The organism is Idiomarina sp. UBA3176 (assembly GCF_002364295.1).
GTDB lineage: Bacteria > Pseudomonadota > Gammaproteobacteria > Enterobacterales > Alteromonadaceae > Idiomarina > Idiomarina loihiensis.
This window is the reverse complement of record NZ_DEXU01000009.1, coordinates 1-42,019: the sequence shown is the minus strand read 5'-3', so window position 1 is coordinate 42,019 and position 42,019 is coordinate 1. Positions and strand designations below refer to the sequence as shown.

35 protein-coding genes are annotated in these 42,019 nt (G+C 47.5%); 21 read left to right on the top strand and 14 right to left on the bottom strand.

Going from position 1 to position 42,019, the window contains the following annotated elements:
- Positions 1-76 precede the first annotated feature (76 nt).
- From B2U97_RS04450 to B2U97_RS04440, 3 genes are read left to right on the top strand one after another with little or no spacing between them, the layout of a single operon-like run.
- The gene (locus tag B2U97_RS04450; RefSeq protein ID WP_034823199.1) at positions 77-478 is read left to right on the top strand and encodes a transposase; all 402 of its coding nucleotides are present in this window, start codon (positions 77-79) and stop codon (positions 476-478) included.
- Entirely contained in the window at positions 478-1,551 is a 1,074-nt protein-coding gene (locus B2U97_RS04445) for an IS3 family transposase (protein ID WP_051018816.1), read from the top strand. Before B2U97_RS04450 ends, B2U97_RS04445 begins: the two co-directional genes overlap by 1 nt.
- A gap of 33 nt (positions 1,552-1,584) precedes the next feature.
- Positions 1,585-2,304 carry an endo alpha-1,4 polygalactosaminidase gene (locus B2U97_RS04440; RefSeq protein ID WP_348664175.1) on the top strand — a complete coding sequence of 240 codons (720 nt, stop codon included), beginning with the start codon at positions 1,585-1,587 and terminating at the stop codon, positions 2,302-2,304.
- A 56-nt stretch (positions 2,305-2,360) separates the two neighbouring features.
- On the opposite strand, the gene B2U97_RS04435 is transcribed toward B2U97_RS04440, so the two are convergent.
- The 3 genes from B2U97_RS04435 to B2U97_RS04425 all read right to left on the bottom strand — a co-directional run bounded on the left by B2U97_RS04435 (position 2,361) and on the right by B2U97_RS04425 (position 7,503).
- Positions 2,361-3,029: an HAD family hydrolase gene (locus B2U97_RS04435; protein WP_011235819.1), complete on the bottom strand. Its 669-nt coding sequence runs from the start codon at positions 3,027-3,029 to the stop codon at positions 2,361-2,363.
- A gap of 26 nt (positions 3,030-3,055) precedes the next feature.
- Complete coding sequence (locus B2U97_RS04430) at positions 3,056-5,095, bottom strand: phosphocholine-specific phospholipase C (protein WP_011235818.1); 2,040 nt, start codon at positions 5,093-5,095, stop codon at positions 3,056-3,058.
- 62 nt (positions 5,096-5,157) lie between these two features.
- Entirely contained in the window at positions 5,158-7,503 is a 2,346-nt protein-coding gene (locus B2U97_RS04425; RefSeq protein WP_286825241.1) for a TonB-dependent receptor, read from the bottom strand.
- A 226-nt stretch (positions 7,504-7,729) separates the two neighbouring features.
- Here B2U97_RS04425 and B2U97_RS04420 point away from each other — a divergent pair, with 226 nt between their 5' ends.
- The 3 genes from B2U97_RS04420 (at position 7,730) to B2U97_RS04410 (ending at position 11,340) form a co-directional block, all read left to right on the top strand.
- Entirely contained in the window at positions 7,730-8,524 is a 795-nt protein-coding gene (locus tag B2U97_RS04420) for a DeoR/GlpR family DNA-binding transcription regulator (RefSeq protein WP_050731329.1), read from the top strand.
- Between the two features lie 91 nt (positions 8,525-8,615).
- Positions 8,616-9,917, top strand: coding sequence for a DUF5690 family protein (locus B2U97_RS04415; RefSeq protein WP_011235815.1), 1,302 nt, complete (start codon positions 8,616-8,618; stop codon positions 9,915-9,917).
- 193 nt (positions 9,918-10,110) lie between these two features.
- Positions 10,111-11,340: a permease gene (locus B2U97_RS04410; protein ID WP_286825239.1), complete on the top strand. Its 1,230-nt coding sequence runs from the start codon at positions 10,111-10,113 to the stop codon at positions 11,338-11,340.
- On the opposite strand, the gene B2U97_RS04405 is transcribed toward B2U97_RS04410, so the two are convergent.
- From B2U97_RS04405 to B2U97_RS04395, 3 genes are read right to left on the bottom strand one after another with little or no spacing between them, the layout of a single operon-like run.
- Complete coding sequence (locus B2U97_RS04405) at positions 11,337-11,696, bottom strand: MerC domain-containing protein (RefSeq protein WP_273025260.1); 360 nt, start codon at positions 11,694-11,696, stop codon at positions 11,337-11,339. The genes B2U97_RS04410 and B2U97_RS04405 overlap by 4 nt on opposite strands.
- A gap of 17 nt (positions 11,697-11,713) precedes the next feature.
- Positions 11,714-12,859 carry a DUF1624 domain-containing protein gene (locus B2U97_RS04400; RefSeq protein WP_286825237.1) on the bottom strand — a complete coding sequence of 382 codons (1,146 nt, stop codon included), beginning with the start codon at positions 12,857-12,859 and terminating at the stop codon, positions 11,714-11,716.
- Entirely contained in the window at positions 12,849-14,930 is a 2,082-nt protein-coding gene (locus B2U97_RS04395) for a TonB-dependent siderophore receptor (RefSeq protein ID WP_286830271.1), read from the bottom strand. The genes B2U97_RS04400 and B2U97_RS04395 overlap by 11 nt, the downstream gene beginning before the upstream one ends.
- 121 nt (positions 14,931-15,051) lie before the next feature.
- On the opposite strand from B2U97_RS04395, the gene B2U97_RS04390 reads away from it, so the two are divergent.
- Positions 15,052-15,930, top strand: a complete 879-nt coding sequence (locus B2U97_RS04390; RefSeq protein WP_034819486.1) for a cation diffusion facilitator family transporter — start codon at positions 15,052-15,054, stop codon at positions 15,928-15,930.
- Between the two features lie 12 nt (positions 15,931-15,942).
- Positions 15,943-16,515, top strand: a complete 573-nt coding sequence (locus B2U97_RS04385; RefSeq protein ID WP_286825222.1) for a glutathione S-transferase family protein — start codon at positions 15,943-15,945, stop codon at positions 16,513-16,515.
- Here B2U97_RS04385 and B2U97_RS04380 read toward each other — a convergent pair.
- On the bottom strand, positions 16,512-18,170 hold the full coding sequence (locus tag B2U97_RS04380; RefSeq protein ID WP_255801549.1) for an acetolactate synthase large subunit: 1,659 nt from the start codon (positions 18,168-18,170) through the stop codon (positions 16,512-16,514). The two genes, B2U97_RS04385 and B2U97_RS04380, sit on opposite strands and share 4 nt — an antisense overlap.
- A 119-nt stretch (positions 18,171-18,289) precedes the next feature.
- Positions 18,290-18,667 (bottom strand): DUF4168 domain-containing protein, encoded by a 378-nt coding sequence (locus B2U97_RS04375; protein WP_286825220.1) that lies wholly within the window; start codon positions 18,665-18,667, stop codon positions 18,290-18,292.
- 168 nt (positions 18,668-18,835) lie between these two features.
- Here B2U97_RS04375 and B2U97_RS04370 point away from each other — a divergent pair, with 168 nt between their 5' ends.
- The 3 genes from B2U97_RS04370 to B2U97_RS04360 all read left to right on the top strand — a co-directional run bounded on the left by B2U97_RS04370 (position 18,836) and on the right by B2U97_RS04360 (position 22,410).
- Complete coding sequence (locus B2U97_RS04370) at positions 18,836-20,323, top strand: sensor histidine kinase (protein WP_286825215.1); 1,488 nt, start codon at positions 18,836-18,838, stop codon at positions 20,321-20,323.
- Complete coding sequence (locus tag B2U97_RS04365; protein ID WP_153849311.1) at positions 20,320-21,660, top strand: sigma-54-dependent transcriptional regulator; 1,341 nt, start codon at positions 20,320-20,322, stop codon at positions 21,658-21,660. The genes B2U97_RS04370 and B2U97_RS04365 overlap by 4 nt, the downstream gene beginning before the upstream one ends.
- A gap of 63 nt (positions 21,661-21,723) precedes the next feature.
- Positions 21,724-22,410: a type 1 glutamine amidotransferase domain-containing protein gene (locus B2U97_RS04360; RefSeq protein WP_011235804.1), complete on the top strand. Its 687-nt coding sequence runs from the start codon at positions 21,724-21,726 to the stop codon at positions 22,408-22,410.
- Between the two features lie 5 nt (positions 22,411-22,415).
- On the opposite strand, the gene B2U97_RS04355 is transcribed toward B2U97_RS04360, so the two are convergent.
- Together B2U97_RS04355 and B2U97_RS04350 are read right to left on the bottom strand one after the other, a co-directional pair.
- Positions 22,416-24,449: a TonB-dependent receptor family protein gene (locus tag B2U97_RS04355; protein WP_286830269.1), complete on the bottom strand. Its 2,034-nt coding sequence runs from the start codon at positions 24,447-24,449 to the stop codon at positions 22,416-22,418.
- A gap of 1 nt (position 24,450) precedes the next feature.
- Positions 24,451-25,584 carry a PQQ-dependent sugar dehydrogenase gene (locus B2U97_RS04350; RefSeq protein WP_286825207.1) on the bottom strand — a complete coding sequence of 378 codons (1,134 nt, stop codon included), beginning with the start codon at positions 25,582-25,584 and terminating at the stop codon, positions 24,451-24,453.
- Between the two features lie 131 nt (positions 25,585-25,715).
- Here B2U97_RS04350 and B2U97_RS04345 point away from each other — a divergent pair, with 131 nt between their 5' ends.
- A complete protein-coding gene (locus B2U97_RS04345; protein WP_286825202.1) occupies positions 25,716-27,227 on the top strand; it encodes an FMN-binding glutamate synthase family protein in 1,512 nt (503 codons plus the stop codon).
- A gap of 1 nt (position 27,228) precedes the next feature.
- Here B2U97_RS04345 and B2U97_RS04340 read toward each other — a convergent pair whose 3' ends face one another.
- A complete protein-coding gene (locus tag B2U97_RS04340) occupies positions 27,229-28,143 on the bottom strand; it encodes a hydrogen peroxide-inducible genes activator (RefSeq protein ID WP_034819509.1) in 915 nt (304 codons plus the stop codon).
- A 143-nt stretch (positions 28,144-28,286) separates the two neighbouring features.
- On the opposite strand from B2U97_RS04340, the gene B2U97_RS04335 reads away from it, so the two are divergent.
- From B2U97_RS04335 to B2U97_RS04310, 6 genes are all read left to right on the top strand, one after another.
- Positions 28,287-28,832 carry a peroxiredoxin gene (locus tag B2U97_RS04335; protein ID WP_011235799.1) on the top strand — a complete coding sequence of 182 codons (546 nt, stop codon included), beginning with the start codon at positions 28,287-28,289 and terminating at the stop codon, positions 28,830-28,832.
- An 85-nt stretch (positions 28,833-28,917) separates the two neighbouring features.
- The gene (locus B2U97_RS04330; RefSeq protein WP_034819511.1) at positions 28,918-29,445 is read left to right on the top strand and encodes a carboxymuconolactone decarboxylase family protein; all 528 of its coding nucleotides are present in this window, start codon (positions 28,918-28,920) and stop codon (positions 29,443-29,445) included.
- Positions 29,446-29,572: 127 nt separating this feature from the next.
- Positions 29,573-30,805: a Zn-dependent hydrolase gene (locus B2U97_RS04325; protein WP_286825196.1), complete on the top strand. Its 1,233-nt coding sequence runs from the start codon at positions 29,573-29,575 to the stop codon at positions 30,803-30,805.
- 66 nt (positions 30,806-30,871) lie between these two features.
- Positions 30,872-32,302: a cytochrome c oxidase accessory protein CcoG gene (gene ccoG / locus B2U97_RS04320; RefSeq protein ID WP_286825192.1), complete on the top strand. Its 1,431-nt coding sequence runs from the start codon at positions 30,872-30,874 to the stop codon at positions 32,300-32,302.
- Positions 32,295-33,299: a serine/threonine protein kinase gene (locus B2U97_RS04315; protein WP_286825179.1), complete on the top strand. Its 1,005-nt coding sequence runs from the start codon at positions 32,295-32,297 to the stop codon at positions 33,297-33,299. The genes ccoG and B2U97_RS04315 overlap by 8 nt, the downstream gene beginning before the upstream one ends.
- Positions 33,300-33,337: 38 nt before the next feature.
- On the top strand, positions 33,338-33,955 hold the full coding sequence (locus B2U97_RS04310) for a thiol:disulfide interchange protein DsbA/DsbL (RefSeq protein WP_034819514.1): 618 nt from the start codon (positions 33,338-33,340) through the stop codon (positions 33,953-33,955).
- 1 nt (position 33,956) lies between these two features.
- On the opposite strand, the gene B2U97_RS04305 is transcribed toward B2U97_RS04310, so the two are convergent.
- Both B2U97_RS04305 and B2U97_RS04300 read right to left on the bottom strand, forming a co-directional pair.
- Positions 33,957-35,192, bottom strand: coding sequence for a mechanosensitive ion channel family protein (locus B2U97_RS04305; RefSeq protein ID WP_286825174.1), 1,236 nt, complete (start codon positions 35,190-35,192; stop codon positions 33,957-33,959).
- Positions 35,193-35,204: 12 nt separating this feature from the next.
- Positions 35,205-36,116 (bottom strand): acyltransferase, encoded by a 912-nt coding sequence (locus tag B2U97_RS04300; protein WP_110012807.1) that lies wholly within the window; start codon positions 36,114-36,116, stop codon positions 35,205-35,207.
- Between the two features lie 118 nt (positions 36,117-36,234).
- On the opposite strand from B2U97_RS04300, the gene B2U97_RS04295 reads away from it, so the two are divergent.
- From B2U97_RS04295 to B2U97_RS04285, 3 genes are read left to right on the top strand one after another with little or no spacing between them, the layout of a single operon-like run.
- A complete protein-coding gene (locus B2U97_RS04295) occupies positions 36,235-36,834 on the top strand; it encodes an ImuA family protein (RefSeq protein ID WP_286825166.1) in 600 nt (199 codons plus the stop codon).
- Complete coding sequence (locus B2U97_RS04290) at positions 36,834-38,237, top strand: Y-family DNA polymerase (RefSeq protein WP_286830267.1); 1,404 nt, start codon at positions 36,834-36,836, stop codon at positions 38,235-38,237. The genes B2U97_RS04295 and B2U97_RS04290 overlap by 1 nt, the downstream gene beginning before the upstream one ends.
- Positions 38,221-41,340: an error-prone DNA polymerase gene (locus tag B2U97_RS04285; protein WP_286830265.1), complete on the top strand. Its 3,120-nt coding sequence runs from the start codon at positions 38,221-38,223 to the stop codon at positions 41,338-41,340. The genes B2U97_RS04290 and B2U97_RS04285 overlap by 17 nt, the downstream gene beginning before the upstream one ends.
- Positions 41,341-41,352: 12 nt before the next feature.
- Here the strand turns inward: B2U97_RS04285 and B2U97_RS04280 are convergent, their stop codons facing one another.
- Positions 41,353-41,901: a gamma carbonic anhydrase family protein gene (locus B2U97_RS04280; RefSeq protein ID WP_153849301.1), complete on the bottom strand. Its 549-nt coding sequence runs from the start codon at positions 41,899-41,901 to the stop codon at positions 41,353-41,355.
- Positions 41,902-42,019 lie beyond the last annotated feature (118 nt).

Sequence of the window (42,019 nt, the reverse complement as noted above, 5' to 3'; positions counted from 1 at the left end):
GCCCTGCGTGTCAGCATGGTGTTGAACCAGAGGTTTTTACGATAACATAGATTTCAGGGCGGACTAGGAGAGCCAAATGCCAAAACCTGTTAGCACTATCAGCCCCGAAATCACGCCAGCACCCGAGCATGAAAAGCGCACACGGCGTACGTTCAGTGTTGAGTATAAACTCGATATTCTGAGAAAGGCCGATGCCTGTCAACACGGCGAGCTCGGTCAGTTATTACGTCGTGAAAATCTGTATTCTAACCAATTAGCGCAGTGGCGTCGTGAGTTTAGTGAACAGGGTGTCGCGGGTTTATCGAAATCACAACCCGGCCCTCAATCCAGCCAAACACCAGAGCAAAAGCGCATTGAGAAGCTGGAAAAAGAAAATCAGCGCCTGCAGGAGCAGTTGCGGCTGAAAGACAGTTGTCTTGATCTCCAAAAAAAAGCCTTTGCGTTGATCGATCAAACGGACACCGGGAGCAACTCATAATGTTGCTCCAAAACAATGCGTTTAAACACATTCCTGAGCGAACGGCTTGTGACATACTGGCACTCAATCGTAATACGGTACGTCGACATCGTCGCAGAGCGGCGTTTTGCGGCCCGCCAATGCCTCGTCGGTCGTCGCGCCAACAGGCGGCGCAACCGAGTGCTTTATCGACCGCTGAGCGCAGCGAAGTAGAACAACAACTAAGCAGTGAAGCGTATTGTAATCAGCCACCGGTGCAGGTTTATCATTCGTTGCTGGAGCAAGGTGTTTATTTATGCTCGATTAGCACCATGCATCGTATTTTACGCGTCAACAAACTAAGCGGCGAGCGCCGGAAACAGCGACCGCCTCAGACTCATACCGTACCGCGACTGAAAGCAACATGTTCCAACGAAGTCTGGACCTGGGACATTACGAAATTAGCGACCGAAAAGCGCGGCGAATACCTCTCGTTATATGTCGTGATGGACTTATTCAGTCGTTATGTCGTCGCCTGGATGTTATCACGCAAAGAAAACAGCAAATTAGCACAACAGCTGATTGAACAGGCCGCCGAACGTTACGGCATTGAGCAGAACAGCCTGACCGTACACCAGGATCGCGGTATGCCGATGACCGCTCACTGCTATCTGGATGTGTTATCCGACTTAACGATAACCGCCAGTCACAGCCGGCCCCGCGTCAGTAATGATAACCCGATGAGCGAAGCGCAGTTTAAGACGCTGAAATATCAGCCTGACTACCCACGCCGATTTAAGGGTTACGGCCACGCACTTGACTGGTGTCGCGATTACTTTCGTTGGTATAACGAAAGCCATTACCACAGCAATCTAGCCGGTTACACACCCGAGCAGGTCTTTACCGGCGAATGGAAAACACTGGCTGAAACACGACAACAAGCGTTGGACAACGCGTTTAATCAGCACCCGGAGCGGTTTAGAAAACGTCCGCGTGTTCAGTCTCCACCGGCAACGGTCGAAATCAACCCGGTAACTGAAGACGATAATGATGATGTTGCAGAGTCCGGAGTAAACTTCCCGACGCTGCCAAGGTTCATAGAAAAAACAATTTAACTTTTACACTGCTGGTTCAAATGAGGTTGACACATTCCGGAGGCGTTCGATATCGACTTATTTGAAGGTGCCGAGGGTGGTGACGACAGTATTATCAGTTCATTAAAGGACAACGGTAAACGGGTTATTTGTTATTTTAGTGCCGGAACCCGTGAAGACTGGCGGCCCGATGCGACTGAATTTTCGGAAGACGCGGTTATTGCCAACGGTGAAATGGCGGACTGGCCGGGTGAAGTATGGCTGGACATAAACAATGAGGCTGTCCTGAATGAAAACATCAAACCCATTATGGAAGCGCGTCTGGACTTAGCTCAATCTGCAGGTTGTGATGCGGTTGAACCCGACAATGTCGACGGCTATATAAACACTGACGAGACAAAAGGCATTATCACTTACGATGATCAGCTAAATTACAATAAATGGTTAGCCAATGCCGCACACTCGCGAGGGTTAAGCATTGGTTTAAAGAATGATGTAGACCAACTGAATGAACTGGTTAATGACTTTGATTTTGCCGTAAACGAACAGTGTTATGCCTACGGAAATGAATGCGTGAGTTACGAGGACACTTTCCTGAAAAATAACAAAGCGGTGTTTGTGCAGGAATATTATGAAGACGGCTCAGAGGGTGAAATCAGCCAGCAGGAGTTTGAAAGTAATGCCTGCTCTTACTTCCTTGACGTTGGAATATCCGCTTTATGGAAAGAGGGTTTTAACCTGGATGGGGAAAATGTTCTGAGCTGCAGCGAATAGAATTTTAAAGCAAAGGTCAGTTTCATTAAAACAAGAAAACGAACTGACCTTTGAGCTTATATGCTCCACTCGTGAGTATGCCAGTCGTTTTCTTTCGCAATTGAGCGCATTTGTTCGTTACCATTTATAACATGGCTGTTAAGCGCGTAATCCAGTAATGGTACGTCGTTAATTGAGTCACTATATATGCAGCCTAACGGTAAGTCTTCTAAGTCGTGCTGTTTTTGCCACTGCTTTAAAAGAGCAACTTTTCCTTCTCCAAAGCTAAATGGCTCTATTAGGTTTTGTGTGAACTTATTGCTAGAGACCTCAATATCGATTCCAATAACATACTGAATACCAAAAAGAGCAGCAATGGGCTCTACTATAATGGTGGGGCTGGCAGAAATAACCAGAAGAATGTCTCCTGCTTTCTGATGCTCCCTGACTTTACGCATACCTTCTGTATAAATGCGAGGCTTAATATAGTGTTCAGCAAATTCGGCAGCCAGAGTTCTGATTTCAGTAACCCGTTTACCTTTTATGGGTAAAACCCATGCCTGCATATAATCCTTCATATTCATTCGTCCGCTACTGTAATCCTGCATGATTTCGCTGCAAATCTCAGTCGCTTCTTTGCTGTAAGGCCAAGAGTTTTTTCGTAAAAAGTACATCCAGTCCTGCGCACTATCTGAATCAACCAGGGTGCCATCAAGGTCAAATACAGTAAGCTTTGGTTTTGTCATTATTAAAGTACGTCCTTAAGTACACCTTAACGATTCAGGCGGCCGGCAAATTGTCTAAGAAAAGAATCAGATGAGGTGCTCGTCACTGAGACATCGTAGCGTTGATTACTGTCCGTCGGTATATGAACGACCTGTCCTTGAGGCAGCCTTTTTTTCGTATCAACGTCTTGTCCAAGATAGTAGGTAAAGCCGTCACTACGAGCCAATAGGCCGCAGTACTTGCCGTCACTGATAAAGCTAATATCTCTTCCGGGTTGTATTTCAGAATGTTTTCCTGCTAAGCGACGATGAAAACCTTCTGGCCCCATGACTTGCAAGTCATAAGCATCTTCAATTAGCGTCCACTCTCTGCTCGTTTTATTTTTGGCTTCGATAGTATATCGGTGCGGAATTGAGTCCAGATTCAGTCGGTTGTAAACATGGAATACAGCAGCGTGCTTGCCTTTATTAATGAAGGTCAGCTTCAATGTATTGGTTTCCGGCAGCTCATCCCACTCTAAATCCAGCTTATAGAGGCTAGGCCGGTGTGGACGCATACCCGGTTCCTGGGCAGGCATCGACTGTTGAATCGGAAGTTTAGGCGTTGTTCTTTTTGGCAGTGCCGCTGCCCTTTTTGCGTCAGCTGTGGGGTCAGGAAAAGCTAACGGCAAGTCCCTGTTTGGATTTACGAAGTCAAAAGCATTTGTGAAATCACCACAAACAGCCCGTCGCCAGGGGCTAATGTTGGGTTCTAAAACACCGAAACGTTGTTCCAGAAAACGAATAACCGAAGTATGATCGAGAACTTCCGAGTTAATGTAGCCGCCCCGACTCCAGGGAGAAATTACGTAGGCTGGAACGCGTGGTCCCAATCCGTAGGGTCTTCCCATGTAGTCTTGTACTTCCAACGACTCATCCGCTTCGGATCGATGAGTATGATACTCCCCTCGGGTAGACACCTGAGAATGGCCTGCATATCCGCCGGGTGATGCTGGATCTTCTGAAGGCGGTGCTGGTGGCGGTACGTGATCGAAAAATCCGTCGTTTTCATCAAACATGATAAACAATGCTGTTTTTGCCCAAACCTCAGGATTCGCCGTTAGAGCGTCTAATACCTCTGAGGTATATGCAGCCCCTTGTGCCGGGCTAGATGGTCCAGGATGCTCGGAACCTTCCGCTGTTGCTATAATATAAGATACAGAAGGCAACTTATTTTCCATAATATCTTCTCGCAGCTGGTCTAAAGCCTGAGTCGTTAACCCTCGTTTTGCGAGCTCTGGATTTGAACCTGGCTTACCTGCTACTGAGTTTTGAAACGCAGCAAACCCGACAAGCGGATTGTCCGTAAAATTATCCGACATATCCTGATAAATACGCCAATTTACACCTGCTTCCTGCAACCTTTCCACGTAGGTTGTCCAGGTGTATGGAATGGCTGCACCACCATCTTCAGGTAAACGGTCATGTGAGTTACCAATACTCGGCCCACCAAATTGGGCCTGCCCGTCGTTGGTTCCGGACCAGAGGAACAAACGGTTGGAGTTGGTTCCCGCATGCATAGAACAATGGTAAGCATCGCATAGTGTAAAGGCATCGGCTAAGGCGTACTGAAATGGCATATCCGCGCGCTCAAAGTAACCCATTGAGTGCAGATTTTTTGCTTCTGGCCAACGATCCATGTGCCCGTTATCCCAAGCCGCTTGCGCATCTGGCCAGGAATGAGGCGTGCCTTCTACACGCATATGTTCGAATGTTTGGCGTGTATTTAACGCAAATGGGGTGACAAATTTAGGGCCTATTTCAGTTTGGTTTAATTGCGTGAATATCGTACGGTCTTTGATTTGGTCAAACGATTTAGCTGGTGCAGGATAAGGGTCGGAAAAACCTCGTGCTCCTGACAAGGTACCGAAGTAATGATCAAAAGACCGATTTTCCTGCATCAGAATAACCACGTGCTCAATATCTTTTATCGTGCCAGTACGTACCGCAGCAGGAATAGCCAAAGCTCTTGATATTGCGGGAAAAGAAGCCATTACGCTGGCAGCTCCTGCCCCTAAAAGAAACCGACGGCGACTAATATCGACCATAGAAGTAACTCCTTGAAGAGGCATTAGATTTCGAAATCTAATGCCTCTTACCTAACATCTGGTTAAAAATCAGCACTAACAGAGAAAGTCACCGTTCTTGGTGAACCGGGATAAACACTGTTACTGCCAACAGCCGATATATACTCATCGTCGAGCAGGTTATTCACATTCAAACGCAGGCGAAGAGCCGATATGCTGGAGGAAACACCCTGAATATCAGTACCAATGTAGGCATCTACCACTTCATACCCAGGCGCGGTGGCTGAGTTCTCAAAGTTGATAAATCTATCCCCAATATGGCGCAGAGAGATTCCACTCGTTATGTTGCTACCGACATAATCAGCTGCGATGGTGAAGAAAGTTTTTGGTCCGCCGTATACTTGGTTCCCAGCCCGAATTTCTGCGTCTTGGTCAAGACCGGTATCACCTGTACTAAGGTACTCAGCATCATTATAGGTATAAGACCCAGAAACTCTCAGGCCGCTGGTAACTTGATATGAGGTGAGCAGTTCAGCGCCGCGACTCTTCTGACCACCAACGTTCACATAGCTGCCGTCGACTTCTTCTTTGTAATCGATACCATCCAATACACTAGTATCCAATTGTACAATTCGGTTATCGAATTTAATGTCGTATAAGGTAACCGCTGCGTTAAAGCCATTGTTGATATAACGGAAGCCTAACTCAATGTTCTCCGCCGTTTCAGGATCAATGCCACCCAGTTCTGAATTAGATAAACCGGAATCAATGATACCAGGAACAATGGATTTATAGTTTTCAGAGTAGCCGGCAAATAACTCTAAACCATTAACCGGTGTTGTATAGGTTAACCCTGCGTAGAGTAACGGATCTGAAGTGGAGTCTAATTGACCCGTTCTGTCATCGTTATAGAAGTGATCAACCGTAGTATCGACCTGATATTGTTTTACGCCGAGACTTGCGCTCAGCGGGCCTAAAACCGCTTTTTCCTGAGCGTAGTACATGAGTTCTTTAGTGTTTGCTTCGGTTTTATATTGAATCCAGTAAGGGGTTTCATTGAATTCCGGGCTAATTGCCGAGTTCTCAACTAAATGCCATGAGCGCGTTACATCGGCATCGTAGTTTTCATACCAAAACCCGCTGCGTAAGGTATGTTGTATGTTGCCAGTTTCAAAGTCGTAGGAAACATCCCCCGTTATGCCATAACGATGATTGGCATAATTTGACGTACGATATGAGCCAACCCCTTCGACATTGCCATCATAACAATTGGGATCTTTTTCAGCGTCTAAACCATATTGACCAGTGCAAGAGTCAATCAATGTACCTGGTACATTTGTACCGGCGTTAACGAAAAAGATATCGTCACCCTCGTAATCGCCATAAATTGTGTTACCGGAGCGTTCGTTATCCAGGTTTCCATCTCCATCGACATCGGTAATGTAGGGAGGGATCCAGTCACCACGGCCTTTCATTCTGTGATAATAAACGGCGGTATTGAATGAAAAGTTGCCAAAGTCTTTTTCGACCTGAAAACTATAAAATGAATTATCACGCAGTGCACGCCAGCCATCGCGATAGTTTTCATCAAGACCAGGAATTCCGGTCCAGTTCATGTGTAATCCGTCGTGACGAGGGTTTTCATAATAATCTTCTAAAGAAACATATTCATATTCGTTTTCATTAGCCGAATTGTAGGTAGCGAAGCCTGTAATATGAAACCCATCAATAATGGTTGTGATTTTACCCGTAAGATAATCTTTCTCCGTGATAGCTTCATTATCCCAAACGTCCTTATTTTGCGAAGATGAGCCACTGAGATAGAAGTAGGTATCTGGACTAATTTCACCTGAGTCGTAACGGAAACGGTACTTACTCGCGTCCTGGTCGCCTGCCATATAGAGTAAGCTTAAGTTTTCTTCCATTAATGGATCGGAAGTAATGAAATTCAGTGTTCCACCTAATGCCTCATTTGATCTCGAGCTGATATCCGCCGTTCCCTGACTGACTTCCACGGTTTCAAGATCGAGCACGTCAATAAATCTATTCGCTTTACTACCGCCGCCGTAGTTTGAGCCGCCGTTTGGTAAGCCATCAAGCGTTGTACCAATTTGCCCGTTATTGGTATTAAAGCCTCGCATTCGGATGTTAGTCATCCAGTCAGATGAACCGAAGGTATCAGCTTCCTGTACAATAACTCCGGGTAATTCCTGTACAACAGTGTTTACTGAAGCATTGGCTGGACGACGTGAAATCATATCCATTGAAACCGTGTTTGAGGCGAAAGTCTGTCTCTTACCTACAACAATGATTTCTTCCATTTGTTCGTCTTTTTTACTCGTTTCTTCTTTATCCTGATCAGCTATCGCTGATGCTGAGGCTATTGCCAGTATTAATGGTGAAAGTGCAAATCGTTTGTAGCCGTTCATGTGTATCTCCCCAGGTATGCTAAACGTGGAAGTAATAGGACCAAAATGACCTTTCACCTCCAGCTATGATTTTGAGCGAGGCCAATATAGAATTAAAATGTGACAGTGGTGTGATATTTTGTTGTATTAATTATTAATAATGTGAGTTTATGTGGTTTTTAATGTTGGAAGTGGATTAAGATTTACTTCTGCTCTAAAGTAGCAACTTGTTAACTCATTGAATTACATGCGCGCAACCAATAAACGTGTGGGGATGGATGTGAATATGTCTGAGCGTTTAATCACTATGTTGGAGTTGATTAGGCTTCATAGATCAATGTCTGTTGTCGATCTTTCACAGCGTTTTGAGGTGTCAGAAGAAACCATACGACGTGATATACGGCAGTTAGAAACTACCGGCAGAGTGGTTAAAGTGCATGGTGGAGTTCGTCTTTCCACTTCAACTCTAGAGCCCCCATACCAAGGGCGCGTAAGTTTGAATGCTGCGGCTAAAAAAGAAGTTGGAGAGAAAGCTACCGAATTAGTCGAAGATGGGATGACGGTTTTTATTGACTGTGGTTCAACCAGTTACTGGTTTTCAAGAATGTTGACCAAACCTAAGAAGTTACTGGTAGTGACAAATTCGCTGGATGTAGCAAATGAAGTCATTGGTCGCGATGATTGGCGGTTAGCATTTACTGGTGGACAAATTGATCCAGATTACCGGGCCGCTTTCGGGCGGGAAGCTATTATTCAGGCTCGGCAGTTCACACCCGATCTGCTATTTCTGTCTATCGGTGGTATTCATTCCGACATAGGGCTACTTGATTTCAGTATTGATGAGGCTAATTTTAAGCGTTCACTTCTTGATAGAGCTCGCCGAAAAGTCGTACTGACCGATTCTTCAAAGTTTAGTGGGGCTGGTTCCGTTCATCTGGCCGATTTTGACCAAATTGATACGATAGTTTGTGATAAACCGCCCGAAGACCCGTTGAAATCTGCACTCGATAATGCCCAAGTGGAGGTTATTTGTAGCCGTTAACCCGCTATCAGGTTAGCGTCGGGTAGTAACATAAATTCTTCATATTCTGCGCGTAATATTGGCCGTTCTCACAATGGTAGGAATGGCACTTATGGTTTCTCTCACTAAGAATACAAAGCGCAGTAACACCTTCTGGTTTATTCTCTACGCCTCAAGTGCCGCTTTCTCGACCTATTTTTGTATGTATGCGTTCCGGAAGCCTTTTGCCGTGGCAAGCTACGAACAGGCTCAGTTCGTTGCAGGGATCGATTTCAAAAGTGCATTAATTATTGCGCAGGTATTAGGTTACGCCCTATCCAAGTTTGTCGGTATTAAAGTCGTATCGGAAATGACGGCAAATTATCGCAGTGTTGCCATTCTCACGTTGGTAATGGCAGCACAGTGCTCACTTATGGCTTTTGCCGTTGCGCCGGGGAACTGGAAGCTAGTCGCGCTATTCTTTAACGGTTTACCGTTAGGCATAATCTGGGGCCTGGTCTTCAGTTACTTAGAGGGAAGAAGAACCACGGAAGTCTTGGGTGCTATTTTATCTATTAGTTTCATTGTGTCTTCTGGTGTCGTAAAAACCGTCGGTAAATACCTGATGCTGGACTTACAAGTCAGCGAATACTGGATGCCGGCTGCCACGGGCGCTATTTTTACTATCCCGTTATTCATTTCCGTATATTTTCTTTCCAGGATTCCCCCGCCGACACACCAGGATAAAGAGGAACGCCATAAAAGGGAGCCAATGACATCCGAAGATAGGATCCAATTAGTGCGGAAATACTCGATAGGTTTGGGCTGCATGGTCGTCAGTTATATATTACTGACCGCTATGCGCGACTTCAGTGACAATTTTGCAGCAGAAATATGGATAGAACTAGGGTATGGCGACAGACCCGCAATATTTTCTTCCGTTGCGCTGTATACGTCATTGACTGTTCTACTTTTGCTAAGCTCGATAATGTGGATTAAAAACAATTTTCGGGCATTTATGGTTAACCATCTGATGGTTATTGGGGGATTTCTTCTCTTAGGTGTTAGCAGCTTATTCTATCAAAGCGGTGGAATTTCAGGTTCATCATGGATGATAGCGCTAACTATTGGGATTTATCTGGCTTATGTTCCTTTTAACTGTCTTATTTTCGATCGCATGTTATCGATGATAAACGACAAAGCTAATGCCGGATTTCTTATTTATATCGCGGATGCTATGGGTTATGCGGGAACCGTCGGTATACTGCTGTACCGTAACTTCTTTGAAATAAAGCTAAGTTGGCTAAACTTTCTATTAGAGAGCGCTTACTTTACGGCTCTTCTGGGTAGCGTGTTGATGGTATGTTCCGCCTGGTTTTTCCGCCAGCGCTTCTATAAAGAACACTCAAAGACTCTTATTAAAAGCTCAGCTTAACTGGAAATGAAAAGGGGCTACACGAAAGCGGCTCAAAAGTGCTCTTTTAAGAAAACGTCACGAGACTGTCACGGAACAAGGCGTTTTGATCAATTTTGGACAGGCTTAACGTAAGCTACTATTTTGAATGTAGTCATATTTTTATTTTAATCTGCTGAATTCTAAAATAATTTAACCAGACCAAGGAGCCAGCATGGAGAATTTTCTATCGCTATGGGGTGAGTCGGCCTATACCAGCCTGGGTTTTTTCTGGATGGCGCTGTGGGCGTTTGTATTAGGTTATTTAATCAGTAGCTTAATCCAAGTGCTTATCACTAAGCGGCGAATGCGCAAGGCTATGGGCGGCAATGATCTTAAGTCTGTGTCGCTGGGTACTTTCTTTGGCTTTATCTCCAGTTCCTGCAGTTTTGCTGCGCTATCAACCACCCGGGCTTTGTTTAACAAAGGGGCTGCGTTCAGTGCTTCAATGGCGTTTATGCTGGCCTCCACGAATCTGGTTATTGAACTGGGTTTTGTTATTTCTATTTTCCTTGGTTGGCAGTTTGTAGTTGGTGAATACGTTGGCGGGTTGTTGCTAATTCTATTCGTCTGGCTCTTTATTACGCTAACCAACCCTAAAAACCTAATTAAGAATGCGCGAAAAGAAGACGAAGAGGACGACGAACATCAACACGAGAGCACATTATCGGATCTTTTCAGTAAGGATACCTGGCAGAAAGTTGGCCAAAAGTACGTAATGGAATGGCAAATGGTCTGGCAAGACGTACTCATTGGTTTTACCGTTGCCGGCGTTATTTCAGCCTTTGTGCCTAGTGCGTTTTTTGAATGGTTGTTTATTGGTGTGGGTACAGAGGGTGACCCGGGTTTCTGGTCGTTACTTCAACAAGCGGTAGTGGGTCCGGTGGCTGCATTTTTCACCTTTATTGGTTCTATGGGCAACATTCCATTAGCGGCCGTTTTGTTTGGTGAAGGTGTGGCCTTTGCAGGGGTTATGGCGTTTATTTTTTCCGACTTAATTGTACTGCCGGTGCTCAAAATTAATGCGCGGTATTATGGCTGGAAAATGGCTATGTACATCGCTTTAATGCTCTTTACCTGCCTGGTCGCGGCGTCTTTAGCTATGCATTATGGTTTACTGGCGTTCGATCTACTGCCGGATGCGTCGCAGTGGTCCTCTCCGGCAGAACAACAGCACTTTAAGCTGGACTATGGTTTTGTTCTGAACCTTATTTTCTTATTGCTGAGCGTGGTTATGGTTGTGCTTTGGCGGCAGAAGCAAAAAGAACACGAACACCACCATCATCATCATGACCATGGCGACTCTTCTTCGTTGAGCGACAAGGTCATGAATGGACTGTGCGGTATCAGTGTCCTTTGGTTATTAGGAGGAATGGGCTTTTATCTTACAAGTAGCGCCGGTTAGTCCTGACCGGCGCAGTGCTCGTGCTTTAAATGAAAAAAGTGACCACTAATTAAGGTAAGCGAGCCAATAATAGTGAGTAAGATTTCAATTGGGCCATGAAAAAACTGGGCGATAACGACCGCTAAACAACCAAGCGGCAGTAGTACCCGACTGAGCTTCGCCTGCGGGTTTTTCCAGGCATAATACCCCTGAAATATCGCCATGGTTAACACCGGCAGCAATAATAGCCGGTGGAACAAAGGCGTTTCCAGAACACTCGCTAACGAGTTTGTCCCCAGAAAAATAAGCAGTATTGGCGTTGCCAGACAATGGACAAAACACAGGCCAGAGAAAAACATACCGAGGCGGTCACTCATTCCTTTCTCCTTAACCATCATAAATATTTCACCCAGGCTTTATTGCTGCGACGTTTGTATCGGTTAAACACTTGCGTTGGCTTATACAGTAAGGCGGCCAGTACAATGGTGGTTAACCACACCCAATAAATGTTGGGCAGACTCATAAAGCCTTCCTCCGGCGCCCCTAAAACTGCGGTAGCCAGAGTATAAAGCAGCAATAAAATGTAAAGGTGGACTATGTAGAAAAACATGGGTGCGCCACCGAAAGCGGTCAGAACTTCCGTCCACTTTCCTTGTAAGCGCTCCATTAGGTAAAGCATGGCAAACATGCCGGCAAAGGTTATTTGCAGAAAATTCAGCGATGGCGGGTACTTGGTCACATTGAATATAGCCCGCGCGGTGGCGGCTAAACTCTCTTGCTGAGACCAGGCCTGTGTCTCGCCGTAGATATTAAAACCACGCAGCAACAGAAAGCCGGCGAGGCAAAACGTCGTTAGCCCTAATAACCAACAGGCTCTGCGCTCAGATGAGAAGGATTTGGAATACAAAGGTCCGGCCGCATAACCCAGCAAAATAACGCCTATCCACGGCAGTAACGGGTAGCTGGCTCGTATTGATAATGCGTCGGACTGTAAAATATAGCCGCGGTCATGAAGAATGGTCCAGGCTGTATAGCCCCACTCACCCGGGTTCAGTTGAATAAAGTCCAGTGCATTGTGCCCGGCAACAATAAGCAGACCCAACACAAACAGAAGCCGGTACGGTAAATTAACGCAGGCACCCAGAATGAGCATGCACAGACCAATAACCCATATTACTTGCAGGTACAGTGTTTCGTAGGCGCCAAACCATGAAAAGTTGATGACCGTAAGTTCCAATATCACCAGGAACAGTCCGCGCTTCCATAAAAACTCACGGGCGACGCTGGGCGAACCGTCATGCTTTTGCTGATACAACCAGGCTGAAAGGCCGGTTAGAAACACAAATATGGGCGCACAAAAATGTGCGGCAAAACGGCTCCAGAATAAGCCCGGCTCCGTAGTTTCCAGTATCATAGGGTCTGCAACCGGGTGGTTATAAAAAAAACGTTCCCGTACGTGGTCCAGCAACATCAATATAATGACCAGCCCACGCAACGCATCAATACTGTTAATTCTTTGCGTAATATTTTTAGAATTCATAAGTCAGGCTCACTGAAAACTGTCTTGGGGCTCCTGGTGTTGTCCAAAGCGCAGAGTAGGCGTTCGACATGTAATACTCGTCAAAAAGGTTATCAACGTTTATCTGTAATTCAGTGTTGTCGGTTAACCGGTGTGTATAGAACAGATCAAACACCTGATAACTGGGCAGACGATACGACTGATCGACCGTAGCGCCTAAACGGTCATCCACATATCGTGCGGTAAGCCCTATATCAGCATTAATTTGCCAGTGCCTGAGATCGTGTTTAACCATGGCGTTAAAGGTATTCTGAGGAATATTTACCAGGTCACTACCGGCAGGGACATTGACGCCCCAGTCGTAAACGGTAATATCATTTTTTGTTTCACTGTCTATGTAGCTGTAGGCAACCCGTAAATCGGTGTAACTGCCCAGCGACATGCCCCCATCTATTTCAAACCCTCTGCTGGTTGCAGCGCCCAGCGTGGCCGGGTAGCCTGGGTGAACCGGGTCATCCGTAAGAATGTTGGTTTTGGTGGCATCGAAAACAGCAGCGTTTAACCGAAAGCCGTTAGCGGAATATTTCATGCCCAGCTCTACTGAGTCGCTCTCTTCTGGCTTAAACCCCTGACCTTCGAAGTCGGTGCCGCTAATAGGAACAAAGCCTTCTGAATAACTGGCATAAAGGGTTAAGTTATCCGTTGGCAGGTAGCTCAGTGCCACGCGCGGGCTCACTCGGCTTTCATCCTGTTCAGATTCCGTACCTGATACCAGTTCTAAGGTTTCTTGCGTGTACTGATCCAGTCTTAAGCCCATTAGTAGATGCCACTGGTCATTAAGTTCAAGCTGATCCTGCAGGTACAAACCAAAACCTTTTTGATTCTCGTCGTTAATGTACTGGGTATGAAGTTCCGGTTTAGCTGCACCATACTGAGGGTTAAAAATATCCAGCTCGTAAGTACCTGGCTCCGGACGGACACGGTCTAATAAAGTGTATAAGTCATAACGGTATGCGTCGGTTCCCATCAGTAAGTGATGGGTCATGCCGAACAACTCTGCGTTACCGCTTAATTCGAGTCTTAATGATAAATCATCGGAATCGTAGTCACGACGACGGTGCTGACGGGTTAGAGTGCGACCGTCTTCAAATAATTTTTGGCGCGAGCCGGAAAGTTCGGCATCCGACGAGTAGCCGTCTAACTTTGTGCTTCTGGCATTAATACCACCGGTTAAAAACCAGTCATTTAGCAGGTAGTGCTCAAAGGTTAACTGGTGGCCTTGTGAAATGATTTCAGTAGGTTCATCACTTGGTTCGCCCAGAAAGCGGTCTCTTGGCACGGTTCTAATATTGTTATCTAAAACCACTATGCCACGGTCAAACAGCTGCTCCTGCTGCATGAATTCAAAGGCATAAAGTATGGAGGTGTCTTTACCCAGTTGCCAGCGCAGAGACGGGTTAACAACCTTTTTCTTGCTGCTGACATGATCCCGGAAACTGTCATCATCCTGTATCGCACCGTTTATCCGCGCGGATACGCTATCGCTAATACCGCCAGTGTAGTCACCTTCAATACGATAGCGGTCATCGCTGCCAAGCGAGGTTTTTAAGTATCCTTCTGGAGCGTACTGCGGTTTGCGGGTAACCACGTTAATCACCCCTCCCGGGTCCGAGCGGCCATACAGTGCAGAGCCCGGGCCTTTCAGAACTTCTACGTACTCAATATTGGAAACGTCCCGATGCCCGCCGAATCCGCGACCACTGGAGAAACCATTAACTAAATAACCAGTAGGTACATTTTCGTTGCCCGGAAACCCGCGCATGGAGTAGCTGTCCCATAAGTTACCGCCGTCGTTTTGCAAAGCAATTGACGGAGAAAACAGCAAAACATCGCGAAAACGGGAGATATTAATATCATCCACCAGGCTGCGGTCCAGCGTAGTAATTGCCTGAGGAATTTCTGAAACAGGAACATCTCCGCGGTAAGCCTGACGATAATTGACTTCAATGTGTTCGAAAGACTCCTGTTCTTGCGCGAACGAGCCCGTACTCATGATAGAGAGTAAACTTAGAGTAACTGCTTGGTATTTCATGGGGGCAACACAACTCAATTAAAAACGTAATGTTATATTATAACAATCGGTTTCTAATGTCGAATTCTGGTTCGCTTAGTATTAAGATGAATGAATACCGACATTGGTAATAAGGAGCTTTATGCACCATCACCATCATCACCACGAGAGTTCATCGGAGCGAATTGGTTGGGCGTTTTTCCTTAATCTGTGCTTTACCGTTATTGAATTTATCGGTGGGATATTAACCAATAGTACGGCCATTTTAGCTGACGCGGTGCACGATCTCGGCGACAGCATTTCTATTGGTATGGCCTGGTTGCTGGATAAATTCAGTCGTAAAGATGCCACGCAGACCTTTACCTATGGCTATCAACGCTTATCTCTGGTTGGCGCTTTTATTAACGCGGTTGTACTGACTGCAGGCTCAATCTGGATTTTATTTGAAGCCATTCCCCGTTTATGGAACCCGGTAATGCCAATGGCGGAGGGTATGGCGTTACTGGCGGTATTCGGCGTTATTGTGAATGGTTATGCGGCGTTTAAATTGTCGCATGGTAAATCGTTAAACGAACGCGTACTTAACTGGCACTTACTAGAGGACGTTCTGGGCTGGGTTGCTGTTTTAATCGTGTCGATTATCTTAATCTTTGTCGACTGGCCTATTCTTGACCCTCTGCTTTCCATTGGCTTCACTTTGTTCATTCTGGTTAACGTTCTTCGTCACTTGGGTTCTACCGTTAAGCTCTTTGTTCAGGCCTCACCAGACCCCGAAGTGTACCGGAAAATACGTGAACAATTGACCTCGCTGGAACTGGTTGATGACGCCCATCATTTGCATTTTTGGTCGTTGGATGGCGAGCGTCATGTATTAACCGCGCATATTGTGGTATCAAAAGAACTGGAATGTTCAGAGCGCGCACTTTTAAAGCAGCAAATATCACAGCAGCTGGCAGCGTTTGAATTAGCTCATACCACCATTGAACTGGAATACCCTGACGAAGCTTGTCGAGACCATTAACAGGAGAAGATCATGGAATTGTTCGGAAGTTATACCTCGCCGTTCGTAAGACATTGCCGTATTGCTTTACTTGAAACTAAGACAAAGTTTTCATTTACCGAAACGGATTTTGAAACCAGTGCCAAATTAAGTCCGGCGAAAAAGGTTCCCTTTCTTCACCACAATGATTTGCGCCTGCACGACTCTACCAGCATTCTCAAATACGTGCGGGACAAGGCGGATGAGCGCTTCATTGCCGATGTAAAAGATTTTGATCAGTACTGTCTGGTCAATACGGCGATGGACTCGGCAATTAACGTGTTTTTGCTGGAGAGAGAAGGCGTAACAGCTGACAGTGTTAAGTATGTTAAACGCCAACAGCAGCGTATTGATGACATACTGCAACTGATGGAAGATAAAGAGCATGCGGTGGCTTATGAAGGGCCTCATCCCTTTAGTGACGGAGAGCTACGTTTAGGTTGTTTCCTTAGCTGGGGGCTTTTCCGTGAGCGTTTTAACTTAGATAAGTATCCGCGACTTCAGGCCTTTGTCGATAAGTTAAACGACTACCCTTATTTCGCGGATACTGATCCGAACCGTTCTTAAATATCTTTAATGGCGCGGCTGCGTTCGGGGATTTCCTCGTTCAGCAGTCGGTCATTTTGTGAATAGTTCACGGGTACATCAATAAGGTGTACGCCGGGTTTGTTCAGGCAGTCTTTTAACAGCGGTATCAAATTTTCCGTTTTATCTAAACGGTAACCGTTAGCGCCGTAAGACTCTGCATATTTCACAAAATCCGGGTTATTGAAATCTAAGCCGTAGTCGCTCAGTTTCATATGCTGCTGTTTCCACTTGATCATGCCATAGCCGCTGTCATTTAAGATAACGACAACGATATCCAGCCCCATGCGCACAGCAGTTTCAAGCTCCTGAGAGTTCATCATAAAACCGCCGTCACCGCATATTGCCATGACTTTCTTTTCCGGATTAACCAGCTTCGCGGCCATGGCCGATGGTAAGCCTGCACCCATTGAGGCAAGGGCATTATCCAGTAGTACCGTATTTGGCTGACGAGCCGGGTAATTACGTGCAAACCAAATTTTGTAGATGCCGTTATCCAGTGCAATGACACCGTCATCTGGCATAGCTTCACGCACATCTTCTACCAGACGCTGGGGTAACACCGGAAAGCTTCCGTCATGAGCGCCTTCATCGGTATGGTCGCGCATGTGATCGCGAACTTTCAGCATAAAGTCGAAATCCCAGTGACTTTGCGGCTCAATCCCTTCTTTTAACTGCCAGATACTGTTACCAATATCGCCGATCATGCTGGCATGAGGAAAGTAAACCGAATCAACCTGGGCACCCTGAAAGTTAATGTGTACCACTTTACGATTGTCGTTGTCGCCGGTTTTCATCATAAAGGGCGGCTTTTCCACCACGTCGTGACCGACATTAAGAATCAGGTCAGATTTTTCGATGGCGCGGTGCGGGTAATCGCCGTCGGAAACCGCCGCATTACCGAGCCAGCGTGGGTGGTCTTCGTTAATAACGCCCTTACCCATTTGCGTGGTAATAAAAGGAATACCGGTTTTATCGACAAATGCGCGCAGCATTTTTGCTGTAATTTTCCGATTGGCCGCAGCCCCTATCAACAGTACCGGGTGTTTTGCTTCGCGCAGTAATTCCAGCACGTGGCGGACCGATTTATGCTCGGTAATGGGGCGGCGCGAATGACTGGCTTCTATCGGAAGGCTGCTGACCTCTTCGCGACTGATATCATCCGAGAGCTCCAGGTGAGAAGCGCCGGGGCGTTCATCTTCAGCGCGACGAAAAGCCTCACGGATGTGCGCCGGAATACTGCTGGCGCTAATAATCGCCTGAGTGTATTTGGTAATGGGAGTCATCATGTCGACCACATCAATGATCTGGAATTGACCCTGATGACGTTCCTTTATGGGTTTTTGTCCAGTAATGACAACCATAGGCATAGCGCCGAGTTGCGCGTAGGCCACCGGTGTAACCAAGTTGGTTGCCCCCGGGCCTAAGGTGGAAAGGCACACCCCGGGTTTGCCGGTCAGGCGACCATAAGTGGCGGCCATGAAACCTGCGCCCTGTTCGTGGCGGGTTAAAATTAGCTCAATGCTGGATTTTGAGAGCGACTCAAGTAAGTCCAGGTTTTCTTCGCCGGGAATGCCGAAAATGTACTTCACACCCTCGTTTTCAAGTGCTTTTACGAATAAATCGGATGCTTTCACTTCGCTTTCTCCTTGCGTTAAAGAATATTCTTCTAGTTAGGCCTACGTAAAGCATAGGAGAGATGATCAAAAAAGGCAGCCAAAAGGCTGCCTTCTTAAACTACAATCGAGTAAATCGATTAAGAGTTTTCGTCACCAGTCAGCTTTTCTAAGCGGCCACGAAGTTCTTCGTCGTTTTGCGCCTGCTGAATAATCATGTTGTACTCTTGCGGAGTCAGACCTGCGTTTTCAACTGCTGCAATCATTTCTTCCTGTGCAGATTGTTGAATCTCACGCGCTTCTTCCTGATTTTCAGCTTGCTGGAACTGGTCGCGGTATTTTTCAGTAACGCCCTGAACATCTTCCATAGCGGTTACAAACTTAACCAGCATGCCTTCAGAAATTTCCTGAGTTTGCTGCTGTTGCGCCATAGACTCCTGAGCTTGTTGTTCCTGAGCTACTGCTGCTGTGCTACCCAGTGCGAATACTGTTGCTAATGCGATAATTGTCTTTTGCATGATAATCTCCTAGATGAATTTATCAGTTTTACTTACGCTCTAACTAAAGCGAAGACTGTGCCAACTTTTCAATTGTCTGATTTTTATAACTTTTTGTTCTTGCGAAGTTTGCGCCGAGAAAACCAACCAAAAAATGTGTATCCTTAGTACACAATTAAAGGAGGTCGTGTGACAAAAAGATACAGTTGGCCACTATCCAGTCTGCAAAGGCGGCTTCTGGTTTATGTCGTTATGCCAATGTTATTGATTTCCGGTGTAGCAATAAGCGTTGGGTTACAGGTTGCCTCTGATGAGTCTAATGAGCGGCTAAAAAGTGACTTAGAACTTCTGGGGCGAGCCATTAGCTTGCCTATAAGCGACGCCTTGTTGAATAACGACTTGTCTACAGTACAGGCGAATCTGGATTCGGTGTTCAATATTGGTCGGGTTTATGGTGCGTCGGTTTATAACGTGTATGGCCAGCAGGTAGCGGAAGCGGGCATTACTGAAACCGACTTAAGCAACAGTCAGTTAGCGCTACAAACCGTTCAGACTGGAATAAAGCAAGACGATTATCGTCGGGTGGAAGGCCGCGATGTCTTCTCTCAATTCCTGCCTATTGTTGATCGCGGTGGTCGCATTATTGGTTTATTACAGATAAACCGGCGGGCGAGTGACTTTGATGAGTCTTTTGAAACTTTAAGCCAATACGCATGGCTGAGCTGGGCGGCGTTCGGTTTAATTACTATTGCGGTACTGGTTTTTGGTCATTATCGCGGTGTCGGTCGGCATGTGGTGGCACTTAAGGACGCCATGTTGCGGGTCGCTGAAGGGAACCGCAGTACGCGGGTTACACCTGCTGGCCCGTCAGAATTGCAGGAGGTTGCGCAGGGTTTCAACCGTATGCTTGATAGTATCACCGAGGCTGAACAAGAGCTGGAGCAGCGCCGAGAGCACGAGGCCTCTCTGCAGCAAGCTTTGCGAGAACAGGAAAAAATGGCGGCTATTGGGAGTGTCGCCAGTGGTGTTGCGCACGAGCTAGGTGCTCCGCTTACCGTTATTGACGGCCGCGCCAGCCGCTTATTACGCAACCATAAAGACGAAGACAGTCAGCGCCAGCTAAAAGCGGTAAGAGGCCAGGTGCAGCGGTTAACCGGGCTGGTAAACCAGCTGTTGGCTTTCTCCCGTACGCCGGTACAGCAGCGCGAAACCATTTCTTTACGTGAGCTGATAGCAACAGCCATGACCAGCATAGAGTTTGAGCAGGATAAGGGGTCGGCCAAAGTGGTAATTAAGGAGCTTGTCGATGTTATTCTGAAAGTGGATATCAAGCGACTGGAACTGGCCTTGGTTAATGTTCTTCGCAATGGTTTGCAGGCCGCTGAATCGGAAGTTGTGGTGGCAGCTGAGTACGCCGGTGAAGGTGTCATTATCACCGTTGATGACGACGGTGAGGGGTTGCCCGAGTCTATGAAAGATAAAGCTTTGCAGCCTTTTGAAACTAATAAACCTCAGGGAAAAGGCACCGGGCTTGGTTTAACCATAGTGAAACACGTATTGAATGACCATAACGGAGAGTTGTCTTTAACAAACAACCCCAATGGTGGCTGTCGGGTTACCTTGAGTTTACCTGCGCAATGCCTTCGGCAAGCCGTTATTAAAGGAGGTAGTGAATGACCGCAGCAAAAGCCATGATAGGCGTTATTGAGGATGATCCGGCTCTGCAGGAGTTGCTGGTTGAAGAGCTGGAGGCCGAGGGCTATAAAGTCACCGCGTGGGGAAGTATTGAAGCCTTTAAAAAATCGGTAACGCCATTGGATTTGGTTATCAGCGATATTCGCTTACCGGGGTTGTCAGGCTTGTCTTTACTGGAAAGTTTAAAAAATGAAGATAACTCCCCTGCGCTGTTATTGATTACCGCATTTGGTACGGTTGATCAGGCGGTTGATGCCTTAAAACAAGGGGCCGATGACTTTCTAACCAAGCCGCTGGATGTTGAACACCTATTGCTTAGCGTAAAACGGATATTAGAACATCGGTCACTGCAGCGTGAGCTTAAACGGTATCGTCAGCAACAAAAGGGCCCCGGGGGCTTAGTCGGCCAAAGCCCGTCAATGCGTAAACTGTATGACCAGATAGAGCGCATAGCTCCGGCAGACGGCAGCGTCTTAATTACCGGTGAAAGCGGTACGGGTAAAGAGTTGGTGGCAAAGGCACTGCATCAGTTAAGTGACCGCGCTGAGCAGAGCTTCCAGGCGGTGAACTGTGCGGGCATTCCAGCCGAGTTAATGGAAAGCGAATTCTTTGGTCACACAGCTGGCGCATTTACCGGTGCTCAGAAAAAGCGTCAGGGTCTGCTTAAGCAGGCCGACGGCGGTACTTTGTTGCTGGACGAAATTGGTGAAATGCCAATGGCGCTGCAGGCTAAACTGCTACGTGTATTGCAGGAAGGCACGATTCGCGCCGTGGGCAGCGACGAAGAAGAAACGGTGAATGTCCGGATCCTGGCTGCAACCCACCAGAACTTAGAGCAACAGGTAGAAGACGGGCGCTTCCGGCAGGATTTATTTTACCGTCTGGAAACCTTTAGTTTACGAGTACCACCGCTGCGGGAACGGGGAGAAGATATTGAGCGTTTAGCTAATTTTTTCCTACAGCAGCTGCAGAAAAACAGTGATAAACCGGTTCGCAGCATTTCTCCGGCTGCACTGGAGCAGCTTTATTGCTATCGCTTTCCGGGCAACGTACGTGAATTACAGAATGCTATTGAACGTGCCTTTACTTTCTCCAGAGACGATAAAATAGCGGTTGAAGATTTACCGCAAAGAATTTTGGATAGTGAGCATGAACCCGACGTGGATTATGGCACCGAGTGGCCGACTCTGGATGAATATCAGAATCAGTACATTCGTAAGGTATTGACGCATGCCGAAGGGAATAAATCTAAAGCGGCAGAAATTCTCGGAGTCACAAGGCGCACTCTATACCGTTGGCTGGAACAGCATGGCGAGTGATCAAACGCGCGTTTAGGCACGTAGTCTATACTAAGTTTTTGAATCATTTAACAGGAGTACTAAGTGAAAGTATTAATGGTATTAACCTCACACGATAAGCTTGGTGACACAGACCATAAAACGGGTTTCTGGGTAGAAGAGTTTGCTGCTCCGTACTATGTTTTTACGGATTCCGGTGTGGACGTGACTCTGGCATCGCCTAAGGGTGGCAAGCCACCGATTGATCCAAACAGCACCACACCAGATGCACAAACCGAAGCAACAGAACGCTTTGATAAAGATGAGACGGCTCAGCACAAATTAGAAACGACCTGTAAGCTTGATGAAGTTGATCCGGAAGGTTTCGACGCAATTTTCTATCCGGGTGGTCACGGACCATTGTGGGATTTAACCAATAACGAGCATTCAATTAAGTTGATTGAGCATTTCTGGAGTCAGGGTAAACCCGTTGCTGCGGTCTGTCATGCCCCAGCCGTGTTGTTAAATGCTAAATCGCCAAGTGGTGACCCGATTGTTCAGGGACGCACGGTAACTGGCTTTAGTAACAGCGAAGAAGCTGCAGTAGAACTGACCAATGTAGTTCCGTTCTTGCTGGAAGACGAGTTGACCGCCAAAGGCGGCCATTATCGTAAGGTGGATGACTGGCAGGCATATGCCGTTCAGGACGGTATGTTAATTACCGGTCAGAATCCCGGTTCATCTGAGCAGACGGCACAGCGCCTGCTCGATGTGTTAAGAGCCAGCCTGTAATTGGCTTAAAAGCGTCGGCGCCAGCTAATGCCGACGCTTGCCTGCCGGCCTACGGCGGGCTCAAATGAACGTCCACTGCCCTGATTAACCACAACAGCTCCTACGTAGTCTTTGTCGGTAATGTTATCAACCCGTACCCACACATCCAGCTCGCTCTTAGCCCATTGCCAATCGCGGCTTACAGCAATATCCCAGGTCGTGTAAGACGGGGCAAAGGTATCATTTGCATCATTAACCGGTGTCTCGTTACGGTACTGGCCGGCTAACTGAACTAGCCACTGCTCTGTGGGTTGCCAGTTAAGACGCAGATAGCCCTGACTTTTTGCTACGCCGGGCAACTGATTTCCCTGTAACGGACCATTATCAAAAGTCGCGTCTATATAGCTGTATGACAGTAGTAAATCTAACTGCTGGGTCAGTGCGCCGTTAATACTGAGTTCAGCACCTTCGCGCGAGGTTTCCGACGCGTTGCGGTAGGTTGTGCGACCGTCGTTTGACTGATCCACCAGTATTTCGTCCTCGCTTTTAATACCGAAGAACGCGAAATGCAGTCGCCAGTCTTGTGGTAGTTGGTGTTTGATACCCCATTCCCATTGATCATTCGTGGACGGACCCAGTTCGCGGTTCAGGCCCGAGCCCTGGTTACGGTATGCCAGCTCAGTCAGTGTCGGTGTTTCAAATCCCTGCCCGATGCTCAGATAAGTCGCCGAGGTAGGCAGAAACTGCCAGGTAAATGAAACAGCTGCGGTGGTCTCACTAAAGTCGCTGCTGCCGCTGTCATCGGAGTTATCCAGATCGGTAAAGTAGTCTTCTACTTCATAATTGATGTCGCTGTAACGAACTCCGCCGGTTGCTGAAAGCTCTTCCGATAACTGCCACTGAAAACGTAGATAAGCTGATGCATTTTCAATCCAGTTAAATTCGTTGCGGCGCAAATCACCTTTTTCACCGCTGTCATTCACATAACCAAAGCGATGATCCTGCTGGCGCTCTAATTGCGCTCCCAGGGTTGCTGACCAGTTAACTCCGCGTTGACGCCAGCGCGCATGAGCACCTTCAAATTGACGAGAGACATCAATGACGGCGCCCGAGCTTGTTGTGTCGTCACCGGCAAAAGGCAGAAACTGCTCTATATCGCGGTCACCCTGCCACAGCGAGAGTAACCCCTCACCATTGTTGCTCTCATGAAACCAGCTAAAAGACCCCTGACGGTGGTGAATATCTTTCCGCGTGTTGAAATCAATTGCCCGTTGTACTGTCTGAGTTGGGTCTTCGCGCCAGTCTTCGGGCGTTAGTGCGCTGGGGTCTTGCAATAATGGCGCATCGTTATTGTCGTAACGAATAACAAAGCGGTTCTGCTCGTCCCACTGATGATACCAGCGTATCGCCTGCTGTTGGCGCTCGGCTGAGTTATGCCTGCGCGGGCCGTCGGTCTGAAAATCTGAGGCTAAAATTTGCAGCTGATTGGTGTTGGTTGCCCACTGGGCATTAACATTGTACCGCTGAGTGTCATTTTCGCTGAACTGTCCACCCCATTCCAACGCGGTTTCTGTTGGCTTGCGGCTGAACCATTCAACCACACCACCGCCGGAGTTACCGTACAGCGTTGCTAATGGACCGCGCAATACTTCCAGCGAATCAATGCTGTCGAGAAAAATGCTCGAAGTTTGTGCCTGTCCGTCGGGCATAGATAACGGAATGCCGTCGACATTTAACTGCAAACCCCTTACTCCAAAGGCCGCACGCGAGCCAAAGCCCCGAACCACCAGGCGTGTATCCTGTGCGTAGTTGTAACGGTTGTCAGCCTGAATGCCCGCCACCCCGGCTAAGGCATCGCCAGCATCAATCTTCATAGAAGGTAAGGTGTTTTCCACGCTCACGCGGTCGATACTGGCCGCAGTAGTCAACCAGGGCGTCTCGCTTTGTGTCGCTGTAACAACAACGGTTTCGTCTACGTCTGCGGAGTGAACAACGAAAGAGGCCGCCAATAAAGGCAGCCCCGTGTAAGTGAGTTTTCTTAATACAGCTGAGTACAACATATTAATCCGCCGGTTTTATTTGAATGATGGCACCGTCAGGCTGGTCGGTTAATAAATAGAGGTAACCGTCAGGGCCTTGGTTAATGTCGCGAATACGAGCTTCAACAGCATCTTCAAATAAACGCTCTTCATGCATCATGCGACCTTCATACAAGTCCAGGCGAGCAACCAGTGAACTTTTCAAAGCTGCGACAAAGAAATCGCCTTTCCACTCAGGAAACGCATCGCCGTTGTAAAATGTGGCTCCGGCCGTGGCAATAGAGGGTACCCAGTAATAGAAGGGTTGCTCCATACCTTCTTTGACTGCGTCTTCGCTGATAATGCCACCGCCATAATCAACACCATAAGTAATTTCTGGCCAACCGTAATTTTTGCCAGCTTCCGGAATGTTTACTTCGTCACCGCCTTGTGGGCCATGTTCAACAGTCCAGAGCTCGCCCGTTTCAGGATGAATATCGGCACCCTGCACATTGCGGTGACCGTAAGACCAGATTTCGTCCAGAGCGTTATCATTGTTAACAAAAGGGTTGTCTTTCGGGATGCTGCCATCAGGCCATATGCGTATCACTTTACCGTGATGGTTATCCAGTGTCTGTGCGTCATCCATACGTGAATAGCGGTCACCTAAAGTAATGTATAAGTGCCCTTCAGGTGAAAAGACTAACCGGGAACCAAAGTGGTTATTGCTTTCGTACTTAGGTGCCTGACGGAAAATAACTTCCTGCTCAGTAAATTCTTTATCGTCAAGTTTCGCCCGCATAACGGCCGTACTATTCCCTTTCCCACCGTCCTGTGCTGCTTCAGAGTAGCTAATATAAACCCAGTTATTCTCAGCAAAGTCAGGGTCAGTGGTAATATCCAGCATACCGCCCTGGCCTTGTGCTACGACCTCTGGCGTTCCGCTTATCTTTTCGCGATAACTGCCGTCGGCGGATACCCAGTAGATGTCGCCGGAGCGCTCGGTAACTAAAATGCTTTTGTCAGGAAGAAAAGTCATACCCCAGGGGTTAGTAAAGCCATCCGCAAGTGTGCTGACACTGACTTTATGGCGTTCGGTTTCGACATCTTCGGCTGTGGCCGTCACGCTTACTGAAGCTGCCAATATTGCCGTTAAAACAAACTTTGGATTGAACATAGGTCTCTCCTTGTTATTGAATTATTTAGAGTATACGTCATTCTTCAAAATTTTGATGACACTGCGCTTGATCTGTTTGTCGCTTTAACCGTTAATACTCTTATCAATTACTAGAAATGTATTAGGTACCCATGAGCGGCAACGTTTTTAGCACGGATTCCTTACTTACTTTAGCGCAGTGGTTAGCCGCCATTTTTGTTTTGGCTATTATTACGCTGGTGATTTCTATTGGCGTTATGTATGTCGTCGATAAAACCCAGAATAAGCATACTATTCGCCATAACTATCCGGTTGTGGGGCGCTTTCGCTATTTATTCGAGCGTATGGGGGAATTCATGCGCCAGTATTTCTTTGCTATGGATCGCGAAGAAATGCCATTTAATCGTGCCCAACGAAGCTGGGTCTACCGTGCCGCAAAAAATGCGGACCGTAACGTGGCTTTCGGCTCCACCCGGGATTTAAGCCGCACGGGTACCATTATTTTCAGCAACGCTCCTTACCCACCTATGGCTGAGCAGGCTACATCGCCGGAGCCGGTTATTATTGGTCCTTATTGTCAAAAGCCCTATTCTCCGGTTTCGTACTTTCATGTGTCCGGGATGAGCTATGGTGCCTTGTCACCGGTTGCGGTTAAGTCATTGTCTCAGGGGGCGGCGAAGGCCGGCTGCTGGCTGAATACCGGCGAGGGCGGTTTATCGCCTTACCACTTGATGGGACATTGCGACATTGTTTTCCAAATGGGCACCGCGAAGTTTGGGGTACGGGATAAAGAAGGGCGGCTTGATGAAGATCGGCTTGCTGAGCTGGGCCGCCACGACAATGTGAAAATGTTTGAAATAAAGCTGAGTCAGGGCGCTAAGCCGGGTAAAGGTGGTATTTTGCCGGGCATAAAAGTGAATAAGGAAATTGCACAAATTCGAGGTCTTGTGGAGGGCGAAGATGCCATTAGCCCGAACCGGCACCCGGAAATCAGTAACAATGAAGAACTGCTCGATTTCATTGAAAAAGTTCGCAAAATTACTGGCAAACCTACCGGCTTTAAATTTGTTATGGGTGACCCGTCCTGGATTGACGAGTTGATCGACTGCATCCTGACCCGTGGAGAAGAATACGCCCCAGACTTTATTACGCTGGACAGCGCTGATGGTGGAACCGGCGCAGCACCACAGCCGTTAATGGATTATGTTGGTCTGAGAGTGACTGAAAGCTTACCTATGCTTATTGATAAGCTCACCGAAGCTGGGTTGCACGGCCGTGTTCGCGTAGTTGTCTCCGGTAAAATGATCACACCTGCAGATGTTGCCTGGGCTATTGCTATGGGAGCCGACTTTGTTACTTCTGCACGTGGTTTTATGTTCTCGCTGGGGTGTATTCAGGCTATGCAGTGTAATAAAAATACTTGCCCAACAGGAGTCACTACCGACGACCCTAAGTTAATGCGAGGGCTTGATCCAGAAGATAAATCGGTGCGTGTCGCCAACTACCACAAGTATATGGAATATGGTGTAAATATCATTGCGCACTCTTGTGGTGTGACCGATCCGCGTCGGTTGAATCGTCGTCATGCCCGGGTCATTAAACCCGACGGGGAGAGCATTAGTCTGGCCGAGCGTTATCCGTTGCCGCCGGCCAGACGGCGTTAGTTTAATTCAGCGTATTGACTGGCAGCAGCCTGGCAACCTCTTCCGCAATTTTTCGGAAGGTTTGTCGGCGGCTGGTGGTTGGGCGGTATACCAGGCCAATATCGCGGGAGGCTTCCTGCCCGGTGGGCTTTAATGAAACAAGGTCGGTATTTTCCAATATGCCCTGGTCAATGGCCATTTGTGGAATAAAGGTAGCGCCTAAGCGGGCGTCAGCCATTTGTACCAGGCTGTGCAGGCTGGTTGCTGTAAACGGGTTCATCTTAATCGAGTCCGTTAACTGGCAGGCTGCGACCGCATGCCCGGTCATGCAGTGTTCTTTTTCCAGCAGGAAAATGCTGCGATCAGGCAGTTTATCGTAATCGACTGGTTCGCCGACGGTTTCTGCCAGATCTTTATGCACCACTAGTTTGAATGGGTCTCGACCCAGTATCCACTTCTGATTCCCCTGAATATCCATAGGCAGAGCCAGCAAAAGAATATCCAGTTCGCCGTTACGCAGGCGGTGCAGTAAGTTTTGCGTGGTATCTTCGGAAAGCTGCAGCAGCAGTTTAGGGAACTTGTTCTGTAAGTTTTTACTGAGCTCACCAATAACAAACGGGGCTATGGTCGGAATAATGCCGAGTCTTAACGGTCCTTCCATAATATTGCCCTGCCCCTGAGCATAATGCAGTAATTCTTCTGAGGCGCTGATAATGTCCCGCGCTTTCTCCACAATTTCCTCGCCTAAGGCAGTAAAGAGGAAGGATTTATGGTCGCGTTCAATAAGTTGGCAATCGAGTTGTTCTTCCAAATTTTGAATGCCACTGCTCAGTGTTGACTGGCTGACATTGCATTCCGCTGCCGCACGATTAAAGTTTTGTTCCTGGTGCAGTGCCAGTAAGTAGCTCAGGTTTTTCAGGCTCGGTAATTTACTCATAGGTTATCCGTCGCGTTTTAATTGGTATTTCCGATTATCATAATCCGTTTTATTCGTTTTATCCAATCTCTCTCCGTCCGTACACTAGCTCTCGACTCGTTAAGGAACGAATACATTTTAAATCTCAATCAAGGAGACAATTTATGTTAACAGTAGGCGATAAACTACCAGAATTCAGCGTAATTGCGGCAAAACCTAAGTTCAACATGCCGGAAGAAAACGGCGAAAGCGCTTTTGAAACTATCGACAACAACAGCTTTGAAGGTAAGTGGAAAATCATTTTCTTCTACCCGAAAGACTTCACCTTTGTTTGCCCAACTGAAATTGTTGAGTTCGCAAAACTGAACGAAGACTTCGCTGACCGCGACGCCGTTGTTATGGGTGGCAGCACCGACAACGAATTTGTGAAATTGGCATGGCGCCGTGAGCACCCTGACCTTGACCGCCTGAACCAGTACTCTTTTGCTGACGACGGTTCTTTGGTCGACGGATTAGGTGTTCGTGACAAAGCTGAGAATGTTGCTCTGCGTGCTACGTTCATTGTTGACCCGCACAATGTTATCCAGCACGTATCGGTAAACAACCTGAACGTAGGTCGTAACCCGGCAGAAATCGTTCGTATTTTAGATGGTTTGCAGACCGATGAACTGTGTCCTTGTAACCGCGCGTTGGGCGGCGACACCCTTTAATTGGTGGTTACTCCCCTAAACTAAGCGCTGATGGTATTGCCATCGGCGCCTGTTCCCCACTTTCAGAGGATTTCAGGAGTAAAGTATGGCAATTGCAGACTACAAACAGTTATTGGGTGATCACAGTAAAGACACCAAGCTTAACCTGTCGAGCTTGTTTTCAAATGTTGAGCAGTCAGGTTTAACCAGCGACCAGTTCTATGGCACAGCACTTTCGCTGGTTTACACTTTGTCGGACGGCGAGCTGACTCAGGCAGTGGAAGAAGAAGCCGATGGCAAAATTGAAGAAAACGTTAAGACAGCAGCGAAAACGGCAGCGTCGTTAATGGCAATGAACAACATTTATTATCGCTTCCTGCACTTATCTAGCGATAAACAATTTTCTAAGCTTCCTGCGGGGCTCCGCATGAATGCAATGGCTAACCCGGGTGTGGACAAAGCAGACTTTGAGCTGTTCTCACTGGCGGTGTCGGCCCTGAATGGTTGTGGTATGTGCATTGATTCGCACGTACAAACTTTGCTGAAGCACGAGGTCTCAGCGCAAGCGATTCAATCGTCAATTAAGTTGGCGGCGGTACTTAATGCAGCCTTAACTGCACGCAAACTGTCGTAAACCCTCTAGGGGCTCCCCTTTGCCCCGTGCAACCTTTGCCCGTACTTTTTGGTGCGGGCTTTTTTTACGCCTTTGGTGCTCCTTAGTTTATGTCCTACGCTTAATAATAAAAGCAAAGGAGGTGACTATGCTGAGTATTAATGCTGACCGCTTAAAAAAATCCGTGCTGGAGCTATCCAAAATTGGTTATAACGAGACCGATCATGGTATGTACCGTTGGGGTTTTACCGATGCCGATATGGAAGCCCGCCGCTGGATGATGGAGCAAGCTAAAGCCGAAGGTTTCAAGACCTTTATGGATGGTGCCGGTAATGTGTTTTTTGGTATTGGCGACTACAGCAAAAAGCCAGCTATTCTTACCGGTTCACATCTCGATACCGTTCCCGCCGGGGGGATTTTCGATGGCGCGCTCGGGGTTTTAGCGGGCTTCGAAGTTTTGCGCTCGATCAAAGAAAATGACGTCAAATTAGCGCATCCTGTATGGGTGGTTGGTACAGCCGAAGAAGAAGGTCGATTTGGCGGCATGATGGGGTCTCAGGCTATTGCGGGAGTACTTAATCCGGACTGGCTTATGTCGGCTCACGATGCTGATAATGTGTACTTAAAGGACGCAATGGCTGCCCATGGCATGGACGTTATGGATGCGCTGGACGCTGCCTGGCCTCCGGAGCGGTTAAAAGCCTTTTACGAGTTGCATATTGAACAAGGGCCGGTGCTGTTCCAAAAAGAGATAACCATTGGCGCAGTGGAAGGTATTTCCGGGGTGTTTAAATGGATAGTTCACTTAAAAGGTAAAGCCGACCACGCTGGTACAGCACCAATGAATATGCGCAGTGACGCTTTTATGGGGCTGGCAGATTTTGCTCACGAAATTGAGCGCATTATTGCTGAAGACGGTACCGATAAAACGCGTATTACCGTGGGTAAAGTGGACTTGAAGCCCGGAAGTCCGCATACCGTGCCGGGTGAAGCTGTGTTTACTATTGTTGGTCGCGACATGAGTAACGATGTAATGAAAGAGCTGGCTGACTCCTGCAACAAGGCGTTGTCAGCAATAGCGCGTAAGCACCGTTTGAAGTTTGAATACGAACAAGTGAGTTGGCTGAACCCTCAGGCCTGTTCAGAAAAGCTGACAAAACAAATAGAAGAGAAAGCTAAAGCCCGAAATTATTCGTGTCTTAAAATGCCCAGTGGCGCAGGACACGATGCTCAATTTTTTACAGAGATTACGGAGTCTGGGCTAATATTTATCCCGTCTGTAAATGGGGTCAGTCACGCACCCGATGAGTGGTCGCACTGGCATGACGTGGAAGCTGGTTGTAACATACTTTTTGATTGCATCATTAATTCAGCCCAGTGAGCTGCGCAAACAGTTAAGATCCGTTATACTGTGCGCACCTCGCCGTGACACTATGTGGTATTGCTCATGGAACAAAAAATAACGGTTCAGTCCGCCGACAAAGTCAAAATTCAACGTCCAGACGGACAGAAACACAACGATAACTATTCCCCCCGCAGCCGAATTTACGTGCGTGATACCAAAGGTGCCATGGAGTATTTTAGGCGTGGATTTGGTTTTCTATTGCTGGCTGTCTTTGCTCTCATTCCCTGGCTAACTTATCAGGGCGAACAAGCGGTTCTGCTCGATATTATGGATCAGCGTTTCCGTATTTATGGCTTAACTTTGTGGCCGCAGGACTTCACTGTAGTTGCCTGGTTCGCGATTGTGGCCGCCGTTGCGTTATTTTTTGTGACAACCGTTTTTGGCCGGGTCTGGTGTGGGTTTATGTGCCCGCAAACCACCTGGACCTTTATTTTTATGTGGTTTGAGAAAAAGTTCGAAGGGCCGCGCAATAAGCGTATAAAACTGGATGAACGCAAAATGGACTTTGACAAGTTCTGGCGTAAAACCGGTAAACAGACCGGCTGGATTCTGGTGTCCTTATTAACCGCAATGACCTTTGTGGGTTATTTTACCGACATACGCGAACTTTTTCTGAACTTCTTTACTCTGGACGCCGGCTTCTGGGCAACCTTCAGTGTTCTTTTTTTCGCATTCTGTACCTATGGCAACGCCGGTTATATGCGAGAAATTATGTGTACGCACATGTGTCCCTATGCGCGCTTCCAGTCGGCTATGTTCGATAAAGACACTTACACCGTGTCTTATGATGCTGAAAGGGGCGAGCCCCGAGGCCCACGCTCGCGTAAGGCTGACCCCGCTGAAAAAGGCTTAGGTCACTGCATTGACTGCTATATGTGTGTGCAGGTATGCCCTACCGGTATCGATATTCGAAACGGTCTGCAATATGAGTGTATCGACTGTGGTGCTTGTATTGATGCTTGTAATGACGTTATGGATAAAATGAATTATCCAAAAGGACTTATCCGCTTTACCACCGAACGTAACTTAGCCGCGAAAAACAAAAAAGAGAAAACCAATCCGTGGCGGATGAAGAGCATCGGCTACTTTATTATGGTTCTGGTGGTGAGTAGTGTAATGGTATGGGATGTCGCAACTCGTGTGCCCCTGGAGGTCGATGTATTACGTGATCGTAACCAGCTGTTCAGAGAAAACATTGAAGGGCAAATTGAAAACGTCTTTACCTTAAAGCTGGTCAATAAGTCGCAACAGGACATGACTTACCGCGTGGAAGTTAGAGGCTTTGACGAGTTCGAGTTAATTGGCGATTCTACAAAACAGGTTTCTGCGGGTGAAGTCGGAACATTGCCGGTAACCGTAGCGGTTCCACCTTCATTATTAGAAGGTCAGGTCACAGAGTTTTACTTCGTGGTCACAGCGGTTGATAATGCGGATATAACTAATACGCATCAGAGCCGCTTTTTATATGAATGATTCTACAGAGAACGCGTCGGACTTTGCTTTTCAGGGACTGACGCCGGATCTGGTTGTTAATGCCTTAGAAAGTGTCGGTTTGTATCCCGCATCGGGCTTGCTGGCACTTAACAGCTATGAAAACCGGGTTTATCAGTTTGCTGACGATGATCGCAAACGTTACGTGGCAAAGTTCTATCGCCCGCAGCGCTGGCGCACAGAGCAAATTAACGAAGAACTGGAGTTTGTTGAGGAGCTGGCGCAAGCCGAGGTTCCGGCGGTTTCGGCTCTGGAGCTGCAGGAAAAGCGCCTGCACGAGTTTGAAGGCTACCGATTTTGTGTGTATTCAAGCATTGGTGGCAGAGCCTTTGAGCCTAATGACCTGGACGAACTGGAGCGGCTGGGACGTCAAATAGGCCGTATGCACGCGGTGGCTCAGGCGGGCAAGTTTAAAGTCCGGGAAACCATTGACTACGAAGGTTTTGTTGAACAGTCTGTTGCCGAGCTACGTCAGTCCGCCTTATTACCGGCCGAATTAAAAGACGCCTTTTTTGCCATTCTTGATCCCTTAAGTGAGCGCTTACGTTCTACACCCTTGCAGGACTTCGAGTATCAGCGGCTGCATGGCGACTGCCATATTGGTAATATTCTGCAGTATGAAGAGCAACTGACTTTTGTCGATTTTGATGATTGTCGCTCCGGGCCTGCGGTTCAGGACTTATGGATGATGCTGAACGGGTCACATCAGGAGCAAACATTACAGATGGATGCGCTGCTGACCGGCTACGAAGATTTTTGTGAGTTCGATACGGCGCAATTGATATTAATTGAACCTTTGCGCAGTTTCAGAATCATTCAATATATGGCATGGTTATCACGCCGGTGGCAAGATAGTGCCTTTCAGAGAGCGTTTCCCTGGTTTGCAGAAAGCCGATATTGGGAACAGCAGATTCTGGCATTGAAAGAACAATTGGCGGGGCTGGATGAAGCACCGATCAACCTTGGCTTTAACGGCTAGTTTGAATAGACAGTTTTAACGGATAACAGGAAATGACAATGAAAAAGTGGTTAATGGGTTTTGCCGGGGCATTAATGGTCGCAGCGGGTTTTGCTCAGGCTCAGAATTTTGAAGAAGGTGTCCACTACGAAGTGGTAGCCGATGAAGCGACCAGCAAGCCGGAAATTGCAGAGTTCTTCTCGTTTTACTGCGTGCACTGCTACCGCTTTGAACCTATTGCAAAAGAACTGAAATCTGAATACCCGGATGCTTTCAAGAAGGCTCATGTGTCGTTCATTAGTCCTCGCGGTAACGTGGGCGAGACCATGACTCAGGCTTTTGTCGTTGCGCAAAAACTGAATAAGGAAGAAGAGATTGCCGCGGCTATTTTTGATTACAACTTTAATAAAAATAGCATGCTGACCAGCAAACAAGACATTCGAAATGTATTTATTGTTAACGGTGTTTCCGGTGATGAGTTTGACAAAGCTATGGCGAGCTTCACTGTGCGCGCTGCGGCGTCTAAAATGGATCGCCGGGCAAGCAACTTAGGGGTTAACGCAACGCCAACTTTTATCGTTAACGGTAAATACAAAATGCTGCCACAGGGTTTCCGTGACAGCGATAATTTTCAGGAAGACTTTTCTGATTTAGCCGGTTATCTGTTAGAAAAGTAACTCAGGACTCCGGTTTATAGTCACAATAAGCGCCTTCTTTGTTTTCAGAGAAGGCGTGGTTGTTATTCAAGTACTGATAATTCTTCAGTCCAAAGTCTGGCATCACACTGTATAAATACTCGATAATTGAGCTTTGTACCGCTTCGTATTTCATCCAGTCCGTTTGTTTACAAAACGCATAAATTTCCAGCGGTAACCCTGCTGCTGTAGGCTGCATAAGGCGAGTCATACACAGAAGGTCTTCCCTCACTTGTTCGTGGTTTTTCAGGTAGTTATTAGCAAACACTCGAAACACCGTTAAATTACTGACTGGCTTTTGCAATTCGTTTTCGCTCAACCAGTTGTCAACGGACTGGTTAAAATGCTTCTCGGCAACTTCTTCCAGTTCTTCATCGGACAAAACTCTGGAGCTGTCCAGGTCAATCATTAAGGCGCGACGCATTCGGCGACCACCGGTATTGATCATTCCCTGCCAGTTTTTAAACGACTCATGAATCAGTATATAGGTGGGTAAATAAACAATTGTCTTATCCCAGTTCTCAACTTTTACGGAAATGAGTCCCACCTCTTGAACTTTACCGTCTACACCGTGTTCGGATAGCTCGATCCAGTCACCAATAGCAACCATACGGTTGGTCGCCAATTGCACCCCGGCTACAAAGCCCATTAGGGTATCCCTGAAAACCACCATGAGAATGGCTGTCATTGCGCCGAAACCACTTAGTAAGTACATAGGCGATTTGTTCATAATGATGGCAATAGTGATGAGAATTGCCATCAGTACCAGTATCAGTTTTATGACCTGAATGACTCCGGTAATGGGGACTTCACGCGCTTTATAAGTATAGTCATAGGCAATGGAAACGACGTTGGCCAGGGCTGTCAGAATACTGGTAATAACCCAGGTCAGATAAACACCGACAACGGTGCGTAAAGGTGACTGCCAGCTTTCAAAGTTATCGATGAATAGAATGGGTATGAAACTGTGTATCAGGATAACTGGGGCTAAGTTTGCGCAACGCTTAAAAAGGCCACTGTTAACCAGCGACTTATACCAGCGTTCGGGCGCCCTTTTTAACAAGTGCTCTATGGCATGATCGATAAGCCAACGCGCTATGGCATAGGTAATGTAACAACCAATTAGAACCAATAGAGAGCTGATAGCCAAGCTCAGTTCTTGTAGGTTGCTTTCGATACCGAATTTTTTTAGCCATTCTTTTACAAACTCGAAGTCCATTATAAAACTCTCTTAGCGTGTGCCGTGAATTTCCTTACGCATTTCGTCGATGGTTTGGTCTTTTTCCTGCCAGCGCGTATTCAGCCATTGCTGAAAATGAGCTCTGAAAGCTTTATCACTGGCATAATCGCCAATTAAATCCTCGGTAATCGGCCGTGTCTTTATATCAACATAGACGTTTTTCAGCTGTCCGCTTAATAAATGCCAGACTACCGGGCGTTTGTCGGTTCCCGGGTAGACTATAGTGATATCCAGAATGGCTTCAAACTGACCGCCCATAACTTGCAAAGAGAAGGCCGTTCCGCCTGCTTTAGGCGGCAGCAGGTTGCTAAAAGGGCTGTGTTTTTTCGCGTGCTTCTCTGGAGTAAATCGCGTGCCCTCACAGAAATTGACCACAGTTGTAGGAATGTGACGGAATTTGGCACAGGAGCGCGTTGTTGTCGCAATGTCTTTGCCTTTTAAATGCGGTTTTTTCTCCAGCAACTCTTTTGAGTAGCGCTTCATAAAAGGCATATCCAGTACCCAGCAACCCCAGCCAATAATGGGTATCCACATAAGTTGCGACTTTAAAAAGAAGCGCGGCATAGGCATATGACGGCGAGTCAGGTGCATTAGTACCAGCACATCTACCCAGCTACGATGGTTAGCCATAACCATGTACCAGCCTTTCTCGTGGATATCGAGATCCCCTTTAATGTGCCACTCCATACGCTGAGTCAGCTGGAACATCATCGACATACAGTATGCCCAGACTCTGAATAGAGCATTCCCCAGAAAAGAACAAATGCGCTGAGGCGTTTTAAAAGGCAGTAACACTTTAAAAATACCAATACTAATAATCGAAACACCAATAATAGCGGTGGTGATTAATCCCCATGAAAAGTTAATAACGACTCTGAAGGGAATGAGTATTGATGTCAGCATGCTGCCCTATCCTAATTAGAAACAATGAGATAAATAATAACTGAAGCCAGTAATGATGTCTGTTGGTAACGAGTAAAAATTAATGATACTGTATATATGTACAGTATTCGGAGGTTTTATGCAGACAAAGCTTCAGACTCTTATTCAGCAAGGGCTTGTTTGGCATGGTCAGGTTACCGACAATCAGACAGCAACCTTAAGCTCCGGTTTTTCGTCGTTAGATACGGCGCTGGGCGGTGGCTGGCAATACCCGGGGTTGCATGAATGGCAGTTGCAAACTCCGTTTTCGGAGCAGGCACTATTGTTGCCATTAATACAGCGTGCGGTGCAACAAAAGCAGTCAGTTTTCTGGGTAAACCCTCCGGCCTGGTTGTCGGCTGCTGGCTTACATCATTATGGACTTAATGAGTCTATGCAGGTGGTTGTTCAGACCAGTGCAGAGAAAGCTGCCTGGGCGTTTGAGCAGATATTGCAGACAAAAAATGCGCTGGCTTTAGGCTGGTTTGCACAAAAAGAGACGACAGCTCAATCTGTTCGGCGTTGGTATAAAGCTGCCCAAACCGGGCAGATGGGCGTGGTCTTGAGCGAACCCGCTTTAAATGAAGAGGCGCGGGCTTATTCTAACCGTGTACGGTTAAAGCTTGGTGAATCGGGTGTCACGCTCGACATACTAAAACGTAAAGTGGGTTGGCCGCTGGAAGGCGTTGTTCTGAACTAATGTGGCTATATTGTCATTTTCCCCAACTACTACTGGATAATCGGGTGCGCTTACAGCCTGACAGCAACACCCTGCCGCTGGCACTTTACCAGTTACAGGGTAACCAGTCGGTTATAGTGCAGTGCAACACCTTGGCGCGGGAGGCTGGGGTCAAAACCTCTATCCAGACGGTTATGGCAATATCGCTTTGTGAGCAACTGCAACTCGTTGAATATATTCCGGAGCGTGAGCAGCAGGTGTTGCAGCAATTAGCCACCCGACTTTACCAGTGGGCAGCTAAGTTAGTTTTGTATCCATCCAAAGGTCTGGCAATTGAGTTGAGTAGTCTGGCGCAGTTGTATGGCGGGATGGATGCGGTATTTAACACGTTATCCCGAGAGGTTGATGCGCTGCCAATTAAGGCTCAGCTGGCAGTCGCGGATAACCCTTTAGCCGCTCAATTATTAGCAGAATATGACTGCCCGGTTTCGTTAAACCCCAAAGAGTCTGCACAGCTGCTGGCTCAGCTACCTATTGGTGCTGCCGGTTTAGGAACAAAAACACAGAAGCATTGTAAAGCCGCTGGTTTTCGTCAGCTGGGAGAGCTCATACAGTTATCGGGAGATGAAGTCGGCCGGCAGTTGGGCCTGGAAACACAGTTATATCTGGAGCGAATTCAGGGTCGCCAGCAGCAAAGTTATAATTTTTTCACTCCACCGGAAAGTTTCCGGCAAAGCCTGGATCTGGTCACTGAAATTCCTCACTGGCAAGGGTTGTTGTTTCCGCTAAAAAGACTGTTCGGTGAGCTGGAAGATTTTCTCTATCAGCGGCAAAAAGTAACCCAGCAGGTTAGTATTGAACTGCATCACCGATATGAACCTCCTTCTGTTGTTCCCGTCGCTTTAGCTGAACCCGGCTGGCGGGGGCAGAGTTTTTTGTCGTTACTGCAGTTAAAAATGGAATCTATACCCTTGCCAGAAGCGGTTATAGAAATTACGTTGGTAGCTAACGAGCTATTGCAGTCTGAACAGCACAACAGTCACTTTTTTGGTGTGCAGCAACACCGGCATGAAACACTGCAGCTTATTGGCCGGTTACAAGCTAAGCTTGGCAACAATGCCGTGTTCTCGCCAGCCATGAATGACGACCCTCGCCCCGGTAATAACGAATTTCGACGCCCGGCAGGGGAAAAGCCTCAAATTTTATCTGCGGCGCCTAAGCGGCCTCTTTGGCTATTACAGCCTCCGCAGCCAACTTCAGTGGATTTATGGCAACTATGTCACGGGCCGGAACGCAAAGTCTGTGGTTGGTGGGACGCTGGTGACATAGCGCGCGATTACTGGATTGCCCGGGACAAGTTTCAGCGTGTGGGTTGGCTCTATTTTGAGTCCGGACAATGGTATTTGCATGGTTGGTTCAGCTGATATGTTTAAAGGTTCCGGTGGAAAACCTTTTGCTGAGCTACACAGTTTAAGCCACTACAGTTTTTTGCGCTCAGCCGCTTCGCCGGAGGAACTGGTGAGGCGCGCAGATGATCTGGGTTATGCCGCCATAGCAATAACTGACGAATGCTCTGTGGCCGGTATTGTAAAAGCCTATCAGGAGTCAAAAGCGCAGGGTATTAAACTGATTGTGGGTAGTGAATTCAGGGTGACCGAAGTGGGTACGCTGGTTGTGCTGGCGCCAACCCGGGAAGCCTATGCGGAGCTTTGTAAAAAAATTACACTGTTCCGTAGTCGCAGTGAAAAAGGCCATTATCAGGCCAACATCGATGATTTTTTCGACGGGTTCTCTCAGTGTCTTTTATTGTGGCAGCCAGACTTTTCTCAGGCCCAGCTTCTGGCCATTGGTGAAAAGTTGAAATCGGTATGGCAGCAGCGCTTTTGGCTATTATACGAGCGGCATTACCAGGCTGACGATGAAAGGGCTTTTCAGGCTATGGTTGAGCTACAACAGGCCGTTAAAGTGAAAGTCACCTGCGCTGGTGGCGTTCGCATGGCAACCATTGAACAACAGCCGCTGTATGACATTCTGAACGCGATTCAACATGGTGGCTCTTTAGCGCATCAGCCGGGGTTAGCCAGTAACAACGCGGAGCATCATCTGCGAAGCCTGAGTGAGTTGCAACAGTGCTACCCGCAAAAGTGGCTAGCCGAAACACTGGTTATTGCTCAGCAGTGTCAGTTTTGTCTGTCCGAACTTCGTTACGAATACCCCGTCGAACTGGTTCCTGAAGGTATGAGTGCCTCCGGCTATTTAAAGCAGTTAACTGAACAAGGCGCTCGCTGGCGTTATCCGCAAGGTGTGCCCGAGTCGATAAAAGCGCTTTATTTAAAAGAGCTAAGCCTGATAAAAGAGCAAAGCTACCAGCCTTTCTTTTTAACCATTCATGACTTAGTTCGTTTTGCCCGTGAGCAGGGAATCTTATTTCAAGGGCGTGGTTCGGCAGCAAACTCGGTGGTTTGTTATTGTCTGGGCATTACCGCGGTTAACCCGGCGCAAATTCAGGTGTTGTTTGAACGTTTTATTTCTAAGGAACGGAACGAACCTCCCGATATCGATGTGGACTTTGAGCACGAGCGCCGCGAAGAAGTCATTCAGTATATTTACCGCAAGTACGGTCGGCAGCGCGCAGCGTTGGCTGCAACGGTTATTACCTACCGTTTTAAAAGTGCTTTTCGTGATGTTGGCAAAGCTCTGGGCTTTAGTGAGCAGCAACTGCAGTATTTCCGTCGCAACTTAGACCGACGCGACAAAGAGCAAAGCTGGCAGCAACAGCTGGTGCAACAGCACCCCGAAGTCACAAATTCGGTAAGGGGGCAGCACCTTTTACAGTTCACTGAGCAATTGATGGGTACTCCCCGGCATTTGTCGCAGCATGTCGGCGGTTTTGTTATCGCTGCCGATGACTTGTCACGGCTGGTTCCGGTAGAAAATGCCTCGATGACGGACCGAACGGTTATTCAGTGGGACAAGACGGATCTCGAAAGCCTGGGCTTATTAAAAGTAGACGTGCTGGCGCTGGGCATGCTGACGGCCTTGCGGAAAATGCTGGCGCTTATTAATTCGCGCTATGACCAGCAACTGACCATGGCAACCATTCCGCAGGAAGACAGCCGGGTTTATCAGCAGCTGCAAACCGCCGATTCTATGGGGATTTTTCAGATAGAGTCGCGGGCGCAAATGAATATGTTGCCGCGATTAAAGCCCAAAACTTTTTATGATCTGGTCATTCAAATTGCGATAGTGCGGCCCGGCCCCATACAAGGCGACATGGTGCATCCCTTTTTACGTCGCCGCGCAGGTCTGGAAGAGGTTGATTACCCTAGCGATGAAGTAAAGTCGGTATTAGAAAGAACGCTGGGCGTACCTATTTTTCAAGAGCAGGTAATTAAGCTGGCTATGGTCGCGGCTGGCTTTAGCGGTGGCGAAGCGGATCAGCTTCGTCGGGCAATGGCTTCGTGGGGGCAAAATGGGCATTTAACCCGCTTTGAAGACAAGCTTATTAACGGCATGCTGGAGCGAGGTTATAAGCAGGAGTTTGCAGAACGGTTGTTCCGGCAAATTTGTGGCTTTGGACAATATGGTTTTCCTGAGTCTCATTCTGCCAGTTTTGCTAATTTAGCTTATGTGTCGTCCTGGTTTAAGACCTACCACCCGGCTGCTTTTTATGTCGGCTTACTGAACAGTTTGCCTATGGGTTTTTATTCGGCATCGCAGTTGGTACAGGACGCACAACGCCACGGCGTAGCGTTTTTGGCTGCGGATATTAACGCCAGCGACTGGAACTATTGCTGGTTGCCTAAAGAAGATACGAACTCTGATGAGACTGTCCGCATGGGCTTAAGGCAAATTCAAGGCCTATCCGAAAGCAGAATAAAACATACGTTGATGCAAAGGCCGGAGGACGGTTTCACCAGCATGCATGAATTGCGAAAAAGCGGATTGCGGGACTCCGATATCAACGCCCTCGCCCGCGCCGACGCATTAAAGAGCATTGCTGGACACCGGCATCAGGCACATTGGCAAAGCTTGTCTATGAGTGATCAGCAAATGCCGTTGTTTGAGAATGTTAAGGATCGCCCTGCCCGCCAACTGCCTGCGCCTGATGAGCCGGACAATATAAAAGCGGATTATGAGTCGACCGGATTGACCTTAGGCCGCCACCCATTAGCTTTGCTGAGAAATAACCCTGAGTTAAAAAACTGTGTCTTGGCCAGCGACCTAATGACCTGCCGCTCAGGACAAGTGCTGACTCTGGCCGGCTTAGTCACCTGCCGTCAAAGGCCTGGCACCCGTAGCGGCGTCACTTTTTTAACTTTGGAAGATGAAAGCGGAAACAGCAATGTGGTGGTCTGGGCGAATACCGCTCGCCAATTTCGACAATGCTTCCTGACCAGCAACCTGCTTTGGGTAAAAGGCATTGTCGAAATTCACGATGGTGTGGTGCATGTTATTGCAGGCCGGTTAAAGGATTTATCCGGCCTGTTAAGTTTCACTCGACTGGAAAGCCGTCGTTTCCACTAAGCTTTCATTAACTTAAGAAACTGGACTCACTTGTAAAAGGTAGTCGTCTTTTAAATCGACGTAGTTTTGTGCCGATTGGCTTAAAAAGTTCGCCTCACCGCTATTAAGGCGTCTTTTCTTTTCAACTGGGCTGCCGACATATAAGTAGCCACTTTCTAAGCGTTTGCCCGGAGGAACCAGACTACCGGCTCCAATAATGACATCATCTTCTATGACGACATCATCCATTATAACGGCTGACATGCCTACTAATATGCGGTTACCCAGTTTGCAACCATGCAACATACAATGGTGGCCTACGGTAACTTCGTCCCCAATAACTAAGGGATGCCCATCAGGGTTGGCTTTGGATTTACGCGTAACATGAAGAACGGTTCCATCCTGAATGTTGCTACGCTTACCAATAGTAATACGGTTAACATCGCCTCTTGCTGCGACCATAGGCCATACGCTGCTGTCATCGCCTATTGTAATATTACCGACAATGACCGAACTGGGGTCCAGGTAAACGCGTTCACCGATAACTGGTTCATATTCACAGTAACTACGGATATCTGCCATAAGTGTGCTCCTGAGTTAAAAGCTGTTACAACCTTTATAGCAGATAGAGGTAAATAGGTCATGTCTGGCCTAAGTTTGGCGAGAAAAGCAGCGTGTTGCTGAAACTTTACGCAGTCAG

Coding starts and splice junctions, on each gene's coding strand:
- B2U97_RS04300 (WP_110012807.1), bottom strand. CDS start 36,116: ATGCTGACATCAATACTCATTCCCTTCAGAGTCGTTATTAACTTTTCA.
- B2U97_RS04420 (WP_050731329.1), top strand. CDS start 7,730: ATGCGCGCAACCAATAAACGTGTGGGGATGGATGTGAATATGTCTGAG.
- B2U97_RS04305 (WP_286825174.1), bottom strand. CDS start 35,192: ATGGACTTCGAGTTTGTAAAAGAATGGCTAAAAAAATTCGGTATCGAA.
- B2U97_RS04430 (WP_011235818.1), bottom strand. CDS start 5,095: ATGGTCGATATTAGTCGCCGTCGGTTTCTTTTAGGGGCAGGAGCTGCC.
- B2U97_RS04340 (WP_034819509.1), bottom strand. CDS start 28,143: ATGAGTAAATTACCGAGCCTGAAAAACCTGAGCTACTTACTGGCACTG.
- B2U97_RS04330 (WP_034819511.1), top strand. CDS start 28,918: ATGGCAATTGCAGACTACAAACAGTTATTGGGTGATCACAGTAAAGAC.
- B2U97_RS04350 (WP_286825207.1), bottom strand. CDS start 25,584: ATGTTCAATCCAAAGTTTGTTTTAACGGCAATATTGGCAGCTTCAGTA.
- B2U97_RS04385 (WP_286825222.1), top strand. CDS start 15,943: ATGGAATTGTTCGGAAGTTATACCTCGCCGTTCGTAAGACATTGCCGT.
- B2U97_RS04280 (WP_153849301.1), bottom strand. CDS start 41,901: ATGGCAGATATCCGTAGTTACTGTGAATATGAACCAGTTATCGGTGAA.
- B2U97_RS04435 (WP_011235819.1), bottom strand. CDS start 3,029: ATGACAAAACCAAAGCTTACTGTATTTGACCTTGATGGCACCCTGGTT.
- B2U97_RS04395 (WP_286830271.1), bottom strand. CDS start 14,930: ATGAAATACCAAGCAGTTACTCTAAGTTTACTCTCTATCATGAGTACG.
- B2U97_RS04345 (WP_286825202.1), top strand. CDS start 25,716: ATGAGCGGCAACGTTTTTAGCACGGATTCCTTACTTACTTTAGCGCAG.
- B2U97_RS04410 (WP_286825239.1), top strand. CDS start 10,111: ATGGAGAATTTTCTATCGCTATGGGGTGAGTCGGCCTATACCAGCCTG.
- B2U97_RS04355 (WP_286830269.1), bottom strand. CDS start 24,449: ATGTTGTACTCAGCTGTATTAAGAAAACTCACTTACACGGGGCTGCCT.
- B2U97_RS04315 (WP_286825179.1), top strand. CDS start 32,295: ATGAATGATTCTACAGAGAACGCGTCGGACTTTGCTTTTCAGGGACTG.
- B2U97_RS04310 (WP_034819514.1), top strand. CDS start 33,338: ATGAAAAAGTGGTTAATGGGTTTTGCCGGGGCATTAATGGTCGCAGCG.
- B2U97_RS04375 (WP_286825220.1), bottom strand. CDS start 18,667: ATGCAAAAGACAATTATCGCATTAGCAACAGTATTCGCACTGGGTAGC.
- B2U97_RS04325 (WP_286825196.1), top strand. CDS start 29,573: ATGCTGAGTATTAATGCTGACCGCTTAAAAAAATCCGTGCTGGAGCTA.
- B2U97_RS04295 (WP_286825166.1), top strand. CDS start 36,235: ATGCAGACAAAGCTTCAGACTCTTATTCAGCAAGGGCTTGTTTGGCAT.
- B2U97_RS04285 (WP_286830265.1), top strand. CDS start 38,221: ATGGTTGGTTCAGCTGATATGTTTAAAGGTTCCGGTGGAAAACCTTTT.
- B2U97_RS04445 (WP_051018816.1), top strand. CDS start 478: ATGTTGCTCCAAAACAATGCGTTTAAACACATTCCTGAGCGAACGGCT.
- B2U97_RS04290 (WP_286830267.1), top strand. CDS start 36,834: ATGTGGCTATATTGTCATTTTCCCCAACTACTACTGGATAATCGGGTG.
- B2U97_RS04425 (WP_286825241.1), bottom strand. CDS start 7,503: ATGAACGGCTACAAACGATTTGCACTTTCACCATTAATACTGGCAATA.
- B2U97_RS04390 (WP_034819486.1), top strand. CDS start 15,052: ATGCACCATCACCATCATCACCACGAGAGTTCATCGGAGCGAATTGGT.
- B2U97_RS04400 (WP_286825237.1), bottom strand. CDS start 12,859: ATGAATTCTAAAAATATTACGCAAAGAATTAACAGTATTGATGCGTTG.
- B2U97_RS04450 (WP_034823199.1), top strand. CDS start 77: ATGCCAAAACCTGTTAGCACTATCAGCCCCGAAATCACGCCAGCACCC.
- B2U97_RS04365 (WP_153849311.1), top strand. CDS start 20,320: ATGACCGCAGCAAAAGCCATGATAGGCGTTATTGAGGATGATCCGGCT.
- B2U97_RS04405 (WP_273025260.1), bottom strand. CDS start 11,696: ATGAGTGACCGCCTCGGTATGTTTTTCTCTGGCCTGTGTTTTGTCCAT.
- B2U97_RS04335 (WP_011235799.1), top strand. CDS start 28,287: ATGTTAACAGTAGGCGATAAACTACCAGAATTCAGCGTAATTGCGGCA.
- B2U97_RS04415 (WP_011235815.1), top strand. CDS start 8,616: ATGGTTTCTCTCACTAAGAATACAAAGCGCAGTAACACCTTCTGGTTT.
- ccoG (WP_286825192.1), top strand. CDS start 30,872: ATGGAACAAAAAATAACGGTTCAGTCCGCCGACAAAGTCAAAATTCAA.